The sequence below is a fragment of the Pseudomonas cistanchae genome (genome assembly GCF_054483635.1).
Window position 1 is genome coordinate 171,016 of record NZ_JBTLWN010000002.1, and the last position, 57,671, is coordinate 228,686.

Annotated in this window: 42 protein-coding genes and 2 pseudogenes (2 of these 44 only partly in view); 22 read left to right on the forward strand and 22 right to left on the reverse strand. The window is 60.6% G+C overall.

Annotation, left to right across the window (positions count from 1 at the left end; genetic code table 11):
* From glgX to glgA, 6 genes and pseudogenes are all read right to left on the reverse strand, one after another.
* A pseudogene (gene glgX / locus ACX0MV_RS07745) lies at positions 1–1,839 on the reverse strand (glycogen debranching protein GlgX); it reaches 319 nt to the left of the window's first position.
* Between the two features lie 38 nt (positions 1,840–1,877).
* Positions 1,878–2,177 carry a DUF2934 domain-containing protein gene (locus ACX0MV_RS07750; RefSeq protein WP_458981919.1) on the reverse strand — a complete coding sequence of 100 codons (300 nt, stop codon included), beginning with the start codon at positions 2,175–2,177 and terminating at the stop codon, positions 1,878–1,880.
* Positions 2,174–4,981, reverse strand: a complete 2,808-nt coding sequence (locus ACX0MV_RS07755; RefSeq protein WP_458981920.1) for a malto-oligosyltrehalose synthase — start codon at positions 4,979–4,981, stop codon at positions 2,174–2,176. The genes ACX0MV_RS07750 and ACX0MV_RS07755 overlap by 4 nt, the downstream gene beginning before the upstream one ends.
* Complete coding sequence (gene malQ, locus ACX0MV_RS07760; RefSeq protein WP_458981921.1) at positions 4,974–7,046, reverse strand: 4-alpha-glucanotransferase; 2,073 nt, start codon at positions 7,044–7,046, stop codon at positions 4,974–4,976. Before malQ ends, ACX0MV_RS07755 begins: the two co-directional genes overlap by 8 nt.
* Positions 7,039–8,802, reverse strand: a complete 1,764-nt coding sequence (gene treZ / locus ACX0MV_RS07765; RefSeq protein WP_458981922.1) for a malto-oligosyltrehalose trehalohydrolase — start codon at positions 8,800–8,802, stop codon at positions 7,039–7,041. Before treZ ends, malQ begins: the two co-directional genes overlap by 8 nt.
* Positions 8,802–10,358 (reverse strand): glycogen synthase GlgA, encoded by a 1,557-nt coding sequence (gene glgA / locus ACX0MV_RS07770; RefSeq protein WP_458981923.1) that lies wholly within the window; start codon positions 10,356–10,358, stop codon positions 8,802–8,804. Before glgA ends, treZ begins: the two co-directional genes overlap by 1 nt.
* 260 nt (positions 10,359–10,618) lie before the next feature.
* Between glgA and ACX0MV_RS07775 the strand changes: the two genes are divergently transcribed.
* Positions 10,619–11,104: a CinA family protein gene (locus ACX0MV_RS07775; protein WP_458981924.1), complete on the forward strand. Its 486-nt coding sequence runs from the start codon at positions 10,619–10,621 to the stop codon at positions 11,102–11,104.
* Between the two features lie 94 nt (positions 11,105–11,198).
* Here the strand turns inward: ACX0MV_RS07775 and ACX0MV_RS07780 are convergent, their stop codons facing one another.
* Positions 11,199–11,648 carry a hypothetical protein gene (locus ACX0MV_RS07780; RefSeq protein ID WP_458981925.1) on the reverse strand — a complete coding sequence of 150 codons (450 nt, stop codon included), beginning with the start codon at positions 11,646–11,648 and terminating at the stop codon, positions 11,199–11,201.
* 632 nt (positions 11,649–12,280) lie between these two features.
* Here ACX0MV_RS07780 and ACX0MV_RS07785 point away from each other — a divergent pair.
* Positions 12,281–12,505 carry a DUF2188 domain-containing protein gene (locus tag ACX0MV_RS07785; RefSeq protein WP_458981926.1) on the forward strand — a complete coding sequence of 75 codons (225 nt, stop codon included), beginning with the start codon at positions 12,281–12,283 and terminating at the stop codon, positions 12,503–12,505.
* Between the two features lie 71 nt (positions 12,506–12,576).
* Here ACX0MV_RS07785 and ACX0MV_RS07790 read toward each other — a convergent pair whose 3' ends face one another.
* Positions 12,577–13,095, reverse strand: a complete 519-nt coding sequence (locus ACX0MV_RS07790; protein ID WP_458981927.1) for a DUF4142 domain-containing protein — start codon at positions 13,093–13,095, stop codon at positions 12,577–12,579.
* Between the two features lie 378 nt (positions 13,096–13,473).
* On the opposite strand from ACX0MV_RS07790, the gene ACX0MV_RS07795 reads away from it, so the two are divergent.
* From ACX0MV_RS07795 to ACX0MV_RS07805, 3 genes are read left to right on the forward strand one after another with little or no spacing between them, the layout of a single operon-like run.
* Complete coding sequence (locus ACX0MV_RS07795) at positions 13,474–14,148, forward strand: hypothetical protein (protein ID WP_458981928.1); 675 nt, start codon at positions 13,474–13,476, stop codon at positions 14,146–14,148.
* On the forward strand, positions 14,145–14,570 hold the full coding sequence (locus ACX0MV_RS07800) for a phage holin family protein (RefSeq protein ID WP_458981929.1): 426 nt from the start codon (positions 14,145–14,147) through the stop codon (positions 14,568–14,570). Before ACX0MV_RS07795 ends, ACX0MV_RS07800 begins: the two co-directional genes overlap by 4 nt.
* 2 nt (positions 14,571–14,572) lie before the next feature.
* Positions 14,573–15,289: a GreA/GreB family elongation factor gene (locus tag ACX0MV_RS07805; RefSeq protein WP_458981930.1), complete on the forward strand. Its 717-nt coding sequence runs from the start codon at positions 14,573–14,575 to the stop codon at positions 15,287–15,289.
* A gap of 108 nt (positions 15,290–15,397) precedes the next feature.
* Here the strand turns inward: ACX0MV_RS07805 and wrbA are convergent, their stop codons facing one another.
* Positions 15,398–15,997, reverse strand: coding sequence for an NAD(P)H:quinone oxidoreductase (gene wrbA / locus ACX0MV_RS07810; RefSeq protein WP_458981931.1), 600 nt, complete (start codon positions 15,995–15,997; stop codon positions 15,398–15,400).
* A gap of 71 nt (positions 15,998–16,068) precedes the next feature.
* Positions 16,069–16,314, reverse strand: a complete 246-nt coding sequence (locus ACX0MV_RS07815; protein ID WP_458981932.1) for a DUF2061 domain-containing protein — start codon at positions 16,312–16,314, stop codon at positions 16,069–16,071.
* Positions 16,315–16,701: 387 nt separating this feature from the next.
* Between ACX0MV_RS07815 and ACX0MV_RS07820 the strand changes: the two genes are divergently transcribed.
* Positions 16,702–17,580 carry a manganese catalase family protein gene (locus ACX0MV_RS07820; RefSeq protein WP_458981933.1) on the forward strand — a complete coding sequence of 293 codons (879 nt, stop codon included), beginning with the start codon at positions 16,702–16,704 and terminating at the stop codon, positions 17,578–17,580.
* A 247-nt stretch (positions 17,581–17,827) separates the two neighbouring features.
* Here ACX0MV_RS07820 and ACX0MV_RS07825 read toward each other — a convergent pair whose 3' ends face one another.
* The gene (locus tag ACX0MV_RS07825; protein ID WP_458981934.1) at positions 17,828–18,841 is read right to left on the reverse strand and encodes a zinc-dependent alcohol dehydrogenase family protein; all 1,014 of its coding nucleotides are present in this window, start codon (positions 18,839–18,841) and stop codon (positions 17,828–17,830) included.
* Between the two features lie 209 nt (positions 18,842–19,050).
* Between ACX0MV_RS07825 and ACX0MV_RS07830 the strand changes: the two genes are divergently transcribed.
* The 4 genes from ACX0MV_RS07830 (at position 19,051) to ACX0MV_RS07845 (ending at position 26,037) form a co-directional block, all read left to right on the forward strand.
* Positions 19,051–19,968, forward strand: coding sequence for a LysR family transcriptional regulator (locus ACX0MV_RS07830; RefSeq protein ID WP_458981935.1), 918 nt, complete (start codon positions 19,051–19,053; stop codon positions 19,966–19,968).
* A gap of 185 nt (positions 19,969–20,153) precedes the next feature.
* A complete protein-coding gene (gene mexE, locus ACX0MV_RS07835; RefSeq protein ID WP_458981936.1) occupies positions 20,154–21,392 on the forward strand; it encodes a multidrug efflux RND transporter periplasmic adaptor subunit MexE in 1,239 nt (412 codons plus the stop codon).
* 86 nt (positions 21,393–21,478) lie between these two features.
* A complete protein-coding gene (locus tag ACX0MV_RS07840; RefSeq protein WP_458981937.1) occupies positions 21,479–24,652 on the forward strand; it encodes an efflux RND transporter permease subunit in 3,174 nt (1,057 codons plus the stop codon).
* A complete protein-coding gene (locus ACX0MV_RS07845; protein WP_458981938.1) occupies positions 24,649–26,037 on the forward strand; it encodes an efflux transporter outer membrane subunit in 1,389 nt (462 codons plus the stop codon). The genes ACX0MV_RS07840 and ACX0MV_RS07845 overlap by 4 nt, the downstream gene beginning before the upstream one ends.
* Positions 26,038–26,213: 176 nt before the next feature.
* Here the strand turns inward: ACX0MV_RS07845 and ACX0MV_RS07850 are convergent, their stop codons facing one another.
* Together ACX0MV_RS07850 and ACX0MV_RS07855 are read right to left on the reverse strand one after the other, a co-directional pair.
* Positions 26,214–27,488 (reverse strand): ApeA N-terminal domain 1-containing protein, encoded by a 1,275-nt coding sequence (locus ACX0MV_RS07850; RefSeq protein ID WP_458981939.1) that lies wholly within the window; start codon positions 27,486–27,488, stop codon positions 26,214–26,216.
* A 350-nt stretch (positions 27,489–27,838) separates the two neighbouring features.
* Positions 27,839–28,131: pseudogene (locus ACX0MV_RS07855) on the reverse strand (IS110 family transposase); the annotation flags it as partial.
* Between the two features lie 148 nt (positions 28,132–28,279).
* On the opposite strand from ACX0MV_RS07855, the gene ACX0MV_RS07860 reads away from it, so the two are divergent.
* The 10 genes from ACX0MV_RS07860 (at position 28,280) to ACX0MV_RS07905 (ending at position 37,868) form a co-directional block, all read left to right on the forward strand.
* Positions 28,280–28,939, forward strand: a complete 660-nt coding sequence (locus ACX0MV_RS07860) for a hypothetical protein (protein ID WP_458981940.1) — start codon at positions 28,280–28,282, stop codon at positions 28,937–28,939.
* Between the two features lie 876 nt (positions 28,940–29,815).
* Positions 29,816–30,190 carry a DUF1428 domain-containing protein gene (locus ACX0MV_RS07865; RefSeq protein ID WP_458981941.1) on the forward strand — a complete coding sequence of 125 codons (375 nt, stop codon included), beginning with the start codon at positions 29,816–29,818 and terminating at the stop codon, positions 30,188–30,190.
* Positions 30,191–30,204: 14 nt separating this feature from the next.
* On the forward strand, positions 30,205–31,014 hold the full coding sequence (locus tag ACX0MV_RS07870; RefSeq protein ID WP_458981942.1) for a VOC family protein: 810 nt from the start codon (positions 30,205–30,207) through the stop codon (positions 31,012–31,014).
* Complete coding sequence (locus tag ACX0MV_RS07875; RefSeq protein ID WP_458981943.1) at positions 31,011–31,493, forward strand: VOC family protein; 483 nt, start codon at positions 31,011–31,013, stop codon at positions 31,491–31,493. The genes ACX0MV_RS07870 and ACX0MV_RS07875 overlap by 4 nt, the downstream gene beginning before the upstream one ends.
* Complete coding sequence (locus ACX0MV_RS07880) at positions 31,486–32,142, forward strand: glutathione S-transferase family protein (RefSeq protein ID WP_458981944.1); 657 nt, start codon at positions 31,486–31,488, stop codon at positions 32,140–32,142. Before ACX0MV_RS07875 ends, ACX0MV_RS07880 begins: the two co-directional genes overlap by 8 nt.
* A 21-nt stretch (positions 32,143–32,163) precedes the next feature.
* Complete coding sequence (locus ACX0MV_RS07885) at positions 32,164–32,721, forward strand: Gar/GrdA family gentamicin resistance ATP-binding protein (RefSeq protein ID WP_458981945.1); 558 nt, start codon at positions 32,164–32,166, stop codon at positions 32,719–32,721.
* A gap of 92 nt (positions 32,722–32,813) precedes the next feature.
* Positions 32,814–34,616, forward strand: coding sequence for a 7TM diverse intracellular signaling domain-containing protein (locus ACX0MV_RS07890; RefSeq protein ID WP_458981946.1), 1,803 nt, complete (start codon positions 32,814–32,816; stop codon positions 34,614–34,616).
* A gap of 192 nt (positions 34,617–34,808) precedes the next feature.
* Entirely contained in the window at positions 34,809–35,315 is a 507-nt protein-coding gene (locus tag ACX0MV_RS07895) for a disulfide bond formation protein B (protein ID WP_458981947.1), read from the forward strand.
* 86 nt (positions 35,316–35,401) lie between these two features.
* Positions 35,402–36,682 carry a glycosyltransferase gene (locus tag ACX0MV_RS07900; protein ID WP_458981948.1) on the forward strand — a complete coding sequence of 427 codons (1,281 nt, stop codon included), beginning with the start codon at positions 35,402–35,404 and terminating at the stop codon, positions 36,680–36,682.
* Positions 36,683–36,863: 181 nt separating this feature from the next.
* The gene (locus ACX0MV_RS07905; protein WP_458981949.1) at positions 36,864–37,868 is read left to right on the forward strand and encodes a TRAP transporter substrate-binding protein; all 1,005 of its coding nucleotides are present in this window, start codon (positions 36,864–36,866) and stop codon (positions 37,866–37,868) included.
* A 578-nt stretch (positions 37,869–38,446) separates the two neighbouring features.
* Here ACX0MV_RS07905 and ACX0MV_RS07910 read toward each other — a convergent pair.
* The 9 genes from ACX0MV_RS07910 to ACX0MV_RS07950 all read right to left on the reverse strand — a co-directional run bounded on the left by ACX0MV_RS07910 (position 38,447) and on the right by ACX0MV_RS07950 (position 55,994).
* Positions 38,447–39,910: an efflux transporter outer membrane subunit gene (locus ACX0MV_RS07910; RefSeq protein ID WP_458981950.1), complete on the reverse strand. Its 1,464-nt coding sequence runs from the start codon at positions 39,908–39,910 to the stop codon at positions 38,447–38,449.
* 127 nt (positions 39,911–40,037) lie between these two features.
* Entirely contained in the window at positions 40,038–43,145 is a 3,108-nt protein-coding gene (locus ACX0MV_RS07915; protein WP_458981951.1) for a multidrug efflux RND transporter permease subunit, read from the reverse strand.
* Positions 43,142–46,240 (reverse strand): MdtB/MuxB family multidrug efflux RND transporter permease subunit, encoded by a 3,099-nt coding sequence (locus tag ACX0MV_RS07920; RefSeq protein WP_458981952.1) that lies wholly within the window; start codon positions 46,238–46,240, stop codon positions 43,142–43,144. Before ACX0MV_RS07920 ends, ACX0MV_RS07915 begins: the two co-directional genes overlap by 4 nt.
* The gene (locus ACX0MV_RS07925; protein ID WP_458981953.1) at positions 46,237–47,445 is read right to left on the reverse strand and encodes an MdtA/MuxA family multidrug efflux RND transporter periplasmic adaptor subunit; all 1,209 of its coding nucleotides are present in this window, start codon (positions 47,443–47,445) and stop codon (positions 46,237–46,239) included. The genes ACX0MV_RS07920 and ACX0MV_RS07925 overlap by 4 nt, the downstream gene beginning before the upstream one ends.
* A 163-nt stretch (positions 47,446–47,608) precedes the next feature.
* Positions 47,609–48,109: a thiol peroxidase gene (tpx, locus tag ACX0MV_RS07930; protein WP_458981954.1), complete on the reverse strand. Its 501-nt coding sequence runs from the start codon at positions 48,107–48,109 to the stop codon at positions 47,609–47,611.
* Positions 48,110–48,230: 121 nt separating this feature from the next.
* Positions 48,231–49,574, reverse strand: a complete 1,344-nt coding sequence (locus ACX0MV_RS07935) for an alanine/glycine:cation symporter family protein (RefSeq protein WP_458981955.1) — start codon at positions 49,572–49,574, stop codon at positions 48,231–48,233.
* A 288-nt stretch (positions 49,575–49,862) separates the two neighbouring features.
* Positions 49,863–53,528, reverse strand: coding sequence for a translocation/assembly module TamB domain-containing protein (locus tag ACX0MV_RS07940; protein WP_458981956.1), 3,666 nt, complete (start codon positions 53,526–53,528; stop codon positions 49,863–49,865).
* Positions 53,525–55,255, reverse strand: coding sequence for an autotransporter assembly complex protein TamA (locus tag ACX0MV_RS07945; protein ID WP_458981957.1), 1,731 nt, complete (start codon positions 55,253–55,255; stop codon positions 53,525–53,527). Before ACX0MV_RS07945 ends, ACX0MV_RS07940 begins: the two co-directional genes overlap by 4 nt.
* A gap of 97 nt (positions 55,256–55,352) precedes the next feature.
* Positions 55,353–55,994, reverse strand: coding sequence for a GNAT family N-acetyltransferase (locus ACX0MV_RS07950; RefSeq protein WP_458981958.1), 642 nt, complete (start codon positions 55,992–55,994; stop codon positions 55,353–55,355).
* Positions 55,995–56,136: 142 nt separating this feature from the next.
* Here ACX0MV_RS07950 and xthA point away from each other — a divergent pair, with 142 nt between their 5' ends.
* Both xthA and ACX0MV_RS07960 read left to right on the forward strand, forming a co-directional pair.
* Positions 56,137–56,949 carry an exodeoxyribonuclease III gene (gene xthA, locus ACX0MV_RS07955; RefSeq protein ID WP_458981959.1) on the forward strand — a complete coding sequence of 271 codons (813 nt, stop codon included), beginning with the start codon at positions 56,137–56,139 and terminating at the stop codon, positions 56,947–56,949.
* A gap of 117 nt (positions 56,950–57,066) precedes the next feature.
* On the forward strand, positions 57,067–57,671 hold the 5' portion of the coding sequence (locus ACX0MV_RS07960) for a substrate-binding domain-containing protein (protein WP_458981960.1). The gene runs 778 nt beyond the window's last position; only the first 605 of its 1,383 coding nucleotides appear in the window; it begins with the start codon at positions 57,067–57,069; its stop codon lies beyond the right edge, outside the window.

Genomic DNA, 57,671 nt, shown 5'->3' on the forward strand with positions numbered 1-57,671 from the left:
GGCGAAAGCCAGGTGACATCCTTGACGCCGAGCTCCTCGTTGTACGCACCGACGAAGAAACGTCCGCGACGGAGGATCGGGTAGCTCATGCGCAGTTTGATCAGGCGTGTGACGAATTTGAAAAGCGCCTTGCCCTCTTCACCCAGATTCCAGTCGATCCAGCCAATCTCGCTGTCCTGACAATAGGCGTTGTTATTGCCGTGCTGGGTACGCGCAAACTCGTCGCCCGCTACCAGCATCGGCGTGCCTTGGGCGAACAGCAGGGTGGCGAAGAAATTACGCATCTGGCGGAAACGCAGCTCGATGATCTCTGGGTCGTCACTGGGGCCTTCGACGCCGTGATTCCAAGACAGGTTGTTGTTGCTGCCGTCCTGGTTGTTTTCGTCGTTGTCCTCGTTGTGCTTGTCGTTATACGAAACCAGATCGTTGAGGGTGAAGCCGTCATGGGCGGTGATGAAATTCACCGAGGTGAACGGCCGCCGTCCGCGCTGGTTGTACAAATCGCCTGAAGCGGTCAAGCGGCTGGCGAGTTCGGCCAGTTGGCCCTCGTCGCCCTTCCAGAAGCCGCGCACGTTGTCGCGGAACTTGTCGTTCCATTCCGCCCAACCCGGCGGGAAGCCACCGACCTGATAGCCGCCCGGCCCACAATCCCAGGGCTCGGCGATCAATTTGACCTTGCTCAGTACCGGGTCCTGGCGGCAAGCCACCAGGAAGCTATGGCGTTCGTCGTAGCCGTCGTGGTTGCGGGCGAGGATAGTTGCCAGGTCAAAACGGAAGCCGTCCACGCCCATTTCCGTGGCCCAGTAGCGCAACGAGTCGGTGACCATCTGCAGCACGCACGGGTGACTGAGGTCGAGCGTATTGCCAGTGCCGGAATCGTTGATGTAGAAGCGCTTGTCGTCGGGCATCAAGCGGTAGTAGCTGGCGTTGTCGATGCCGCGCATGGACAGCGTAGGGCCCAGTTCATTGCCTTCTGCGGTGTGGTTGTAGACCACATCCAGAATCAGCTCCAGGCCGGCCTCATGAAGGTGCGCGGCCATCTCCTTGAACTCGTTGATATGGCCGCTGGCCAGGTAGCGCGGATGCGGCGCGAAGAAGCCAATGCTGTTATAGCCCCAGTAGTTGTTCATGCCTTTTTCCAGCAGGTGCTGGTCGTTGACGAAGGCATGCACGGGGAGCAACTCGATGGATGATACGCCGAGCTTGCGGATGTGCTTGATCACGTCCGCGTTCATCAGCCCGGCGAAGGTGCCGCGACGGTCCTCCGGGACCGAGGGATGACGCATGGTCAGCCCGCGCAGGTGGGCTTCGTAAAAGACAGTTTTATCCCATGGCACACGCACCGACTGGTGGGAGCCCCAGGTATAGGCGGGGTCGATCACCTTGCATTTGGGTACGAAGGGCGCGCTGTCGCGCTCATCAAAACTGAGGTCGCCATCGGGGTGGCCGATGGTGTAGCCGAACAGCGATTCGGACCACTTCAGCGCGCCGACCAGCTGCTTGGCATACGGATCAATCAACAGCTTGTTGTGGTTGAAGCGGTGCCCGGCTGTTGGCTCGTACGGACCATACACCCGGTAGCCATAGACCTGGCCCGGGTGAGCGTCGGGCAGATAACCATGCCAGATCTCGTCGGTGTATTCGGGCAGTTCGATCCGCTCGAGCTCGACTTCACCTTTGCTGTCGAACAGGCACAGCTCCACCTTGGTGGCATGGGCGGAGAACAGCGCGAAGTTGACCCCCAAGCCATCCCAGGTGGCGCCCAGGGGAAACGGATAGCCTTCGCTGACGCGTGAGCGCTGCTGGATTTCGGGATCTTTTTTCGCGGTGCTCATACAGATTTCCTTCGATGATAGGTTGCCAGCGAAGCGCCACGCTTATGCCTTGGGCGTCTTCGCTGGTTTCGCCGCGGGTGCCTTGGCGGATGTCTTGGGCTTTTTCAACAGGGCAGGCTTTTCCTCGGCGCTCTTGCTGGCAGCACCGGGCGCCGCGCTGGTGACTTCCTTGGGTTTACTGACCTTGCGCGCACGCGGCGCGGGTTGCCGTTCGCCCTGGGCTTCGGCCTGGGCCAGCTTCTTGGCCATCTCCCAGTGCTTGGCTTCCTGACCTGTGGGGCGACCTTCGGATTCCCAGATCTGATAGGCGAATTCACGTACACGTTTTTCATCAATGCTCATGGCAGCGGCTCCAGGCTGTGTGTGGCGAGATAGACGAGGTTGACGGGGAAGTCCGCCAACACCTCGCTGACGACGAGGTGTCCCAGATCGGGACGAATATGGGTGGTCGAGAAGTAACCCTTAAGACGACCATCCTTGATTTTTGGCAGTTCGATTCGAGTGTCTGCCCAGCGCTCTGGCGGCACATGGGGCGTGGGGTAATTGTCCAGCAGCGGTGCTGCCAGCCGTGGTACGACCACAATCAGGTAGGCGCCGTCGTAATGCCGTGCGAATGCCAGCAGCCGATCAGCATGCTCGCCGGTGACACTCAAGGGTTGATAGTCGCCCAGGCGAAACAGTGCCGAATGCGCATCGCGGGCAGCCAGGGTCTTGCTGATCAGGTGTTGCTTGATCCGTCCATCGCTCCATTGGCGAACCAGTTCGCCGTGCTCGTGAACGCCAGCAAGCGCCGTACTGCGCGCAGCAAAATCCACCGGCCGGCGGTTATCCGGGTCAACCAGGCTGAAGTCCCAAAATTCAGCGCCCTGATAAAGGTCCGGAACGCCCGGCGTGGTCATGCGCAGCAGCGTCTGTGCCAGGCTGTTGAGCGCACCGGCAGGGGCGATGGCGGCTGCGGCGGCGGCAATGTCGTCGCGTAGCTCGCGGGTTTCAGGCGAGGTCAGCAACTGCTCGAGAAAATGCCTGCACGCCGCCTCGTAGGCGCCGTTCGGCGTGCTCCAGCTGCTGCGCAGCTTGGCTTCTCGCAAGGCTTTTTCCTGCCACTGCGCCAGACGCGCGCAGTATTCGGCCAGACCTTCAGCTTCGTCCGCCGTCAGTTCCGTCGGCCAGCTTCCGAGCAGGGTCTGATACAGCATCAGCTCATCGGCGGGCGAGGGTGCGATGCCGTCTTCCAGTTCTTCGCGCAAGGGGGCCGCAAGGCCGCGCCAGGTTGCGATCCGTTGGCTGAACCAGGCCGCGCGCTCGCTCACCACTGCCAGTCGTGCGCGCACGTCTTCGCCACGCTTGTGATCATGGGTGGCAGTCGCCAGCAGGTTGTCGGGAAAGCGCTTGCCGCGTTCGATGCACTGTTGATGGAACGCCTGAGTGGGCGCGCTGAAGTACTGTGGATCGAAGCCCACGTCGGCGCGCGACAGCAGCACGGCCGAACGGTAGCAGGCGGTATCTTCCACTGCCTTGGCGGCTGCAGGCGAGGTCAGCTGTTGAAAGCGTGCAAGGATGCGCTGACGCAAACGACGCTCCTGGCCCGGCGGCAGGCTATGCAACGGTGACCCACCCAGCCAGTTGTCGAGGTGCTGGAGGAGTGGCCAGTCAGCTTCAGGCAACGTTGTGCGTGCGCCTTCCAGGGCTTGTTCGAAGTAGACCTGGTCCTGCGCCGAACGCTCGTTGGCACCGGCATAGGTGCGGTACACCGGGAAATGCACGATGAGTTCGAGCAGCGCCCGACGTATCGCGCCCAGGGTCAGGTCGCGGGTAGCAATGTCGTCGCGGGCTACCAGCAGCAGTCCTTGGGCGACGCTTTCCAGGTCCCCGGCAAGTGAGCTGGTCAGCACCAGTTGTCGCGCTTCGCGCACCTCGTCGAGAAAATTCTCGGAACGGCCGGTGAGGGTGCTCCACAGCGAGCACAGCTGCAGTTCACCGAGCGGGTCGTGCTGCAACAGCGACACCTGGTTCATGAATTCGTAACCGGTGGTGCCGTCCACGCCCCAGTCATCGCTCAGCTGTTCGCCGTGGCCAAGGATCTTCTCTACGAAAATCGGGAAATGGTCGCCACGCTGGGCCTCGGGGCGCTTGGCCAGCAGCCCATTGACGCGTCTGCGCAGTTTGCGGCAATAACCGCGTGGATTGGCCAGACCGTCGACATGATCAATACGCAGGCCGTCGATCAGGCCGTTCTCGACCAGCTCGAAGATTTTCGCGTGGGTCGCCTCGAACACTTCCGGCCGCTCGACTTGCAGGCCGCCCAACTCATTGATGTCGAAGAAGCGCCGCCAGTTGATGTCATCGGCGGCGGTACGCCAGCTCGCCAGACGAAAATGCTGACGTTCGAGCAACTGGTGCAAACGCTGCATGCCTTCTTCGCTGACCGGTTTATACAGCGCCATGCTCAGGTGAATGGCATCAGCGACCTCTGCGGTTTGGCCAAGCTCGGCGAGCTCATGGCGCAACTGCTGGGCGCTTTGCCAGGCATTGGTGTCGTCTTCCAGCGCATTGAAGCGCTCGGCCAATGCCTGAAGCTGCGGGTGTCCGCTGTGCTCCAGCAGCTCGGCGTAGGTGGGCGGTGAAAGCGGAAAGCGATGGTCGTAGTGACGGGTATAGAAGCCGCCCGTTTCGGCCTCGTAATGCAGCTCGATTTCACCGGCTGCCAGCACTTCGCCGTAGTCACTGCGCAGGAAGGGAATCAGCAACTGGCCCTTGAGCAGGGGGTCGTGGGACTTCCAATGAATATCGAAAAAACTTGCGTAGGGGCTACGCAAGCCCCATTCGAGCAGATCCAGCCACCAGGGGTTGGCGTCGCCGCCAACTGCCATGTGGTTGGACACGATATCCAGAATCAATCCCATGCGCCGCTTGCGCAGGGCACTTACCAGCCGTTGCAGGGCTGCCTCGCCGCCAAGTTCGGGGTTTATACGGGTCGGGTCGACCACGTCGTAGCCGTGCATGGAGCCGGACCGAGCCTTGAGCAGGGGCGACGCATAAATGTGGGTAATGCCCAACCGGTGGAAATAGTCCACCAGCGGGACCGCGTCATCGAGGGTGAAACCTCGATGAAATTGCAGACGAATCGTCGCGCGCAGCTCAGTCATTGTTGCGTTCCTCGGCGCGTCGGCGGGTCTGTTCCATACGTTGCAGGCGCTGATCGGCCTGTGGGGCATCAAGCATCTGGGCTGCCGGCAGTACCCAGCGGCGCCGCCAGTTCGGGTGTTGGTCGCCTGGGCCAGGCAGGTTGGGTTGTTCCTCCTCGCTGAGTGCATCCTCGACCGGCAGTAACACCAGGGGTGCCGACGTGCTGGCGATATAGCCGACGCAGGCATCGAGCTGTTGCTCCAGGTCATTGCCGCTTTCGTCCAGTTGCCCGTGGGTCTGCAGGGCTTTCTTCAAATCAGCTTTGTCATGCTGACGCTGCTGACGGTCACCGTTGCTGTTTTCATCGGAGCGATGACCAACCGCCTGACGCCATTCGATATCGCGGCCAGATAGCCAGCCGCGCATCGTCGGTAAATCGTGGGTGGTAGTGGTCGCCAGGGCATCCCGTGGCCACGCGGCGGGCGGAGTGAAGCCATGGCCCGACTGCTCGAACTGCAGCACGCGCATGCCGAGGATGCGCCGCTGTGCCAGTTCCTCACGCAGGCCGTCAGGTACGGTGCCGAGGTCCTCGCCGATGATCAGTGCGCGGGCGCGCGATGCTTCCAGCGCCAGCAGCCGCAGCAGCTCGGTGACCGGGTAGTTTAGGTAGGCGCCTGCGCCTGAGTCGTTGTCGCGTGGAATGATCCACAGTCGACGCAGGCCCATGATGTGGTCGATCCGCAAACCGCCGGCATGGGCCAGGTTGGCCTGCAGCATCTCGATGAACGCACGGTAGCCGTGGCGCTTGAGACCACTCGGGGAAAACGCCGAGAGGCCCCAGTTCTGCCCGGAGCGATTGAGGATGTCAGGCGGTGCACCCACCGTGACCGAATGCAGAAACTCGTCCTGGCGCGCCCAGGTCTGGCTGCCTGCACCGTCGGCGCCCACCGCGAGGTCGGCGATCAGGCCGATCTTCATTCCGGCTTCTCGCGCCGCGTGCTGGGTGCGGCCCAAACAACGAGCCGCCAGCCATTGGCAGAAGGCGTGGAAGTCCACTTCGCGCTGATGCCTCTCGGCAAACTGCACGACTGCCTCGCTGGCAGGGTCGCGATAGGCCTGCGGCCAATTGCGCCAGTCACCTGACATGCTTTCGCCAAGCAGATGGCCATGCAACGCCTCGAAGCGGCAGTGCTGCAACAGTGCGTCGCCACCCTGGGCGCGAAACTGCTGGAAATCCTCTTGCAGGCGCGGACTGGCTGCGGAAAAGCCGCCATATAGCGCGCGCAATATTTTCAGCCGCGCCGTAGCCACGCCCGACCAGTCGATCAGGCTGAGCGACTCCAGACGAGCGAGCTCGTCACGCAAGCCGCAGGCACCGATGGCCGCAGCGACTGCTTCGTCCCCGAGGACGCTGGCCGGTGCGGCGTGCAAGGCATTGAAGAACAACCGGCTCGAGGGTGAGTACGGGCTGTAGTTTTCGGTGCCTGCGCCGAACATCGCGTGAGTCGGGCTGATACCCAGGGCATCGGCGCCTTTGCGAGCGGCGCTGCGTGCCAGCTGTTCAAGGGCCAGGGTGTCGCCCAGGCCGCCGTCGTTTTCACGGCGCAGCGAGTAAAGCTGCGCAGTCAGCCCCCAGATGTGTTTGCGCCCGGTGAGTTGTTCGACGCTGGGGCATGCGGCAGGTGCCACTGCCAGGGTCAGGTGCTGGTTGCCGATCAACAACTGCTGGTAACCGCAACAGTGGAACGCTGGCAAGCGTCCGGCATGGTCTAGACGGCCATCGATACGCTCGCCGTTTTCGCAGGTCAGCAAGAACGGGGAGTTGGCCTGAAAGTACTCGGCCAGTGACAGGGTATGCCCCTCATCGACGGTAATCAGCGGGGGCAGGGCAGCGTTGCGCTCCTGATCCTGCAGGTGGGCAAGGCTGTCGGCGATTTGCTGCGGGCTTTGTACCGCATAGCCGAGCGCCTCGAGCAAGGCGCCTTGGGCATGGGCATCGACCTGTTGCTGACGCCCATCGGCATCCACCCACTCGATACTCAGGCCTGCAGCCTGGGCCAGCTTGGCCAGTGCGCCATCACTCATGGCTGGCCTCCAGGCTGACGGCCACGCTGTGCGCAGCCAAGGTTCCTTGCCGGTAGTCGTCATTGATGCGATGAGCATGGATAGGCTCGGCGGCACAGACTGTCTGCAGCCTGACCGGGCTGTCGCTCAGGTTCAGATCGATGCGCAGCACGCTGCCATCGCCCATTTCCCAGCGCGCTGTCACCGCGCCTTGACCGAGCACCACCGCGCCCAGCGCCCGTGTACCGAGCAGGCGCGGCATGATGTATTCGCGACGCAAGGCAAGCAGCTCGCGGTACAGCGTGCGCCAGTTACGCTGCTCCGGCGCGCTGTCGGGCGTGTAGGTCGTGACCGAATCGGTAAAGGTGCTCAAGGCGTTCGGGTCAGGAATTTTCTCGCGCTGACCGGCGTCTGCGAAAATCGAGAAATCGGCAAACTCGTTGCGCCGGCCTTCCCGCACGGCATCGGCCAGTTCATCGTGGTGATCGGTGAAAAATAGGAAGGGCTGCCGCGAACCCCATTCATCGCCCATGAACATCAGGGGCACCATCGGGCTCAGCAGCAACAGCGCAGTCGCAGCCTTCAGCGCATCAGGGTCCGCTAGCTGGGTGAGGCGTTCACCGAATGCGCGGTTACCAATCTGGTCATGGTTCTGGAGAAACAGCACGAAGGCGCTCGGCGCCAGCATCGCGCTCGGCTCGCCGCGGGGTTTGCCATGGCGGCTTGCCTGGCCCTGGTAGATGAACCCTTCGCTCAGGCAGCGGGCCAGTTTTTCGGTGGGCTGCTCGGCGAAGTCGGCGTAATAGGCTTCGTGCTCACCGGTGAGCAGCACGTGCAACACGTTGTGGCCGTCGTCGTTCCACTGGGCATCGAAGCCCTGCTGCAGAAGCGTGGCAGCGTTGTCCTCGTTTTCCAAAATCAGGTGCACCTGGCGCAAGCCATCCACGGCAGCACGCACACGCTCTGACAGCTCAATCAGAAAGTCCCGCTCGCTGATCGCGTGAACGGCATCGAAGCGCAGGCCATCGACGCGGTAGTCGAGCACCCACATCAGTGCGTTTTCGCAGAAGAAATCCCGCACCTGCGGCTGGCGAAAATCGATCGCCGCACCCCAGGGAGTCTGCAGGTCGTCACGGAAGAATTCGCGGGCGTATTGGCCTAGGTAATTACCGTCGGGACCGAAGTGGTTGTAGACGACGTCGACGAATACCATCAGGCCCAAGGCATGGGCCTTGTCGATCAGGCTGCGCAGCTGGTCCGGGGTGCCGTAAGAGGACGAGGCGGCGAATGGCAGGACGCCGTCGTAACCCCAGTTGCGCGTACCGGGAAACTCCGCCAGCGGCATCAACTCCACGGCCGTGACGCCCAGCTCCACCAGCGTCGGCAGATAGGCTTCGACCTCGCTGAAACCGCCAAGCAAACCGACATGCAGCTCGTAGATCACGGTTTCATGCCATGGCCGGCCGTGCCAGTTAGGCGTCTGCCACTCGTACGCGCGGGCGTCCACCACCAGGCTCGGGCCGTGCACGTCCTCTGCCTGCTCACGGGAGGCTGGGTCGGGCACCAGCGTGTCCTGATCGATCTGGAACTGGTACTGAGTGCCCGCTCCGCAATTAACCGTAGTGCTGTACCAACCCGCCGGATACGCGCGCATCTCCAGGGTTCGACCACCCTCAAGCACTACAGCGACCTTTTTTGCGCTAGGCGCCCACAAAGAGAATCGGGTTATTGCGTCGTCTTCCAACTGCGCGCCATGTCTGAATTCGACAGGCTTCATCAGGAAGCCCTCGCGACTCTGGCGCCGAACTGATGCTGCCTGAGGTGCTCGTTCACCAGGCGCTTGTACAGCTCATCGTAAGGGCGAACAGCCTGATGCCAGTAAAGCGGGGTGGCCATTGCCTGGCAGCGCATGGCGTTGAACAGGGCAGGGTGCTGATACACCTGGAACGCACGCTGAATCGCTTCGAGGTAACTCGCCGCGTTGGATTCGTTGAACAAGAAGCCGCTTACGCCGTCCTCGATGGTGTCCGCCAGCCCGCCGGTGCGCCGCGCGATAGGCAGTGAGCCGAAGCGCTGGGCGTACATCTGGCTGAGACCGCACGGCTCGAAGCGCGAGGGCATAAGCAGGAAATCGCTGCCAGCAAACATCCGCCGCGCATCGGTTTCGTTGAAGCCCACGTGGACGCCGATGCGACCCGGATGGCGCTGGGCGAGTTCGCTCATCGCCGTTTCCAGCTCTGGCTCGCCACGACCGATTACAGCTAACCGCCCCCCCAGGGCAACAATTTGCTCGGCCACCTCAATGGTCAGGTCAATACCTTTTTGCTGCACCAGACGGGAGACCACCGCAAACAGCGGGCCTGCGTCAGCCTGTAGACCGAACGTCTGCTCGACATACGCTGCATTGGCGCGCTTGCCCTGCCAGTCTTGGGCGGTGAAGCCTTCGATCAGGTGCGGGTCCGACAGCGGCTCCCAGCTTTCGTCGATGCCGTTGGTAATACCGCTCAGCTGGCCCAGGTCTTCCTTGTACTTAAGCAGGCCTTCCAGCCCACAGCCGAAGTCGTAAGTCGTGATTTCGCGGGCATAGGTTTCGCTGACGGTGGTGATATGGCTTGCATAGGAAATCCCGGCCTTCATGAAGGACAGCTTGCCGTAGAACTCCATGTTCTCGTAGACATCGCTCAAGGCTGCGCTTGGCAAACCAAGCTCGGGCAGGCATTCCAGGTTGCACAGGCCTTGATACGCCAGGTTGTGCACGGTGAACACGCTCGGCGCCGATACGCCGCGCCAAGCCATGTAGGCCGGAACCAGACCGGCCGGCCAATCATTGGCGTGAACCAGCTCGGGGCACCACTGCATATCGGCATTGCCGGCTGCGATTTCAGCAGCCGCAAGGCCAAGGCGGGCGAAACGAATATGGTTGTCCGGCCAGTCGCGATTGTTGCAGTCGGTGTAAGGCGAACCCTCACGCTCGAACAGCTCGGGGCAGATGATGACGTAAACGATAAGGCCGTCTTTCAGGTCCATACGACCGATGCGACACGCCGGTAGGGCAGCGTGCCCAGCAATCCGGCCGATGATGCGAATGGGGTTGCCACTGTCGAGCACCTGGCGATACCCCGGAATCAGCACGCGGATATCGTGGAAAGCAGCGAGCGCGCGGGGCAGGGCTGCGGACACATCGCCTAGACCGCCCACCTTGACCAAGTCGGCGAACTCGGACGTCACAAAAAGTATCTTGCGTTTTTCCCCATTGATGTTTTCAACGAGTTGCGGCCTGGCCGAAAGAAAGTCCACGTTTTCGAGCTGAGCAGTTGCTCCCAAATTCCCCATAGCATCCTCCGGTAAAACATGGTCTACGGCAGAGCCAATTGCCTCGCCACACATGATGTGCAAGTCCCTAAGCGACTCAGTGGTTATGTGAGCTGGCGGCTGATCCGCCGTCGACCTCCCCACACTTAATCCAGACCGGGGCTGGAAAAGGAAAGTTTCACCTTTTTTCCTAGCGGTAGCGGGCTAGAAATACCCTGAACTTTTGCCTGTTCAGCTATTTCAAAAATCCGTCACATAGCGCTGGCTAGAGGGCTTCATCCATGCAGAGCATCGAGCAGGTCGTTAACTTCCTGGATAAGTACAACTTGGTGCTGACAACGGCCGAATCAGCCACCGCCGGATTGATCGCTTCGTCGGTCGCGGACATACCTGGCTGCGCATCCGTTCTTCAAGGTGGCTTCGTGGTTTATTCGGTGGAAGCGAAGCAGAGACACTTGGGCGTCAAGCTGGAAACCATCGATACCTATGGTTTGACCAGTGAGGAAGTAGCCAGGGAAATGGCTGAAGGCGCCTTGGCGAAAGGAACTGCCAATATTGCGCTGGCCAACACTGGGATGGCGGCGTCGGATGACGAACTGGATGGCGTGATGTGTTTTGCCTGTGCGATGAACCTGAACGGCCATTCCGGAGTGGTGAGCGAAACCGTCAAATTCGAGGGCGACCGCAACGAAGTGCGCGTCGCCGCCGCCAAGCATGCGCTTATGCAACTGCCTTATTATTACGAACGACTGCGCGAAGCCAAGTAACGCGCCCCCTTGTTGCGGTGCGTTGAATGCTTGGCTTGAGCAGGTGCGCTGTTATTTTTGTTCGGAGGTGCGCGAAGGACAGCTAAGAGGGCAGTTAAAAAGACAAGCGCCGTTTGAGCGCTGCATTGCCCGCAGGCTGAGCAATGTTTGCGATGGTTTTCCCTGAAAGATCGCTATGCAGTTGACTGACATCGTCGGTACAGGCAAGTACCAAACGATCAACTCGCGCAACTGTTTCAATTATGGAGTGGTTCGCCTGGCAAACTTCATTGCACTCATGGTCTCCCGGCTGCGCCAGAACAAGTTGCCAGTCCGCGCATGAATTGATATCGCTCACTTCATAGGCAGAAAAGAATAACGAATTATCGGGCGCCGCATGGTTATAGTTCGCTGCAAGGTGCGGCGACTCAATAGGCTGATCGTATTGCTGGTGAACATTTACCGCTGCTATAAACAGAACAAGACCCGCTACCGCATAAAGGTATCGTTCGCTTGCATACCAATAGTGGTTGTAAATAGCTGCTTTTCTCTCCGTCATATCCATATCACATTTCCTAACAGTTAGTTGCTAGTCAATGCCTCACCGATAGAAATCGGTCATCCGTCGCTATAGGGCACTTAGTCCGCCACAACCAGTCTTTCCAGACAGTACAGCACGGTAAGAATTAGCGAGTTCGCTTGCAGGCGCATCCTCAATATTAGTGAATCCTGTACATCGCCACCCCAAATCCATCGCGCGCAGCGTAAGGATCAAGCCGGAGCAGGTAGGGTTGAATGCTAAGCTAGCTAAGCGCCCTCGACAATGGCGAGGGCCTGAGAATTCCTTCCCTTGTACACTTAATTTGTAGCCCAGTACTCATTCCTTTCATTTGTAAGCAGCCGTTGGTCCAAGAGCGAGCGCAAGTCATATCACGATGATGTCAAACAGCACGTTCCGGACCGTCCAGTTATCGGCTAACCAGTATTCTGTACAGGCGATTATGAAGGTACGGTTACGCGACCTAGTGACTGGTTAGGGAGTCGTCGGCTCGTCTACATGCATATTGTTCTACAAAACCTAAAAAACGGCCTGCTTAAACCCCGGCTTAGCAGTTATTGAGCTAACAATCTCTCTGAACGAACCGAGTCGAATCGGGCTCTCACGTTACAGTGTGACTACATGTACGGGAGAGCAGGGTGAAGAGCTACCATATTAGTCTTACAGGACGGGGTTGGGAGTTACGCAAAGAGGGAGCGACCCGTCCGTCGAAAGTCGCCGGTACGAAAGAGGAAATATTAGAATTAGCGGAACACTTCATGGCTGACAAGATTGCGCCTGTTGAAATATATTCGGCCGACGGGGAGTTGGAATCAGTGAAGGTTTATCTGTCCGACCAAAGTGATTTACGAAAGAGCGGTTGATACTTTTCAACCGTTCGTCCAATAAAAAAACGCCCCGGAAGGGGCGTTTTTTATTAACGATTTTTTGCTTATCAATCCGGATCGGTAGTTGCTGCGGCGAGCGCTTTCGCCTCTTCCAGATGATGGTTCAGCTTCGGCAGCATCTTTTTAGCAAAGGCCGCAATTTCCGCATCCTCCGAATTGCTGGCTTGCTTGAACAGTTCAATAGTCTGCTCGTGGGCCACGACCTGATTATTGGCGTAGGCATCGTCAAAGTTTTCGCCGTCACGCAGCTCCAGGATCATTGCCTTGACCTTGTTCAGCAGTTCCGCTTCGGTCGCCACGTCGAGATTTTTCTGTTTGGCCAACGCTGCCAGCTCGCTGTTAGCTTTAGTGTGATCGTCGATCATAGTCTGTGCGAAGCTTTTCACTTCTGCAGAGGTGCCTTTTTCAAGCGCCAGCTTACCGGTTTCGATTTCGGCTACGCCCTTCGCTGAGGCTTCATCCACGAAGTGCTCCGGCTCGATCATATCCGCGGCAAAAGCGCTGACGCTTGCGGCCAGTACTGAAAATGTAAACATACCTGCGGTCAATAGTTTCGAATGTTTCATATCGATCTCCTTCTCTGTGTAGAGGTACAGGGTAATAGAAGGGACCTGGCTGGCTAAGTTCAAGGAATCGTACTGCTTAGAATATTGGCTAACTATCGGAATCGGTAATTTAATATCGCAATGATATTATTTAAGCATCAAAATAGTGTTGATATGCCAAATAGCGCTTAAAAGCTTTGAAGGTTATTTTGCCTTTTGTCGCAATTTTCTTGATGCGTAAATTTAAGCTGAACCTCGACGGTCGAACGGCTCTCCATTCTATGTACGCCAGGCTTACTGCAGATGCTCTACGCATTGGAGTTGACTGGCTTTAGATGAAGGCTTGAGCACTATGCAACCTTCACAGATTTCAATTCTGACTATATAGGGTGAGCGCATATGGACAATTTAAACAAAGGTTCAAATCAACCCCAGAATTCAAAGGTCAATGAGCACCTCAATAAACTGAAGGAAGAGGCGGTTTCGATCACTGAAGACGTCAAAGCTCAAGGCAAAGCGCAGGTCGAGCACTACGGCGAGCGCGCTGCAGAACAGCTGGATAACCTAGCCCGCGGCGCACGCAGCGCAGTTGCCGAGATTGATAGCGATGATCCGCTAGGCCTGGCGCAGTACGTATCGAGCATGGCGGAGCGGTTGAGCACGGCTGCTGACAACCTGCGTGGCAAAAGCACAGAAGAGTTGCTTCAGCAGGCGGGACGCTTCGCTCGTGAAAATCCAGTGCTGTTCCTGGCCGGTACCGTAGCCATTGGTTATGGCTTGTCGCAGATGCTGCGTTCGGCTCGTACTCACGACACGCCTGAACTGGGTGATTCGACCTATCAGAGTTCCTCCCAAGGCCTGTCTGCCTCGGACTCCCAGGCGCGCTCTGCCGAATACGGTAACGCGAGTGCGGCAGCCAGCAACTCCACCGGCAGCAACGCCACTTCCAGTTCCACTAATGGTTATGGAAAGAACGGCTCGATCGACAGCCAAGTTGACGTTGATCCGTTAGGGGCTGGTTTTGGGAGCAGCTCGCAGCCTATCAGTGATCGGCCAAAAGGACGCCTGGAATGAATACCGATCAAGACAGAACTGCATTTCAGACAACTCCGGAAGCAACTGGCATGGGCGGCTCAGTATTGACGCTTGTGCGTCAGCTTAAAGATGAAGTGTTGGCACTTTTCACCAAGGAACTGGCGCTGGCAAAGAGTGAAATCAGCGAGTCTATCAATAGCACCAAAGCGGGCCTTATCAGTATTGGCTCTGGGGCAATTGTTTTACTCGCTGGATTTATCATTCTGCTGATGTCAGCGGTATATGGATTAAGCCTGTACATGCAAATGTGGCTGGCGGCATTAATCGTAGGCGTCGCTGTGATGCTGGTTGGTTTTGCCATGTTGCAGGCAGGTAAGAAGAAGCTTGAGCCTTCGCATCTTGCGCCTACCAAGACGATGGATGCGTTGCACAAGAACAAAAACCCCCTGCAGAGGACCTGATTATGAACAAGCAGAATGGTATCGAAGCCGAGTCCCATAAAAGCTCCGAGACACTCGAGCGTGAGATTGATCAGAAGCTTTCCAACATCGACGGTATTGTCGATGCACTGGAAGCCAAACTGGATCCATCGCAACTGATCAACAAGGCCGTTTCGTTCGGTAAAGATAACGGTCGCGAGTTTGTTGACAACCTTAGCGCATCAATCAGCGCCAACCCCATTTCCAGCGTGCTCACGGCTGTAGGGTTGCTGGGTCTGATTCTTGGCAGCCGCAACCAGAGTTCGACCTCTGGCTCGTCGCTTTCAAGTGGCGTGGGCAAAGCCAAATCGGTAGCACACGGTGTCAGCGAGAGCCTCAGCCATGCGACTAGCAGTGCTGCTGGCTTGGCCAGCAAGGTCAAGAACATGACTCGTCAGGGCAGTACTGCCATCAAGAGCCGAGCTCATGATCTGTCCGACAGCTTGTCGTCGGTTGCCAACGATGCGCGTCAAGCCAAGCAGCGCATTCGCGAGCAAGCGCATGACCTGCAGGACAACATGACTCGCGTTGTGGTCGAGCGGCCATTGCTGACCGTAGCGGCGGGCGTTGCATTGGGTGCGCTGCTTGGCGCTGCACTGCCGGCGGTAGTCGCAAAGAAAAAGGCAGCGAGCAACCATAATGGTGTCGAACCGACGGTTGTCGTTCCGCCTCAGAGCACGCCGGTCAGCCGCTATAACTGATCGCGGGCAAAGACAAACAGGGCGAACTATTCGCCCTGTTTTTTTATGTTATGCGTAATGAATCAAATGAGGGCAGGGTAGCTGGCGTAATGCCCATCCCCGACCAGGTTAGCCGGCTAACTTGGCAGCTGTCTTGGCAATCAACTCACCCTGATGACGTGCACCCGCGAGCTCAATCTCGCTGGGCTGACGCGAGCCGTCGCCTGCCGCAATGGTAGTGGCCCCATAGGGCGCGCCACCGACAATTTCGGTCACGCTCATCTGCCCCTGATGGCTGTAAGGCAGCCCGACAATGGTCATGCCGAAGTGGAACAGGTTGGTGATGATCGAGAACAAGGTGGTTTCCTGGCCGCCATGCTGAGTGGCGGACGACGTGAATGCACCGCCGACCTTGCCATTCAGCGCACCACGCGCCCACAAGCCGCCGGCCTGATCCAGGAATGCCGCCATTTGACTGCTCATGCGGCCAAAGCGAGTGCCCGTACCTACAATGATCGCATCGTAATTTTCCAGCTCAGCAACCGTGGCGATCGGGGCAGGCTGGTCCAGTTTGAAATGGGATTTCTGGGCAATTTCCAGCGGAACCGTTTCTGGCACGCGCTTGATATCAACATCCGCGCCTGCATTCCGGGCGCCTTCAGCCATGGCCTGAGCCATGGTTTCGATGTGACCGTAAGATGAGTAATAAAGAACCAGTACTTTAGCCATAGGTAAATTTCCTTGAAGAGCGGCGGAGCGCCGCTGTGCATGAAGGGTAAGCCTAGGATCGGACCTGGGCGTCACGTGCGGCTCAAGGCGCTTGTCGGCCTGGCCCTTCGTAGAAGTGGCCATGGCCAAGGTCTTTTTGCCGACTTGGCGCGGACACCAAAGCGCTGCCATGCCCGCTCATGAAAATAATAGGCCACGGTATTGCAGGCGGGTTCGATAAGGGCGATCAGGCCACCGGTGATCAGGCTGCCTGTCAGCAGGTAGGCGACAAGAAAAGCGATGCAGAAATGCAACGCGGCGAAACTCAGGGTTTTCATCAGCGGCGCCTGTGGATCACGTGCACCGCAACAGCCCCTCAACGGTGAGGACTTCACCGTCCGCCTTCGACATTGAGTGCGATGCAACGGTGCGTCAGTTGCAGCCGTAGCAAATAGTCTTTTTCAGCCATCGTTCTTCTCCTCAACCAAGAGGTAGAGAAGTCGCCAAGCGGATTGGTTCAAGCGGTTTTATGGGTAATTCGACAACTAGCGGTACTTTTTAAATAACTGAATTCAAAAGCTCAATTGCGCAACTGGCGGAACAAATCTTCTGAACTAATAGCTCCGACACTTCCTCCATTCTTGGGAGGGGGCTCTTCATGATGCTCTCGTCGCAACAAGTAGGACCTAGCGAAAAGGAGTTCACAATCGCGAGAGGTTTCTGAAATGTTTGTACATAACAAGCGACTTCAATACACCGTGAGGGTGGCTGCGCCTAACCCAGGCCTGGCCAATCTTTTGTTGGAACAGTTTGGCGGTCCCCAGGGGGAACTCGCCGCAGCCATGCGTTACTTTACCCAAGGCCTGGCCGAGGACGATGCAGGGCGTAAGGACTTGTTGATGGACATCGCCACCGAGGAACTCAGCCACCTCGAGATCATTGGTTCCATCGTTGGCATGCTGAACAAGGGTGCTAAAGGGCAACTCGCTGAGGCGGTCGAGGAAGAGGCTGATCTGTATCGCTCGCTAACTGGCGGCGGCAACGATTCCCATACCACTTCGTTGCTTTACGGTGGTGGGCCTGCGCTGGTCAATTCGGCAGGTGTGCCTTGGACCGGTGCGTACATCGACTCGATTGGCGAGCCGACGGCGGACATGCGCTCCAATATCGCCGCCGAAGCACGTGCCAAGATCATTTACGAGCGCCTGATCAACGTGACCGACGATCCGGGCATTCAGGATGCGTTGAGGTTTCTGATGACCCGCGAACTGGCGCATCAGAAGTCATTTGAAAAAGCGCTGCATTCGATCCAGCCCAACTTCCCGCAAGGAAAAGTGCCTGGGCTGCCGGAATTCACCAACGTCTACTTCAATATGTCGCAAGGCGAAGGTGATTTGCGCGGTTCCTGGAACCAGGGCGAAGAGTGGGTCTTTGTCGACAAACCTGAGCCCGCAGTGGATGGCGGCGACGGCATGGCCAGCGTACAGCTGCCTGACGAGGACGCCGACGTGCTGGAACAGATGGCGGTTCGGACCATGTCCGATCCTGCAGCCGACCCCATCACGGGTGCGGACCTTGGCTCTGGTGCTGCAGCGAAGAAGTGATCACGCAGGGCGTATATAGCCTGAGTAAAAACGGCCCTGACTTGTCAGGGCCGATTTGTATCTGCGATGTGAAAACCGATATGCCGCAAAGAGGCGGGTGACGGACTGATACCTGCATACGTCGTTTAACATAATATACATTATGCGTAGTTATGAGTTACGGGTTTCGGTCCTTGCAGTCGACCATTTCAAGCCTGAGCTTCTTGATCAGGCTTCGCTTACAGCTTCTTATGGCAAACCTTGCGCGCTATACCTTCAGCACCACTCGTCCTTGATTCGGACAGGTTTCCATGTACAGGTGTGCAGCCACTACATCGTCGAACACGAACTCGCTGTCGACGCGTGGCACCAGAATGCCGTCGGCTGTCAGCTGGTTGATCGCCTGCAGCGCTTTGGCGACTGCCACTTTGTCCTGAGGGATGCCCAGTTCTTCCTTGCCGGTGAAGTTACCGATGCAGTGCACGAAGAACTGAATGTTCTTTTGAAAAGCTGCACAGGCCGGAAACGGCGTTTCGTTGCCGCCTTGCAAATCGAACAGGATCAGCCGACCGCGCGGCGCCAGTGCGTCACCCAGCAGGCACATCTGTGGGCCGCCCAGAGCATCCATCACAACGTTGACACCACGACCGTCAGTGAGCTTGCTGACGCGGCTGACGAGATCCTGTTCCTCGGTAACGATGATGTGATCGGCGCCCAGTGCTTTCAGGAATTCCTTGTCCTCGCCATGTTCGGTGGCCGCGATGACGTGGGCGCCCAGCGCCTTACCCATTTGCACGATATAAGGTCCCCAGCAGCGACTTGCCGCGGTAACCAGGACGCTTTCACCCGGCTGCAGACGCGCCAGCTCGACGAAACCGAACCAGCCCACCAGCGATGGTAAATAATGCACGCACGCCTGCTGCGGGCTGAGGTTGTCCGGATAATGGGTCAACGAGCCGACCGGCAGAATCGCCTGCTCGGCATACGCCGGGTAGCGATTGGCGTTGTGCCCAGGGAAGCTGGCGACTCGATCACCGACCGCAAAATCGCTTACACCGTCACCGACCGCGGCGATTGTCCCGGCAAGTTCGTGACCAAGGCCTGCCGGTAGCTGTACCGGCGTGTTGCCCAGGTTCTGCCGCCAGAGCACGTCGTACCAGCTGACGCCGATGGCTTCGACATCGATCAATACCTCGCCGGCAGCCGGTACAGGCACCGACCGCTCTTCGATTTTGAGGACGTCAGCCTCGCCGAACTGGTGGAAACGAATGATGCGGGACATTAAGAACCTCTTCGGTTGACCCCTTATAGGCCCGGACTTTATCCGGGCTTTGCAGGCAATACCACCGTGCAGGGGTGATATTCACCATGCCTGTCGATGATGATTCAGCTCGCGAGCATCATTCAAAGGAGTGTATTGCCTCGCGATAGCGTTCGGCATTAGCCTGATGAGCGCGCGCTTAAGCGGCCTTTCTCCTAGATGGACACCGGATGAACCGTAACGATCTACGTCGAGTCGATCTCAATCTCCTGATCGTATTCGAGACGCTGATGCACGAGCGCAGCGTGACCCGCGCAGCAGAAAAACTGTTTCTCGGCCAGCCGGCAATCAGCGCGGCGCTCGCCCGGTTACGCAGCTTGTTCGATGATCCGCTGTTCGTGCGCACCGGTCGCAGCATGGAGCCGACCGCCCGTGCCCAGGAGATCGCCACCCTGCTCTCGCCGGCGCTGGATTCGATCAGCACGGCGGTCAGTCGCGCCGCCGATTTCAATCCTGCGACCAGCAACGCGGTGTTTCGCATCGGCCTGTCGGACGACATCGAGTTCGGCCTGCTGCCGCCGCTGATCAAGCGCTTGCGTGCCGAAGCACCGGGCGTGGTGCTGGTCATCCGCCGCACCAACTACCTGCTGATGCCTACGTTGCTCGCGTCCGGGGAGATTTCCGTCGGCGTCAGCTACACCCAGGAGCTACCGGCCAATGCAAAGCGCAAAGTGCTACGGCGCAGCAAGGCCAAGGTGTTACGGGCCGACGCGGCGCCCGGCGTGCTGAGCCTGGACGACTACTGCGAACGGCCGCACGCGCTGGTTTCGTTTGCCGGGGACCTTGGCGGCTTTATTGATACGGAGCTGGAAAAACTTGGTCGCAGCCGCCGCGTAGTGCTCGCCCTGCCCCAGTTTAACGGCCTGAGCACCCTCCTCGCCGGCACCAATATCATTGCAACCGTACCCGAATACACCGCGGCGGCGTTGACGGCGGCAGGTGGATTGCGCGCGGAAGATCCGCCGCTGGATACCCAGACCTTCGAGGTGCATATGGCCTGGCGCGGCGCCCAGGACAACGACCCGTCAGAGCGCTGGCTGCGCTCGCGCATCCAGATGTTCGTGGGCGACCCGGACAGCCTCGACTAGGCACCCGCTTCCGTCACTAATTTGTGTGGCGACGCAGCCTTGAATCGCGGTGACCTACCGCTGCGTTGATACAAGCCCTCATATAATCATTCCCGATGATATTCATCTTCGCGGCGTTCGATTCGTTCTGTAATCGGTCGCGAAGCAGACTCCGCCTATTCACAACACCTTTGGCGGAATCACACATGGAACAGTCGAATAAAAATCGCTGGCAATTACCCCTCGCGTTGCTTGCAGTCGCAGCGCTCAGCGCATGCGGCAAAGCACCGGAAACCACTCAGCAGATGCCTGCCGCCAAGGTCAGCGTCGCTGAAGTGATCGAGCAGCCGATTAATGAGTGGGACGAATTCACCGGTCGCCTTGAAGCGCCCGAGTCGGTCGATATTCGCCCGCGGGTGTCCGGCTTTGTTGATCAGGTGGCGTTCGATGAAGGCAGCCTGGTCAAGAAAGGCGACCTGCTGTTCCAGATCGATCCACGGCCTTTCCAGGCCGAAGTCAAACGCCTTGAAGCGCAACTGCAGCAAGCCCGCGCTGGTCAGCGCCGTGCGGTCAGCGAAGCCAGCCGTGGCGAGCGTCTGCGCAAGAGCAATGCGATTTCCGCCGAACTTGCCGATGCGCGCTCCAGCGCTGCTCAGGAAGCCCAGGCCGAAGCTGCCGGCATCCAGGCGCAACTGGATAACGCTCGCCTCAACCTCAGTTTCACCCGCGTCACCTCGCCCATCGACGGTCGGGTCAGCCGCGCTGCAGTAACAGCCGGCAACCTGGTCACCGCCGGCGAAAGTCACCTCACCTCAGTGGTCAGCACCGACAAGGTTTATGCCTATTTCGATGCGGATGAGCGGGTGTTTCTCAAGTACGTCGAACTGGCGCGCCAGGCCGGCGGCCAGACCCGCGATGCCAGCCCGGTTTACCTCGGCTTGTCCAGCGAAGACGGCCACCCGCACCTGGGCCAGCTCGACTTCCTCGATAACCAGGTCAACCCGCAAACCGGCACCATCCGTGGTCGTGCAGTGTTCGACAACGCCAAGGGCCTGTTCACCCCGGGCCTTTATGCGCGGCTGAAATTGGTTGGCAGCAGCACCTACGCCGCCACCCTTATAAAGGATGAGGCGGTCGGCACTGATCTCGGCAAGAAGTTTGTGCTCGTGCTCGGTGAAGACAACAGCGTCAACTACCGCACCATCGAGCTGGGGCCGAAGATGGAAGGCCTGCGCATCGTCCGCAGCGGTCTGGCCAAGGGTGAAAAGATCGTCGTCAACGGTTTGCAGCGCGCCATGCCCGGCTCAACGGTCGACCCGCAGAGCGTGCCGATGGCCGACGAGGCCACCCTCGCCCAGCTGGCCCGATTGCGCCAATCCGTGGACGAACGTGATGTCCCACGGGTCGCCAAACAAGACATCGACAATGGCAAGCCACGCGGCTGACAAGATGCCTTGGTGCGCGCGGCGCACCCTACCCGATCATTGATTTGTAGGGTGCGCTGTGCGCACCAGCGTCCAAGGACTCTCAAATGAATTTCTCGCAATTCTTCATCCTGCGGCCGATTTTCGCCGCGGTGCTGTCGCTGATCATCCTGATCGGCGGCGCCATCTCGCTGTTCCAGTTACCGATCAGCGAATACCCGGAAGTCGTGCCGCCTACCGTCGTGGTACGCGCCAGTTTCCCCGGCGCCAACCCGAAGGTGATCGGCGAAACCGTGGCCTCGCCGCTTGAGCAGGCCATCACCGGTGTGGAAGGCATGCTCTACATGTCGTCCCAGGCGACGGCTGACGGCAGCATGACGCTGACCATCACCTTCGCCCTCGGCACCAATCTGGATAACGCCCAGGTGCAGGTGCAGAACCGCGTGACCCGCACCATGCCGACCCTGCCCACCGAGGTGCAGCGGATTGGCGTGACCGTCGACAAGGCGTCGCCCGACCTGACCATGGTGGTGCACCTGATCTCGCCGGACGAGCGTTACGACATGCTCTACCTGTCCAACTACGCCGCGCTGAATATCAAGGACGAACTGGCGCGCCTGGACGGCATCGGCGACGTGCAACTGTTCGGCCTCGGCGACTACTCGCTGCGCGTATGGCTGGACCCGAATAAGGTCGCCTCGCGCAACCTCACCGCCTCTGACGTAGTGGCCGCGATCCGCGAGCAGAACCGTCAGGTTGCCGCCGGCTCCCTCGGCGCGCCACCGGCCGATGCGGCCAACAGCTTTCAACTGTCGATCAACACCCAGGGCCGCCTGGTTACCGAGGAAGAGTTCGAGAACATCATCATTCGCGCAGGCGAAGATGGCGAAATCACCCGCCTCAAGGACATCGCGCGCATCGAGTTGGGTTCCAGTCAGTACGCCCTGCGTTCGCTGCTGAACAACCAGCCGGCGGTCGCCATCCCGATCTTCCAGCGCCCCGGCTCCAACGCGATCGCCATCTCCGATGCGGTGCGCGAGCGCATGGCCGAACTGCAGGAAAGCTTCCCCGAAGGTATCGAGTACTCCATCGTCTACGACCCGACCATCTTCGTCCGTGGCTCCATCGAAGCGGTGGTGCACACCCTGCTCGAAGCCCTGGTGCTGGTGGTACTGGTGGTGATCCTGTTCCTGCAGACCTGGCGCGCCTCGATCATTCCGCTGGCGGCGGTACCGGTCTCGCTGATCGGCACCTTTGCCGTGATGCACATGTTCGGCTTCTCGCTCAACGCGCTGTCGCTATTCGGCCTGGTGCTGGCGATCGGTATCGTGGTGGACGACGCCATCGTCGTGGTGGAGAACGTCGAGCGTAATATCGGCCTGGGCAAAACGCCGGTCGAAGCCACCAAGCAGGCCATGAAGGAAGTGACCGGACCGATTGTCGCCACCGCCCTGGTGTTGTGCGCCGTGTTCGTACCGACCGCATTCATCTCCGGGCTTACCGGGCAGTTCTATCAACAGTTCGCCTTGACCATTGCCATCTCGACGGTGATTTCCGCGATCAACTCGCTGACCCTGTCGCCGGCACTCGCCGCCGTGCTGCTGCGCAGCCACGACGCACCCAAGGACGGCTTCTCGAAACTGCTCGACAAGCTGTTCGGCGGCTGGCTGTTCGGCCCGTTCAACCGGGTGTTCAACCGCGCCAGCAACGGTTATGTCGGCACCGTGAAGCGCGTGCTGCGTGGTAGCAGCATCGCCATGGTCGTTTACGCCGGCCTGATCGGCCTGACCTACCTGGGTTTCGCCAGCACACCGAGCGGCTTCGTTCCGCCCCAGGACAAACAGTACCTGGTGGCCTTCGCCCAATTGCCCGACGCCGCGACCCTGGACCGCAGCGAAGACGTGATCAAGCGCATGTCGGAAATCGCCTCCAAGCACCCTGGCGTGGAAAACACCGTGGCCTTCCCCGGCCTGTCGATCAACGGTTTCACCAACAGCCCGAACAGCGGCATCGTCTTCGTCACCCTGAAGGATTTCGACCAGCGCAAGGACGCCAGCATGGCTGCGGGCGCGATTGCCGGTGAGTTGAACGGCCAGTTTGCGGAGATTCAGGAAGCCTTTATCGCCATCTTCCCGCCGCCACCGGTGATGGGCCTTGGCACCATCGGCGGCTTCCGCGTGCAGGTGCAGGACCGCGGCAACCTGGGCTACGAAGAGCTCTACAAGCAGACCCAGAACGTGATCGCCAAGAGCCAGAGCGTGCCGGAACTGGCGGGCCTGTTCACCAGCTACCAGGTGAACGTGCCGCAGATCGATGCAGCCATCGACCGCGACAAAGCCAAAACCCACGGCGTGGCGATCAACGACATCTTCGACACCATGCAGATCTACCTGGGCTCGCTGTACGCCAACGACTTCAACCGCTTTGGCCGTACCTATCAGGTCAATGTGCAGGCCGATCAGCAGTTCCGCCTCGAAGCCGATCAGATCGGTCAGCTCAAGGTGCGCAACAACCGGGGCGAGATGGTGCCGCTGTCGACATTCGTCAAGGTCAGCGACAGCGCCGGGCCGGATCGGGTGATGCACTACAACGGCTTTATCACCGCCGAGATCAACGGCGCCGCGGCACCAGGCTACAGCTCCGGTCAGGCCGAGGCGGCGATGGCCAAGCTGCTCGAAGACGAGCTGCCCAACGGCATGAGCTACGAATGGACCGAGCTGACGTACCAGCAGATCCTCGCCGGCAACACCGCGCTGTTCGTCTTCCCGCTGTGCGTGCTGTTGGCCTTCCTGGTACTGGCCGCGCAATACGAGAGCTGGAGCCTGCCGCTGGCGGTGATCCTGATCGTGCCGATGACCCTTCTGTCGGCCATCACCGGGGTAATCCTGACCGGGGGTGACAACAACATCTTCACCCAGATCGGCTTGATCGTGCTGGTCGGGCTGGCGTGCAAGAACGCCATCCTGATCGTCGAGTTCGCCAAGGAGAAACAGGAAGAAGGCATGGACCGCGTCGCCGCGGTGCTGGAATCCTGCCGCCTGCGGTTACGGCCGATCCTGATGACCAGCTTCGCCTTCATCATGGGCGTGGTGCCGCTGGTGATTTCCACCGGCGCTGGTGCGGAAATGCGCCATGCCATGGGCGTCGCGGTGTTCAGCGGCATGCTCGGGGTGACCTTCTTCGGCCTGCTGCTGACGCCAGTGTTCTACGTGTTGATCCGCGCATTCGTGGAGAAACGCCAAGCCCGCAAAGCCGCGCGTTTACAGGAGGTGCAGGCATGAAGGCCTTCGCCCCCGCCCTGCTCGCCCTGGCCCTGAGCGCTTGCGCCGTGGGCCCGGATTACCGCAGCCCCGATACCGCGCCGGCCACCCTGGCCAGCGCCGAAACCGGCAACTACGACCGCTCGCGTTTCGAGACGGTCTGGTGGCAGCAGTTCGACGACCCGACGCTGAACCAACTGGTCGATCAGTCGCTGCAGGACAACCGCGAACTGCGCGTGGCCTTCGCCCGCCTGCGCGCCGCCCGCTCGATCCGCGACGATGTGGCCAACGACCGTTTGCCAACCATCACCAGCCGGGCCAGCGCCGAAATCGGTAAAGCCCAGCAGCCTGGCTTAAGCGAGGAAAGGGTCAACGCCGAACGTTACGATCTGGGCCTCGACATGGCCTGGGAGCTGGACCTGTTTGGCCGCATCCAGCGGCAGCTGGAAGCCAGCGATGCGCAGATCGAAGTGGCCGAAGCCGACTACTACCAGCTGCAGGTCAGCCTGATCGCCGAACTGGTGGACGCCTACGGCTCGCTGCGCGGCGCGCAACTGCGTGAACGCATCGCCCGGGAGAACCTGCAGAACCAGCAGAAATCCCGCGCCATTACCGAGCAACTGCGCGAAGCCGGGGTCGGCAGCGAGCTGGATGTATTGCGCGCCGACGCCCGCCTGGCCTCGACCGAAGCGAGCCTGCCGCTGCTGCAAGCCGAACAGGCGCGAGCACGCAACCGCATCGCCACGCTGCTGGGCCAGCGCCCGGAACAACTGAGCGTGGATCTGTCTGCCAAGCCGCTGCCCGCCATCGCCAAGAACTTGCCGATTGGCGACCCTGGCGAACTGCTGCGCCGGCGCCCTGATATCCGAGCCGCCGAGCGCCAACTGGCTGCGGCAACTGCGGATATCGGCGTCGCCACCGCAGATCTGTTCCCACGGGTAAGCCTGTCCGGATTTCTCGGCTTTACCGCCGGGCGCGGTTCGGCACTCGGCTCATCAGCCGCGCGGGCCTGGGGTGTAGCGCCGACCATCACCTGGGCGGCGTTCGATCTCGGCAGCGTGCGGGCCCGTTTGCGCGGCGCCGAAGCACAGGCGGATGGCGCGCTCGCCAGTTATGAGCAGCAGGTGTTGCTCGCCCTGGAGGAATCGGAAAACGCCTTTAGCGACTACGCGAAAAACCAGCAGCGCCTGCTCGCCCTGCTGCGCCAGTCCGAAGCCAGCCGCGCCGCCGCCGAGCAAGCCGGCGTGCGCTACCGCGAAGGCGAAGTGGACTTCCTCGTGCTGCTCGACGCCGAACGCGAACGCCTCGCCGCCGAAGACGCCCAAGCCCAGGCCGAAGTGCAGCTCTACCGCGGCATCGTCGCCATCTACAAAGCCCTCGGCGGCGGCTGGCAACCCAACGCCTGACACCACCCCTCTCCTCCCGGTTGGCCACGCCAACCCCTTCCCGACCCCACGGCATCCGCTCCTTGCTGTGGGTTTTTTTTTGGTGGATAAGTAGTGGGCTAGAGGAAGTATTGGTTGCTAATGAAATTCAAGTTTTTGTAGGGTGGCGTTGCTTGTAGCCATACCAATCCTCTGAATTAGGAGAACCCATCGCTAAGCAAGTTTCTTTCTTTGGATATCTGTTCTATTAACGAAAAGTCAAAACCAATATCTTTTAGTAAATTCAAAGTCATAAAGTCTTGTATTTTCTTGTTTAGAAAATATAAATCAATCCCTGAGGCGGACTTGTTCTTTATGTTTTCATTGTAATGGGTTAGGTAATTTCTTGTATTCACAGTGGATTCTAAAAAAGAACCAATATCAAAATCGCACAATGCAGAAAAGGGACATACGAACTCTTCAATACGCTGCCTGAATGTCAAGTTCTTATTTCCAGACATCTTACGCTGATATGTTTCTGCAGCTTGAGAGATCGAAAGGTTTATACTCTCGCCGTATTTGTGCGCTCCAGACACTACTGAAAAATACAACATCAATGATGGCTGGGCTTTTTGATATATGGAAAACCAATTTTTAAGGTAGCTTTCTAAATTTGTAGACACCTCTGACAAGGTAAAAAGTTGGTTTTCTTTTTCCAGATTTTTTGAATCTGATTGAAACGGGGAGCTTTCGTAATACCATTTTATTATGTGTGATATCTCGTCAGCACTGGAGTCATCTTCACTCAAAATGGCTTTGACGTTTCGTAAAGGTAACGCTTTCTGTGTGGCAAATATTATAAAGTGCTGGATTTTACTGATGACTACGGCCGCATCATTTATTTTCATAGGCGCTTCTGGATAGATTTTAATAGCGGCGGTCTGTTTGAGATTGACCTCGCTAATAAACCTGAATGGTATCCCAATATTAAAGTCTATTTTGACGCGCCCGACATTAGGTAGAGTTGCCTCTATGTGAGGGGGCAGTTCATACTCCACCAAAAATTTATCGACATTATGCGGTTTTATTATCTTAAAACCAGTGATATCAATCCACGATTCAATATTTTCCATCTCGAAATATATAGATTTGTAACTAAATTGATCATCCGTATCGACTGGAGCAATGCCCAGCAACGCTCTTGATGACTTCAAAATCGAGGTGCTTATCCCGCTAGTAAGGCTATGACTTTTTCGCTTATAAAAGCAGCCGTACAAGGTTGTGAAATTATCATTATCTATCTGACCGCAAACAGTGAAGCTATTTGTTATCTCACCACTAACTCCATAAAGATCATCTTCTTCGAGACTTCCAATTAGTTCTAACTCTGACATCCCTCCATTTTTTATAGTTAAAACCCCTGCTGTCTTGCGATTTTCACATCCAGCCTTCCAAAACATACCCTTCCTAACGATGTCTTCAGGCACTCTCATGTACAATCCCTTAAAGCCTCATAAGTTTTTTTTAAAATCGACTTGAATCATCCCGAAAAATAATTATCCATAAATTGACCAGTTAGCCCCTCATCAATTTTTACCGTTTCAAGTAATTGCCAAAGCCGCTGAATCGTTTCTAGTTAAGCATCTTCGAGCTGGCGACGAATTTTAATTGAGTCACTGTACGCGAATTTCACTTCGAAGAAGTGGACTTGGGAACGCAACGCCAACGGCTATCGCTTACTCAGTTTGTTGACCAAGGCCACTGCCGCTCTGCTGTGACCAATATGGCCGCGGTTTGGACTGCTCAGCGTTGCAGTTGGTTTATGCTCCGGCGCTCTGGCCAGGCAACGTTGCGCTGCTAGCAGCGCGTGACAATCGTTGCGGTATTACGCCGCCGATAGAAACGTACATAGCGGATGGAGCAGCCTAACCTGACCATTTAGGGACTGCGCCACATGTCCCGATAATAAACCGTGCCACGGGCTTCCATCAGCCACTCGACCGGCTCGGCCTGCTCCTGTATATATCGCCGGAACGCCTCAAGGCTCAGCCGCTTGCGCTGAACCACTTGGCCAGAACGGACCCTCTCGGCAACTTGGTAAACGGACTTGGCCAGATCAACCGCAATTCGCTTCATGACAACACTCCCAATCTCAGGCACCACCGTTCTCGGTATGGAACTATGGCGTGGGGAAAGTCCATTACAGCATTCAAATCGTTCGCTACGCTCACTCGGGATGGGCTAAAGCCCGCCCTTCAACTAAACTTTATGTCATGGTGAACACATGGCTTCTCTAGAAGGCCTTTTTAATACCGACTTTAGCTACCCAGGGATCGAGATCAAGGTTGAGCTTCTTGTAATGCAAGAGTATCTGAAGCAGATTGAGGTCGGAATCAATGCCGTGTGTACTTCCTACCTAGATAACGAAATAATAAAATACGCAGAATCCGAATATTACGAATACCAACATATTTACTCCATTGCCGAAGGAGAAATTCCACGAGCAATCAAACTTCCGCTCGTAGTTTCAATATATACAATTTTTGAGAACTCAATTACTCAGCTACTTTCATATGCCCAGGGAAAGGAGCAGAAAGGGCTTTCAATCAAAGACATCAATGACCGCTTTTTGACTGCAAAATTTAATAAGTATATGAAGCATGTTCTGGAGTTTGATTTCCAAATCTCTGAGCACTCAATAAAGGACATCAACGCCCTAAGCAAAGTTAGAAACTGTATCGCTCATGCAAATGGCAACCTTCCTGCAATGAGCAAGGACAAAATCGACGAGTTAAAAAAGCTTGAGCGCTCGGGCGCTGGCATTGAGCTAACCTCACTGCGCATTGACGTGTCATATGATTTTCTGAATAAGTATATGGCTTCGGTAGAAAAAATAGTGAAGGAGCTAATGGATTATCTGGAGACAAGGTATGACTTTAACTAAGCACGTAACTATTGGGTAAAACCTTTCGCTGCGCTCACTGGGACAGGCTAAAGTCCGCCCTAACCAAACGTTACACCACGCAGAGAGATATAATGGGAACTATTTGCTCTAGATGTAGATATGAAAGACCTAGCCATATAAAGCATAGCGACAAACAGTGCCCGATATGCAAAACCCCCTACCCATTGCCGCCTAAATTCACCTTGCCCGACAAAGAATCCATACTGCAGATTACATCTCTTGGTGCCCGTTTTTTCTATATCGCCTTCTTCGTATACCTTTCTTTAAAAGCACTTTTTAACTCCGGAATTTCAGTCGCACTATTTATAATTTTTATAGCTTGGTTACTATATCCAGTCATTAAGAAGTATTTCCCATACCATGAGTAAGCGATCACAAGCGCAGCCTGAAAATGGTTCAAGCCACTCGCCTCGCTCGTTCGGGATCGTCTTTTGCGACCACTTAAACTTTCGTTAGAGGGTTTCAATTAATAATTCATTACCTTACAGATACGAAGACCATGCGGCATTATATCAAGATGAAAACGGTCAAGTATCGCCCCCTAACATCGAAATGAAGTAATGGGAGAGCGCATCACTATGGGCGGACCCACTAGATTTTATACTTATCTTCGCTCAGCCTGCTTCTGTTAGCCAACCATGCGTTGCAACAAAATAAATAGTCAGCAAAGCGGCCAATTTAGTCGCCTACACGCCTCTAATAATTTCTCCGCAGAGGCACAGCGACAACTCACCCGCTGCGCCTCACAAGCATCCGCAAAAAAAACATAAAAATTCTCCATACCTGTCGAAATCCCCGCTTTCCAAACGACTAGGGTTGAACGTGTTTATTCACCCACCCAGCAGGAGATGGAAAATGGCGTATATCGATGGTTTTGTCCTGGCCGTGCCCAAGGCGAACAAACAGAAATTTATCGACCATGCCCGCATGGCGGACGAGGTTTTTCTGGAGATGGGTGCGACCCGCGTCCTTGAGTGCTGGGCGAGCGACGTGCCGCACGGCACCGTGACCGACTTCTATGGTGCGGTTAAGGCATCCGAGGACGAGGATGTGGTGTTTTCCTGGATCGAGTGGCCGGACCAGGCCACTCGAAACGCTGCCCACGGCAAGATGGAAGCGCTGATGAAAACCGACCCGCGCATGAACCCCGAGATCAACCCCATGCCATTCGATGGCAAGCGCATGATTTACGGCGGCTTCGTGCCGGTTGTCGATCTCTCGGCCAAGTGAAAGGAGCGCACAGCATGAGCAACAAACACGGCGATTTTATCTGGTACGAGCTGCTGACCAGCGACGCGGACCGTGCCCAACGGTTTTACAGCGATGTACTCGGTTGGCAGGTGGAAGACAGCGGCCAGCCCGGTATGGATTACCGCATCCTGATGGCGCCGGATGCGCAAACCGGCGCGGCGATTGCCGTCGGCGGCCTGATGCAGATTACCGACGAGATGGCCTCCGGCGGCGCCCGCCCGGTGTGGCTGGGTTATATCGCCGTGGATGATGTGGATGCCAGCCTGGCCAAAGCGGTGGCTGCGGGCAGCACGGAGTTGATGCCGGCTACCGATATCCCCAACGTTGGGCGCATTGCGTTCTTCACCGACCCTCAGGGCGTGCCCATCTACATCATGCGGGGTTTGAGCGACGAACCCAGCCTGGCGTTTGCCTTCGACAAACCCAGGGTGGGCCATTGCGCCTGGAACGAACTCTCCACTCCCGACCCGGCGGCTGCGTTGCAGTTTTACAGCGCGCAGTTCGGCTGGGCGAAGGATGGGGAAATGGACATGGGCGAGATGGGCGCCTATGAGTTTCTCCGCCATGGCGGTGTGTTCGGCGCCATGATGCCGAAGCCGGCGGACATGCCGGTGGCCCTCTGGAGCTATTACTTCCGCGTCGCCAATATCGACGAGGCGGTGGACACGGTTGCGGCCGCAGGCGGCCAGGTCGTATTCGGCCCCAGCGAGATTCCGGGCGGCGAGTTCATCATCCACGGCATCGACCCTACAGGCGCGATGTTTGCGCTGGTAGGCGTCGGCAACCCCAGGGAGCCGGCATGAATACCCGCGAGAAAATAGCCACCTGCCTGTGGTACGACGGCGCGGCCGAGCAAGCCGCGCAGCTGTACACCTCGCTGATTGCCGACTCGTGCATCACCAGCGTCTACCGGCCCGAACCCCATGGGCCAGCCCTGCTGGTCGAGTTCACCCTGGCGGGCGTGCCCTATCAGGCTCTCAACGGCGGCGCGCATTTTCGCCACTGCGAAGCGGCGTCCATCGTGGTGAAAACCGACAGTCAGGCTGAGACGGATAAGCTCTGGCAGGCGCTGATCGCCGACGGTGGCAGCCCGAGCCAATGCGGCTGGTTGAAGGACCGTTTCGGCCTGTCCTGGCAGATCGTGCCCTGGCGCTTTATCGACCTGCTGCAGTCGCCCGATCGTGCCGCCGCACAGCGCGCGACCGAGGCCATGCTGCAGATGGGCAAACTGGACATGGCTGCGCTTGAAGCGGCCTTCAAGGGAGATGCAGAACATGCTTGAACTCTTTGGCCATCCATTTTCTTCCTACACCTGGAAAGCGCTGATCCCGCTGTATGAAAACGCCACGCCGTTCGAATTTCGCATGGTCGATGACGATCACCCGGAGAACCGCCAGCGGCTGGCGATGCACTCGCCGCAGGGCAAGTTTCCCTTGCTGATCGATGGCGACACGGCAGTGTTCGAATCATCGACCATCATCGAATACCTGCAGCAGCATTTTCCGGGCGCGACGCAGTTGATTCCCACAGATGCCGATCAGGCGCTGGAAGTGCGCATGCTTGATCGGTTTTTCGACAACTACGTGATGTCGCCGACCCAGGTTGTGGTGGGCGACTTCATGCGCGAGCCGGGCGAGCGCGATGCGTGGGCGGTCGCCCAGGCCAAGGCGATGCTGGAACGCTCTTATGCCTGGCTGGACAGCCGCTTGCAGTCCAGGCGTTACGCCTGTGGCGAAGCGTTCAGCCTGGCGGATTGCGCCGCGGCGCCGTCGCTGTTCTACGCCGACTGGGTGCTTGAAATCCCACCGCAGCATCGCGCATTACGCGCCTATCGCGCTGCCTTGTTGCAGCGGCCGTCCATTCGCCGCTGTGTTGACGACGCGCGCCCGTTCAGACATTTTTTCCCACCCGGCGCACCGGACCGGGATTAAACAGTTGCCAGGAAGATGCCGATGAGCCACGAACTGCCCGCCAGCCAACCAACTGCCATGCCACCGCGTGCTTCGGTGATCGTGCTTAACGGTCCGCTCGGGATCGGCAAGTCGACACTCGCCGAGGTGCTGATGGAGGCGCTGGACCAGAGCGTGATGCTGGATGGCGATCAGGTTGTGGCGGTGAACCCGGCGCCCGACGATGAGCTGGAGTACCTGCACTCAACGCTGGCGTTGCTGATCGGCCATCACTGGGAGCGCGGCTACCGGCACTTTATCGTCAACCACATCTGGCATTCTGCCGACGAGCTTGACGACCTGCGCCGTCGGCTCGGCAGTTTTGCAGTGGATGTTCACTGCTTCCTGCTCGTGCTGCCGGTTGAGGAAAACCTCCAGCGAATCCGTCTGCGACAGAGTGCGCGGGCGATTGACGAACTGGAGTTTGAAATGGAGACCGTCGAAAGGGAGCGGGCGATTCTGGGCGATGGAGACGATTCAGGTCTGGGCGAGCCTTTCGACGTTTCCGCTGCACCGAACGAACTCGTTTTGGCCATGTTGACGCGATTGGCGCTGCGATAACCCCCGCTTAAGCGGCCTGCCAGCCAAACCAGCCGAGCTGCAGAGTCGGCTGCTAGTATTGGCCTATCAGCACAGCCACCGGGGTTAAAGGTTTGAGCAACCGCAGCGTCTTCAGCCGTATTTTCCGCTGCCTGCTGATCCTGAGTCTGGCGTTGTCTACCGGTGCGCTGGCGTCCCACTCCTCCCCCACGTTGCTGGTCGACGCCGAGCAGGCAGCGGTGTCGCTCGATCCCCACATGGAGTACCTCAGCGACAAGACCCGCGCGCTCAAGGTGGGCGACCTGGTGCAAGGTCAGCAGGCGTTCACCTCCGTGCACTCGCGCCGCGAGCTGCAGCTGGGTTATACCGACGACGATGTGTGGATCAAGCTGGAGGTGCGCTCTGTCGCGGCGGTGCCGGTGGAGCGCATCCTCGAGTTCGAATACGCCTACCTGGACCGGGTCACGCTCTACACGGTACGTGCGACGGGCATCGAGGTATTGCACTCGGGCGGCACCGTGCCGGCGGCGCAGCGGGCCATTCGTCATCGCCTGCCGCTGTTTCCGCTGCACCTGGCGCCGGGTGAAGCCGTTACCCTGTATGCCCATGTCCAGGCCGAAGGCAGCAAGACGCTTAACGCCAACCTGTGGCAGTCGCAGGCCTTCTACGAAAAGAGCGACCGTACCTATGTGGTGATGGCCGCGTACTACGGCATGCTGCTCGCGCTGGGGCTGTACAACCTGCTGCTGTACTTCGGCATCCGCCAGGTGTCGTTCCTGCTCTATTCGCTGTTCGTGTTTAGCTTCAGCGCCGCCGTGCTGGCCTTCAACGGCGTCGGGCCGTTGTTTCTGTGGCCGAGCCTGGGCCTCTCAGGGCACCGCATCCTGCCCGTAGGTTTCATGCTCGCGGCGACCTTCGCAATCCTGTTTGCACGCAGTTACCTCGATACCGCGCGTTACGCGCCCCGCTGTCACCGTGCACTTGCGCTGGGGACGGTAGCGGGCGTGCTGATGATTCTGGGCTCGCTGCTATTGCCGCTGCAGCTGGTGCTCTATCTGATGTCGCTGTTCGGCATTCTGATTGCGGTCATGCTGTTTTCCTGCGGCGTCAGTTGCGCGCTGAAGCACGTGCCCGGCGCAAGGATATTCGTTGTCGCCTGGTTGCTGCTCCTGCTCGGCACCACGATGCTGTCGCTGCGCAACCTGGGCGTGCTGCCCTCCAACCTGGCGACGATGTACAGCGTGCAGGTCGGTTCGGCGCTGGAGATGCTGTTGCTCTCCTTTGGTCTGGCGGCGCGCTTCAACGAACTCAAGCGGCAGAAGGAACTCGCCCAGCAGGAGAACCTGGAAACGTTGCGCGAGCAGGAGGCGATTCTGGAACGCCGGGTTGCCAGCCGCACCCGCGAACTGGCCGACGCCAATGCGCGCCTCGAGGAAATGGCCACCCATGACCCGCTCACCGGGCTGGCCAATCGCAGCGGCCTGGCGCACCACCTGCGCAGCGCCATGTTGCGCACCGCCAGGCGCGAGGAAACCCTGGCGCTGATCATGATCGACCTCGACGGCTTCAAGCCGATCAACGACACCCATGGCCACGAAGCCGGTGACCAGCTGCTGCAGGTCGTTGCCAACCGGTTGGGCAGCGTGGCCCGCAGCAGTGACTTTGTCGCGCGCTTTGGTGGCGACGAATTCATCGTCGTCGCCGAGCAGATCGCTGACCAGGCTGCGGCCGATGCACTGGGCGAACGTCTGCGCCAGGCGATTCGCCAACCCGTGAGCCTCGACGGCAACCTGCTGACCGTTGGCGCGAGCATCGGCATCAGCCTGAGCGATGGCGTATTCCCCGACGCAGGCACGCTGCTGCAGCAGGCCGATGCGGCCATGTACCGGCAGAAAAAAGCCAGCAAACTGGCCTAGGACCCTGCGCTTGCCCTGGTGCGGCGAGCTGCCGCTGGCGACCCGTGCAATTTGCGGCGGCAGAGCGTTCGGCGCTATGGCAAGATTGCCCGCCTCGTCTCGCTTGGCTGGCCGCTCACGCGTTAGCGCAGCCCGAAGCGCAATGGCACTTATCGACTGTCAGGCCTTTCGCAGGTTTTCCCGGAGATTTACATGACTCGCCAGAAACCCCTTGTCCCGCTGCTTTGGCTGATCGCATTGGCCTGCTTCGCCATGCTTGGCGCGGCGTTGCTGCTGCAGCACCAGTTCGGCTGGGAGCCCTGCACCCTGTGCGTGCAGATCCGCCTGTGGCTGCTGCTGGGCGGCGGACTCGGCGTATTGCTCGCCCTTTGCGAGGCCATCGGCCAGCGCTGGTTGACGCTGATCATCTGGCCGCTGCTGCTGGCGGCGGGTTTCATGGCGGTGTACGACAACGCCCACCTGGTGCTGATCGAAACCGGCATCCTGGAAAGCTTCAGCTGCTCGCCCTTCCCGTTCTACTCCTTCTATCTGCCGCTGCATGACTACCTGCCCGAGGTATTCATGAGTGCTGGGGTGTGCGGGCAGAACGATTACGCGATTCTCGGCCTGCCCTTCACCAGCTGGACGCTGCTGGGCGTCACCTTGCTGTTCGCGCTGATACTGCTCGCCGCCTGGCGCGCCATCCGGCTCAACCGCTGAGTGCGTCTTGGCCCCTGGGTCGTGCCGCCTGACGGCCCAGCTTCGCCGCCGTTCCTTCCGTTCTCCCGTTCTATGGTGAAGCGCCCATGCACAAGGTTCTGATCATCGGTTATGTCTGGCCAGAACCGCGCTCTTCGGCTGCCGGCAGCCGGATGGTCGAGCTGATCGAGTTGTTCCGCCACCAGGGGTGGCAAGTCACATTCGCCAGTGCAGCGGCGCTGTCCGAGCACCGCTTCGACCTGAGCGCCCTGGCGGTGCCCGAGGTTGCGATCACGCTCAACTGCGACAGCTTCGACGGGTGGCTGGCCGAACTGCAGCCGGACATGGTGCTGTTTGACCGCTTCTTCACCGAAGAGCAATTTGCCTGGCGGGTCGAGCGCGTCTGCCCCGCAGCACTGCGCGTGCTCGATACCTGCGACCTGCACAGCCTGCGCGACGCCCGCCAGCGCTTGCTGAAACAGGCACAGCAGGGCTGCCCCAGCGAGGCGGAGAAACAGCAGGTCGGCGCAATTTCGGCTGACCCCGATGCGCTGTTTGCCGCCATTGCCGACAGCACTATCGCTCAGCGGGAAATCGCGGCGATCTACCGCAGCGACCTGACGTTGATGATCTCCGACTTCGAGGTGCAGCTGCTGCATCGCCAGTTCGGCGTGCCCTTGGCATTGCTGCAGCACTGCCCGCTGATGCTGATTCCGTCTGCCACCGCCTGGCCGGCGTTCGAGGCGCGCGCGCATTTCATCAGCATCGGCAATTTTCGCCACGCGCCCAACTGGGACGCCGTGCTGTGGCTCAAACATGGCTTGTGGCCGGCGATTCGCCAGCGTCTGCCGCAGGCACAGCTGCATGTGTATGGCGCTTATCCGCCACCCAAGGCAACGGCGCTGCATAACCCCAGGCAAGGGTTCCACGTGCTCGGCTGGGCGGCGGACGCCCACCAGGTGATGAGTCAGGCCCGCGTGTGCCTGGCGCCGCTGCGTTTTGGCGCCGGTATCAAGGGCAAGCTGGCTGACGCAATGGCCTGCGGCACGCCCAGCGTAACCACGGCGATCGGCAGTGAGGGCATGCACGGCGAGCTGCCCTGGGGCGGCGCTGTGGTCGAAAGCGCCGACGCATTCGCCGAGGCAGCGACTACGCTCTACCAGAACGCCGAGCGGTGGCATGAGGCGCAGCAGCGCGGCACGGCGATTCTGGCCGAGCGCTTCTGCCGCGAGCAGGCGGGCGATGCGTTGATCGCGCGGCTGATAACGGTAAGAGAGCAACTCGAAGCGCAACGGCGCAGCAATTTCACTGGCAGCATGTTGCGTCACCACTTGCACAAGAGCACCCAGTACATGTCGCAATGGATTGCGGCGAAAAGCCGCCAATAAGCGGATTTTCGCCGAATAAATACGGCTTTTTGGCGGGTTGTCGCCACACCATGTGCGCCAGTTCACAGAGGTTTTTCCGCTCCATCGGCGCTGCAGGCAAGTGGGTGATCTGGCATAGGCATTGCGAATAACGCGGCTGCGTACTAACAACACTTAGCCTATAAAAAGAAAAGGGATCTCTATGTTCAAGTCGATACTCGCTATCGCAACCAGCGCGCTGGTACTGGCTTCCGCAGGGGCTTACGCCAACCAGGAATCGGGGCCCATCGTGATCAAGTTCTCCCACGTGGTGGCGGATGACACCCCCAAGGGCCAGGGCGCGATCCTGTTCAAGAAACTGGCGGAAGAGCGCCTGCCGGGCAAGGTCAAGGTCGAGATCTACCCGAACTCCACGCTCTACGGCGACGCCAACGAACTGGAAGCCCTGAGCAACAACGAGGTGCAGTTGCTGGCTCCCTCGCTGGCCAAGTTCGAGAAATACACCAAGCAGCTGCAGGTGTTCGACCTGCCCTTCCTGTTCGATGACCTTGAGGCGGTGAACCGCTTCCAGAAACGCGCCAAGGGCCGGCAACTGCTGCGCTCGATGGAAGATCACAACATCGTCGGCTTGGCCTATTGGCACAACGGCATGAAGCAGCTTTCGGCGACCAAACCGCTGCTGGTGCCAGCCGATGCGGGCGGGCTGATCTTCCGCATTCAGCCTTCCAGCGTGCTTGAGGCGCAATTCAGCCAGCTGGGGGCAACGGCGATGGTGCTGCCCTTCGCCGAGGTGTTCGATGCGCTGAAGAGCGGCAAGGTCCAGGGTGCGGAAAACCCCTGGTCGAACATCTACAGCAAGAAACTGCACACCGTGCAGCCTTACATCACCGAAACCAACCACGGCGCGCTCGACTACATGCTGGTGAGCAACCCGCGCTTCTGGTACGGCATCCCGCACCATATTCGCGTGGAGCTGGAGGGTGTGATCGATGAAGTCACCTACGAGGTAAATCGTCAGGCCGAGGCTGCCAACCAGGCCGATCGCAAGCGCATCGAAGCCGCCGGCAGCACCATCACCACCCTTACCGACGAGCAGCGCGACGCCTGGCGTCAGGCCATGCAGCCGGTGTGGCAGCAGTTCGAATCGGTGATCGGCGAAGACGTGATCAAGGCGGCGCAAACCGTAAACCGCAAAAAGCGCGACTAGATCGCCGGTTTCCCAGGTAGGGTGCGCCGCGCGCACCGGGGCAATGCTAGGTGCGCATGGCGCACCCTACGAAATTGCAGGCTTTGGTTAATTGACGATGCATCAGGCGTGAGGAATCCGGTAGGGTGCGCCGCGCGCACCAGCGCACGTCATAACCCCGAGGTGCGCATGGCGCACCCTACGGAGTTGCAGGCTTTGGTTGACTGCCGATGCATCAGGCGTGAGGAATCCAGTAGAGTGCGCCGCGCGCACCAGCGCACGTCACAATCCCCAAGGTGCGCATGGCGCACCCTACGAAATTGTAGGCTTTGGTTGATTGACGATGCATCAGGCGTGAGGAATCCGGTAGGGTGCGCCGCGCGCACCAGCGCACGTCACGATCCCCAAGGTGCGCATGGCGCACCCTACGGAGTTGCGGGCTTTGGTTGATTGACGATGCATCAGGCGTGAGGAATCCAGTAGGGTGCGCCGCGCGCACCAGCTCACGTCATAATCCTCGAGGTGCGCATGGCGCACCCTACGAACGCCAATAACGTGCACTTCACGACATCGTGGCTGGCGGATCGACACGTTAGCGGCTAAGGCTGCGGCTGCGCGATGGGTGCATCCGCCGCCTGCCAGCCGCCGCCAAGCGCGGCAATCAGCTGCACGCTGGCGGTCAGGCGGCTGCCGAGCAGGGTCAGGTTGGTGCGCTCGTTGCTCAGCGCGGTGGCTTGCACGTTGACCACGCTGTTGAAGTCGACGGTGCCCGCCTGGTACTGGTTCTGGATCAAACGCAACGACTCGCGCGCCGCTTCCAGTGCGTCCTGCTGAACCACTGCTTCCTGTTCCAGCACGCGCAGCTGCACCAGGTAATCCTCTACCTCACGAAAGCTGTCGAGCACGGCCTGGCGGTATTGCGCCACGGTCTGGTCGTAGAACGCCTCGCTGCGCTCCAGTTCGGCAGTGCGGGCGCCGCCATCGAACAGGGTCAACGCCAGTTGCGGGCCGAGGGACCAGAAGCGATTGGGCAGATTGACCCAATCGGCAAAGCTGCTGCCGCGGTAACCGCCGCTGGCGGAGATGCTCAGGTCTGGATACCACGCCGCCTCCGCGACGCCGATTTCCGCATTGGCGGCAATCACCCGGCGTTCCGCTGCGGCGACATCCGGGCGGCGCTCCAGCAGTTGCGACGGCAGCGCCACGGGAATCTGTGGCAGCGTCGGCAGCAACTCGCGCGACGCGATGCTCAGCTCGCTCGGCGGCACCCCGACCAGCACAGCAATCGCGTGCTCCAGCTGCGCCCGTTGCCAGGTGAGGTCGATGGCCTGGGCCTGGGTGCTCTTGAGCTGGGTCAGTGCCTGACTGACGTCGGATTTCGGCACGATGCCGGCGTTGTACTGGTTCTCCGTCAGCCGCAACGAGCGGGCGTAGGCGGCGACCGTGGCATCGAGCAGGCGCTGCTGGTCGTCGAGTACGCGCAGTTGTAGGTAGGTTTGCACCAGTTCGGCCTGCAGGCTCAGCTTGAGCGCCGCTAGGTCCGCAGCGCTGGCCTGGAAGCTGGCGTCGCTGGATTCCAGCGAGCGGCGCAGCTTGCCCCAGATGTCCAGCTCCCAGGCTGCATTCAGGCTGGCCTCGTAGCTGTTGGACACGCCCGAGCTGCTGCTGAAATCGGCGCTGGAACTACCGCTGGATTGACTGCCCGTACCCTGCCCGCTGCGGGTCACCCCGGCGCCCGCTGACAGGCTCGGGTAGAACGCCGCCCGTGCGCCGCGCACCAGGGCGCGGGCCTGGCGGTACTGCGCTTCGCTGGCGGCCAGGTTCTGGTTCGAGATGTTCAGCCGGGCGACCAGCGCGTTGAGTTCGTCATCGCCGTACAGCTCCCACCAGGCGCCGCGCTCCAGGGCGTCGCTCGGGGTCGCCAGCGTCCAGCCCTCGATCTGTTTGAACTGCGCCGGCGTCGGCAGATCCGGGCGCTGATAGTCCGGGCCAAGGGTACAGGCGCTAAGCGCCAGGCTCAGGGCAAGCACGGTGGGTAAACGGTAGATGGCTAGGGCGTTCATAAGGCTATGTACCAATCAGGTGATGCATATTGAGCAACCGTAGGGTGCGCCGCGCGCACCAGACATGCGTTCATAAACCGCTGGTGCGCACGGCGCACCCTACGAAGTGCAACGCCCCTGGCCCCGGTCATAACGGGGTTTCCAGAGCGGCGTCGCTGCGTACGCCGCGCCAGCGGTTGACGCGGTGGCGCAGGCGGTCGAAGTAGAGGTAAACCACCGGGGTGGTGTACAGCGTCAGCAGCTGGCTGAGGATCAGCCCGCCGACGATGGTGATGCCCAGCGGCTGACGCATTTCCGAACCTTCGGCGCTGCCCAGCATCAGCGGCAAGGCGCCGAGCAGCGCTGCCAGCGTGGTCATCATGATCGGCCGGAAGCGCAGCAGGCAGGCCTGGCGGATCGATTCCTCGGGCGTCAGGTGATCCTGGCGTTCCAGCTGCAAGGCCAGATCGATCATCAGAATCGCGTTCTTCTTGACGATGCCGATCAGCAGAAACAGCCCGAGCAGCGAGATCAGACTGAACTCGGTGTTGAGCAGTTGCAGCGCGAGCAAGGCACCAACCCCGGCTGACGGCAGGGTCGAGAGGATCGTCAGCGGGTGGATGTAGCTCTCGTAGAGAATGCCCAGCACGATGTACACGACGATTAGTGCCATCAGGATCATCCACGGCTGGTTGTCCTGGGTTTCCTGGAAGGCCGCGCCCGTGCCACCGAGCATGCCCTGCACGTCGGTTGGCAGGCCGACCTTGGCCACCGCGCGTTCGATCGCTTGCGTCGCCTGCTCCAGAGAGACGCCTTCGGCCAGGGAAAAACCGATGTTCTCCGAGGCGAACTGACCCTGGTGATTGACCCGATCCTCTTCCAGGCTGCGCTCCCAGCGGGCGAAGGTCGACAGCGGCACGCGGCTGCCATCGGCGCTGATCAGTTGGATCTGGTCGAGCGCTTCCGGGTATTGCGCGTAGCGCGGGTTGATCTCCATCACCACGCTGTACTGGTTGAGGCTGTCGTAGATGGTCGAGACCTGCCGCTGGCTGAAGGCGTTGTTGAGCACGCCAGTGATCATGCTCATGTCCACGCCCAGGCGGGCCGCCGTGTCGCGGTCCACCACCAGACGAATCTGTTGTGCGCCTTCGGCTTCCTGAGCATCGATGTCGGTCAGCTCGGGCAATACCCGCAGCGCTTCGCGCACCCGTGGCAGCCAGATGCGCAGCAGGTCGAGATCGCCGGACAGCAGCATGTACTCGTTCTCCGAGCTGCGGCCTTCGCGGCCGCCAATCTGCAGGTCCTGATCGGGCATCAGGAACATCCGCCCGCCGGCGACTTTCGGCGTGGTCTTGCGCAGGCGGTTGATCACCTCCTGGGCCGACACGCCGCGCTCGGTCAGCGGCTTCAAGCGCACGATCATGAAGGCGTTGTTGATACCGCCGGAGCCGCCGATAAAGCCCGCGACGCTTTCCACGGCCGGATCGGCGAGCACGGCGCGGCGGTAGATCTCCATCTTCGGCTGCATCACTTGAAACGACAGGCCGTCGTCGCCGCGGATCATGCCGATCAGCTGGCCGGTGTCCTGCTGCGGGAGAAACGTCTTGGGCACGCTGACGAACAGAAACACGTTAAGCGCGACGGTCGCGATCAGGCTGAACAGCATCAGCAGGGAATGGCGCAGCGCCCAGTCCAGGCTGCGCTGATAGGCGCCGAGCACGCGCTTCTGCACCCGTTCGCCGAACTGCTGCATGGCGTTGGGCGGTCGCTCCGCGTCCTCGGCCTTGAGCCAGCGCGCGCAGAGCATCGGTGTCAGCGTCAGCGAGACCACCAGCGACACCACGATCGCCACGGCCAGGGTGATGGAAAATTCGCGGAACAGCCGCTCGACAATGCCGCCCATGAACAGGATGGACAGGAACACCGCCACCAGCGACACGTTCATCGACAGCAGCGTGAAGCCGACTTCGCGGGCACCCTTGAACGCGGCGTCCATCGGCGTGGCGCCGGCCTCAATGTGCCGCGAGATGTTTTCCAGCACGACGATGGCGTCGTCGACCACCAGGCCGGTGGCGATGATCAGCGCCATCAGCGACAGGTTGTTCAACGAAAAACCGAGCAGGTACATCACGGCGAACGTGCCCACCAGCGACACCGGCACTGCCAGCGCCGGGATCAGCGCCGCTCGCCAGCGACCGAGGAAGGCGAACACCACCAGAATCACCAGCACCACGGCGATCAGCAGGGTATGTTCGGCTTCCAGCAAGGTCGCACGGATCACCGGCGAGCGGTCCATCGCCACCGCCAGGTCGATGCTGGCGGGCATCACGGCTCGCAGCGCCGGCAGCTGCGCGCGAATGCTGTCGATGGTTTCCAGGATATTCGCCCCGGTCTGCCGATTGATCACCAGCAGCACAGCCTGTTCATCGTTGTAGAAACCGCTGTTGTAGCGATCCTCGACGCCATCGCTGATGCTTGCCACATCGCCCAGGCGCACCGCCGCGCCGTCCTGGTAGCGGATGATCATGGGCTCGTAATCGGCGGCCTTTTCCAGCTGGTCGCTGGCCTGCACCTGCCAGTGCCGGTCGCCCTGCTCCACCGCGCCCTTCGGCCGTTTCGCATTGGCCGCGCTGATGGCCTGGCGCACCTCATCCAGGGCGATGCCGTATTGGTCGAGCAGCCGCGGTTCCAGGGCGACGCGCACCGCTGGCAAGGAGCTGCCGCCGATCTGCACCTCGCCGACGCCGGTTACCTGCGACAGCTTCTGCGCCAGGATGGTCGAGGCCACGTCGTACAGCTGCCCCTTGTCGAGCACCTCAGAGGTCAGCGACAGGACCATGATCGGCGCCTGGGACGGATTCACCTTGCGGTAGGTGGGCATGCTGCGCATGCCGCTGGGCAGCAGTTCGCGGGCTGCGTTGATCGCCGCCTGCACCTCGCGTGCGGCGCCGTTGATGTCCTTGTCCAGGTCGAACTGGATCATGATCCGCGTGTTGCCCTGGCTGCTTCGGCTGTTCATCTGACTGATGCCGGCGATGGTGCCGAGCGAGCGCTCCAGCGGCGTGGCGACGCTGGAGGCCATGATCTGCGGGCTGGCGCCCGGCAGGCTGGCCTGCACGGTGATGGTCGGAAAGTCCATCTGCGGCAGCGGCGCCACCGGCAGCAGGCCGAAGCTGACGCTACCCAGCAGCAGGATTGCCAGGCTGAGCAGCAGCGTCGCCACCGGCCGGCGAATAAAAGGCGCGGACAGGTTCATCGGCTGACCACGAGCCCGGCGGCGCTACGGCCACTGATATGGCGCGAAAGACGGTCGAAATACAGGTAGATCACCGGCGTGGTGAACAGCGTCAGCACCTGGCTGAGCAACAGCCCGCCGACCATCACCAGGCCCAGCGGCTGACGCAGTTCCGCACCGGAACCGGACGCCAGCATCAGCGGAACCGCGCCGAACAGCGCGGCCAGGGTGGTCATCAGAATCGGCCGGAAGCGCAGCAGCGCGGCCTGGTAGATCGCCGCCTCGGGCTGCATGCCCTGGTTGCGTTCGGCGTCGAGGGCGAAGTCAATCATCATGATCGCGTTCTTCTTGACGATGCCGATCAGCAGGATGATGCCGATGATCGCGATCAGGCCCAGGTCGTTGCCGGTCAGCAGCAGCGCGAGCAAGGCGCCAACGCCCGCAGAGGGCAAGGTCGAGAGGATGGTGATCGGGTGGATATAGCTCTCGTAAAGCACGCCCAGCACGATGTACATGGTGACGATCGCCGCCAGAATCAGCAGCAGCGTGCTCGACAGGGACGCGCGAAACGCCTCGGCGGCGCCCTGGAACTGGGTCTGTACGCCAGCCGGCAGGCCGATGTCCTGTTGCACCTGCTCGATCACCGCCACCGCTTCGCCCAGTGCGACGCCTTCAGCCAGGTTGAACGACAGGGTTGCCGCCGGGAACTGGCCGATATGGTTGATCAGCAGGCTGGCGGCGCGCTCCTCGATACGCGCCAGCGACGACAGCGGCACCTGGCTGCCATCGGCGGTCGCCACGTGGATCTGGCGTAATGCGGCCGGGCCAATACTGCCGCCGTTCTGGCTTTCCAGCACCACCCGGTACTGGCTGGCCTGGGTATAGATGGTCGAAATCTGCCGCTGGCCAAAGGCGTCGTAAAGCGCATCGTCGATTGCCGCGACGCTCACGCCGAGGCGCCCGGCCATGTCCCGGTCGATCTGCAGAAACACTTGCAGGCCGCGGGTCTGCAGGTCGCTGGCGACGTCGGTGAGTTGCGGCTGTTCGCGCAGTGCGGCGCCCAGCTTGGGCACCCACTCATCGAGCAGCGGCTGCTCCGGCGACTCCATGCTGAACTGGAACTGGGTGCGGCTGACCCGATCCTCGATGGTCAGGTCCTGCACCGGCTGCAAAAACAGTTCGATGCCCGTGAGCTTCCTCAATTCGGGCCGTAGTCGCTCGATCACCTGGCTGGCGGTGACGTCGCGTTCGGCGTGGGGCTTTAGGTTGATCAGCATGCGCCCGCTGTTCAGCGTCGGATTGTCGCCATCCACACCGATGTAGGACGACAGGCTGATAACGGCCGGGTCCTGCAGGATCACGTCGGCCAGGCGCTGTTGACGTTCGCTCATGGCACTGAAGGAAATCGACTGCGGCGCCTCGGAAATGCCCTGGATCACCCCGGTGTCCTGGACCGGGAAGAAGCCCTTGGGCACCGCCAGGTACAGCACCACGGTCAGGGCCATGGTGCCGAGCGCGACCAGCAGGGTCAGCAGCTGATGCTTCAACACCCATTGCAGCCAGACGCCATAGCGGGCGATCAGGCGGTCGAGAAATGCGCCGCTGGCTCGGTAGAAACGACTCTGCTGTTCCTCCGGTTCGTGCTTGAGCAGGCGCGCGCACATCATCGGCGTCAGGGTCAGCGACACCACAAGGGAAATCAAAATGGCCACCGCCAGGGTGACGGCGAACTCGCGGAACAGGCGCCCCACCACGTCGGCCATGAACAGCAGCGGAATCAGCACGGCGATCAGCGAGATGGTCAGTGAAACCAGGGTAAAGCCAATTTGCCGAGCACCCTTGAGCGCCGCGTTGAGCGGCGTTTCGCCTTCCTCAAGATGGCGGGCGATGTTCTCCAGCATGACGATGGCGTCGTCCACCACGAAGCCGGTGGCGATGGTCAGCGCCATCAGCGTCAGGTTGTTGATGGTGAAGCCGGCCAGGTACATCACGCCGAAAGTGCCGATCAGCGACAGCGGCACCACGATTGACGGGATGATGGTCGCCGACAGTTTGCGCAGAAACAGAAAGGTCACCAGCACCACCAGGGCGATGGCCAGCAGCAGCTCGTGTTGCACGTCGCGCACCGCCGCGCGGATGGTCTGGGTGCGATCAGTCAGTACGCTGACTTCGACGCTGGCCGGCAAGCCCTTGGTCAGGTTCGGCAGCAGCGCCTGGATGCGGTCCACCACCTCGATAACGTTGGCGCCGGGCTGGCGCTGTACGTTGATCAGCACCGCCTCGTTGCGATTGGCCCAGGCGGCCAGCCGGTTGTTCTCCGCGCCGTCGATGACCTGGGCGACGTCCTTCAGGCGCAGGGCGGCGCCGTTTTCATGGCTGAGGATCAGCTCGCGGTATTCCTGCGGCGACTTCAGCTGGTCGTTGGCATCGAGCTGAGAAACGCGGGTTGGGCCGTCGAAATTGCCTTTCGGCTGGTTGACGTTGCTCGCGGTGATCAGCTCGCGCACATCGGACAGATTCAGGCCATAGGCCGCCAGGGCTTCCGGGTTGACCCGGATACGCACGGCAGGCCGCTGGCCACCGGCCAGGGTGACCAGACCGACGCCGCTGGTTTGCGCAAGCTTCTGCGCCAGGCGGGTGTCCACCAGGTCGAAGATCTGCGGCAAGGGCAAGGTCTTGGAGCTGATCGCCAGGGTCATGACCGGCGTGTCGGCCGGGTTGACCTTGTTGTACACCGGCGGCGCCGGCAGGTCGCCGGGCAGCAGGTTGGTGGCGCCGTTGATCGCCGCCTGGACTTCCTGCTCGGCAACATCGAGGGCCATGTCGAGGTTGAAGCGCAGGGTGATCACCGAAGCGCCGCCGGAACTGGAAGACGACATCTGGCTCAGGCCGGCCATCTGGCCGAATTGCCGTTCCAGCGGCGCGGTGACGGCACTGGTCATCACATCCGGGCTCGCGCCTGGGTACAGGGTCATCACGCGGATGGTCGGGTAATCGACCTCCGGCAGGGCCGAGACCGGCAGCAGGCGATAGGCGATCACCCCGCTTATGAAGATCGCCACCATCAACAGCGTGGTAGCGACCGGACGCAGGATAAACAGGCGGGAGGCGTTCATGCGTCGATAGGCGCTGTGGCGGCCTGCTCGAGCGCCGGCGCCGGGCCTTCGCCGATCACCTCGACGGCAGCGCCGTTGCGCAGGCGGTCAGTGCCTTCGAGCACCAGGCGTTCGCCAACCTGGATGCCCTCTTCGATCAGCGTCAGCTCGCCATTGCTCGGGCCGGCAACAATGGGCCTGACCTGGACCTTGCTCTGCTCGTCGACGACGTAGACGAAGGTGCCGTTGGCGCCGAACTGCATGGCCGCCGACGGCACGACAATAGCGTTTTCACGGGTGTCGACGCGCAGGCGCACATTGACGAACTGGTTGGGAAACAGCAGCTCCTCGGCGTTCTCGAAACGCGCCTTGAGCTTTACCGTGCCGGTCGCGGTGTCGATCTGGTTGTCCAGGCTGTCCAGCACGCCGCTGGCCAGGCGTGCGCTTTCGCTGCGGTTCCAGGCCTCGACCGTCAGCTGGCGCTTTTCGCCGCGCACCTGTTGCAGCACGGCCGGCAGGTCGGCCTCCGGCAGGGTGAACATCACCGAGATGGGCAGCGTCTGGGTGATGACCACCAGGGGTACGGTGTCGCCGGAACTGACCAGGTTGCCGACATCGACCTGACGCAAGCCCAGGCGGCCGTCGATGGGCGCACGGATCTGGGTGAAGTCCAGATTCAACTTGGCTTCGGCGACAGCCGCCTGATCACTCTTGAGCGTGCCGCGGTACTGGTTGACCAGCGCTTCCTGGGTATCGAGGGTCTGCTTGGCGATGGAGTCTTCCGCGTACAGGCCGCGATAACGGGCCAGGTCGATTTCAGCGTTCTTAAGCTGCGCCTGGTTCTCCTGCAGGGCACCCTGGGCCATCTGCAGGGCGACCTCATAGGCGCGAGGATCGATCACAGCGAGCAGGTCCCCCTTCTTCACCCGTTGGCCATCCTCGAACAGCACCTTGACCAGTTCGCCGTCGACCCTGCTGCGGATGTTCACCGTGTTGTAGGCCGTTACCGTGCCGAGGGCTTTCAGCTCGATGGCAAAGTCGCTCTGTTCGACCGAGGTCACGCGCACCGGCACTGGCCCGCCATCGCCCCAACGGCCCCCTTGCGCTGGTTTTTCCGGGCTTGGCCAGAACCACACGAGCAGGCCGATCAGTGCGGCGAGCAGAATCAGGCCGATCAGCCACTGTCTTGAGCGTGATGGACGGGTGCTGTGTTGTACGTCGGACATGATTTAGGGGTCGCTTCCTTGGAGAGCGTGAACGATAAGCAGTGTGCTGCGTGAAGCAAAGCCTCTTTACCGCCAATTTACCTTTTGCTTACGTATCTAACTCACTGATCCACAAATGAAAACGGCCTGCAAATGCAGGCCGTTTGGGTTGTATGTCCGGGTATTACTTGAGCGCGGCCAGGGCTGCCTCGTAGTTCGGCTCGCTGCCGATCTCGGCGACCAGCTCGCTGTGCAGCACCTTGTCCTGCTCGTCGAGCACCACCACCGCGCGGGCGGAAACGCCTGCCAGCGGGCCGCTCACCAGTGCCACGCCGTAGTTTTCGAGAAACTCGGCGCCGCGCATGGTCGACAGATTGATCACGTTTTCCAGACCTTCGGCGCCGCAGAAACGCGCCTGGGCGAACGGCAGGTCAGCCGAAATGCACAGCACCACGGTGTTGTCCAAGGTGCTCGCCTTGCTGTTGAAAGTGCGTACCGAGGTGGCGCAGGTCGGCGTGTCGACGCTCGGGAAAATATTCAGCACTTTGCGCTTGCCGGCCAGGCTGCTCAGGCTGACATCGGCTAGACCGGCGCCAACCAGGGTAAACGCAGGTGCTTGCTGACCGACCTTCGGCAACTCGCCGGCGACGTCGACCGGATTGCCACGCAGATTTACTTGAGCCATTGGATTGTCCTCATTGTTGGGATTGAAAGGCGTTGCGGAGTAAAGCATGCCAGGCATGAAAAAGCCCCGTTTGGCGGGGCTTTCTCCAGTTCAACGACTATCGCCCTGGCGATTAACGCGCCTAGCGCTTGGCGAAATGATCCTTGGTCAGCTTGACCACGACCGGGCTGAGCAGCAGCAGCGACAGCAGGTTGGGGATCGCCATCAGGCCATTGAGGGTGTCGGCCAGCAGCCAGGCGAAGTCCAGCTGGGCAATCGCGCCGAAGGGCACGGCAAGCACCCAGAGGATGCGGAACGGCATGATGGCCTTAGTGCCTACCAGGTATTCCCAGCAGCGTTCGCCGTAGTAGCTCCAGCCAAGGATGGTGGTGAAGGCAAACACCACCAGCGCCAGGCTCAGAACGATTCCGCCGACGCCCGGCATGGCCGACTCGAAGGCTGCAGCCGACAGGGCGGCACCGCTTTCGCCAGTGGTCCAGACGCCGGAGCAGATGATCGCCAGGCCAGTCATTGAGCAGATGATGATGGTGTCGATGAAAGTACCGATCATGCCGATCATGCCCGAGCGAACCGGGCTGTTGGTGGTACCGGCCGCCTGAGCGATACCGGCAGTCCCCAGGCCTGCTTCGTTGGAGAAGATGCCGCGGGCAACGCCGAAGCGAATGGCCGCCATCACCGCTGCACCAGCGAAACCGCCAGTTGCCGCAACCGGGGTAAAGGCGTGGGTGAAGATCAGATCGAACGCGGCGGGAATCGCTTCGGCGAACACCACCAACACCACCAGGGAAGCAACGATATAAGCCACGCACATGAACGGCACAAGGGTCGCGGCGACCTTGCCGATGCGCTTGATACCACCCAGGATTACCAGGCCGGTGATGACCATGGTGACCACGCCAGTGACCCACAGCGGAACGTTGAAGGTGGTTTGCAGGGCTGCGGCCATGCTGTTGACCTGAACCATGTTGCCGATGCCGAAGCCGGCGAAGCCGCCGAAGATGGCGAACGCGGTACCCAGCCACAGCCACTTCTTGCCCAGGCCGTTCTTGATCGCGTACATCGGACCGCCGACGTGCTCGCCGCGCTCATCCTTCTCGCGGTAATGCACCGCCAACACCACTTCGCAGTACTTGGTGGCCATGCCGACCAGTGCGGTGCACCACATCCAGAACAGCGCACCCGGGCCGCCAAGGAAAATCGCAGTGGCCACACCAGCGATATTGCCGGTACCCACGGTGGCGGCCAGGCAGGTCATCAGCGCCTGGAACGGGCTGATTTCGCCGCTGGCGTCGTCGTCCTTCTTGCGGCCTTGCCACATCAGGCTGAAGCCCGCGCCTATCTTGCTCAGCGGCATGAACTTCAGACGCAGCATCAAGAACAGGCCCGTGCCGAGGATCAACACCAGCATGGGCGGGCCCCAGACCAAACCGTTGATGCTGTTAACCAGAGTATTCAGGGATTCCATCTAAAGGTTCCTTATTCTTGTAATAGACGCGAGGTTTGATACCCATCGCTTGCTCGATTGCCGGATAGGCAGATTGTTGGCAGCCACCGAACACCGATCGCGCAAAGCCTGCACCGTCGTGGTGAACCGTCCAGGCATTGGGGGCGCCAGTATATGAATAGTTACAAAGGGACTTTCGCTATTTAGCAACTTAAACTCAGGTGGATTTAACGTAAAAAACGAAAATGCCGACATGAATACGAGCTTCGCGCGGGCCGTACAGCACAAACCCGAAGCCGACGCATTTTCCTAGAAGTCGCGTCGATAAAACAAGTCCAGAGAACTGGCCAACCCGCTGGCGGCCTCGAGATAGAGCCGTTTGGTCAGCTCATAACGCAGTGCAACGGTGTTCGCCGGCTCGAATACGCCGACGCCGTAACGCAGGCTGAGCCGTTCGGACAGGTTGCCACTGGCCACCACGCTGGTGCTCGCGCCGCTGCCCTCGGTGTCCAGCTGGAAATCGCTGATGCCCAGGCGGGAGGCGACGTTCTGGGTAATCGGCACGCTGCCAGCCATGCCAATCGCCAGAGCCGCCTGGGCCAACAGATTACCGTCGCCGCCCTCGCCCAACGGCCTGCCCAGCACCAGATACGACAACGCCTGCTCCTGGCTCATCGCGGGTTCGGAAAACACCTCGGTGCGCGGTTGTTCGGCGTTGCCGGTCAGGCGCAGGCCCACCACCACGTCGTCGACGCGGCGAATCGCCTCTACGTCGAGAAAGGGCTGATCAATCGGACCGGCGAACAGCAAGCGTGCGCGGCGGATCGTCAGACGCTGGCCGTAAGCGCGAAAACGCCCGTTGTTGAGGTTGAGTTCGCCACGGGTGTCGAGGTCATTACCAACGTGCACGCGACCGGCGAGGTCGGCATTCAAGCCAAAGCCACTGAACGTCAGCAACTCCTCGCCGACGATCACGTCAACGTCCATATTGATCGCGACCGCCTGCCCCGGCTCGCTGGTCTGCCCGACGATCCGCGCGTCCTCGGAGACCTGCACCGTCGACGGTGGCAGCTCACGAATGACAATCGCGCCGCGGGGGATGCGCAACTCACCCGTGATTGCCAGACGCTGTTCGGCGATTTCCAGGCGCAGATCCGGCGCCGCTTCGAGTTCGGCAAAGGGCTCGACATTGACCGGCAGGCGGCTGCCCTGCAGGCGAACCTGCCCAGTCAGCGGACCACTCCAGGCCAGGTCGCCGGTCAGGCTGCCCTGCCCGGCTTCGCCGGCCCGCCAGTTGCCGTCCAGACGCAGGCTTTGGCCGTTGATGCGCGCCTGCAACTGCAGGTTCTCGAACTGGGTGGGCAGTTCCGCGCCGGCTATTTCCGCGTCACTCAAACGCACACTGCCATCGATCTGCGGAGCGAGCAGCGTCCCGCCCAGGCTGCCGCTGCCGTTGAGCTGACCGGTCAGGCGCTCGACCATCGGCACGAACGGCCGGGCAATGGCGATGTTCAGGCCGCTCAGGCGGAACTCGCCGACCAGCGGCTTTTGCACCGGCCGCGGATCGAGCTGTGCCTGCAGCGTCAGCTCGCCGATTTCAGGGCCGCGCAACGTCAGGCGGGTATCGACGCGCTGCGGCGTCAGCTGGCTGCTGAGGCTCAGGGTGTCATAGGCGAAGTCGACCCAGCGATCCTGTTCGCGGATGCGCCAGCTTCCCTGCCCCGCATCCACCAGCACTCGGCCGCTCGGACCGGAAGCCGGCAGGTCGAGCTGCAGTTCGGCGTCCAGGCTGCCCTGCCAGGCCAGATCGCGCGGCAACCACTGGGCCAGGCTGCCGAGGGGAAAATCGCTCAGCCGATAAGCCAGCTGCGGTTCCGGCAGCAGACGCTGGGTTTCGGCGCACAGGCTGGCTGCGCCGGAGCGCCAACAGTGCGCCCCCAGTTCCACCGTGCCGCTGGCCGAGCGTGACAGCGTTGCCGCTTGCTGCAAACGCCAGTCCTGTCCGCCGCTTTGCACGCGTCCTTTGCTCACCCGGCCGCGCCAGATGCCGTTGTTCAGGGTGCCATTCGCGGCGAGGGTGCTCTGCAGCAGCGGACCGTCGAGCGCAACGGTCAGTTGCTGCTGGATTTCGGTGCCCTGCCCGCTGAGGGTCAACTGGCCGAGCCGGGTTTCGCCCAGCTCGATGCCATCGGCATTCAGCTCGATTTGCCCCTGCTGCGCGGCGTTGAGGCTGGCGTCGAGCTGCAACGCGCTGATGCGGTTTTCCGCCAATCCCAGACTCGCACCGCTCAGCGCCAACTGGCCTTGGGGCGCCTGCAGGCTACCGGCAAGGTCGAGCGCGCCGCTCAGTTGACCTTGCAGGCCCGGCCACAGCTGGCCGAGACGGTCCAGGCCAATGTTCAGCCGGCCGGACAATGCCTCGGTCAGGGCGCCGCTGCCACTAACCCGGTTATCGCCCAGGCGCAGGTCGAGGTTTTCCAGGGTCCATTGCTGGTCGGCGCCCGCGGTTTGCAGCTGGAATGACGCCGGGTGCCCACGCAAGCGGCCCTTGAGGTCAAGCGCGGCACTCAATGCGAGTTGCTGGTTTTTCAGTGTGCCCTGGCTGCGCAATGCGCCGGCCAGAGTACCCGGCAGTTCCGCGAGCCAGTAGGCCGGGTCCAGCTCGCTCAGCTGTAGATCGGTATCCCAGCGAATGCCGTCGGCAAAGCCGAGGGTCAGGCGACCGTCCGCCCTTCCCTGGCCTGCGCGCAATTGCAGGTCAGGCAAGTGCACCTGGGTCAGGTCGCCACTCAGGGGGCTGTTGAGACTGAAGGCACCGGCCGGGCCCTCAAGCTGCGCGGCGAAATTGCCCAGGTAGTTGCTATCCGCATAGGCCAGTTCGGCGGTCAGCTGGCGCAGTTCGACCGGCGGTTCCTCGGCGGTCGGGTACAGCCGGCGCCAGGGAAACGCCTGCCACTCGATGCGTCCATCCGCACTCAGGCCGGTACGCCAGTCGAGCACAGCACTCAGGGTGACCTGTTGTTCCGGGCTGGCGGTCAGGTTAAGGCTGCCTATCCGCGCGCCCTCGGCGTCCACCACGCCTTCTAGCGCCAGGGCCACCGCGCCGCCTTCGCCGGGTAGCACGGCGCTGCCGTCAACGGCGTAGCCCTCGGCCAGGTCGCCTTGCAGGTTGAGCTGCAGCTGATCCAGACGCAGCGTGTCCGGCAGATCGGCGCTGGCCTTGAAGGCATCGGCCGTCAGCTGCGCGCGCGCTGGAAGGTTCTCCAGCAGCGGTTGCAGCTCGGCAACCAGCCGGCCTTGCAGGTAGCCGCTGCTGTCGACGGTCAGCTGCACGCTCTGCTGCAAGGCTCCGCTGAGCTTGAGCTGCAGCTGCCAGGGCTGGCCGGCCGGCGCGGGCAGCGTCGCCTCGCCTGTCAGCTGCAGCGGCCAATCGGCGTTGGGTTGCAGGTGGCCTTGCAGCGCAAGGCTGAGGTCATCGCGCTCAAGCAGCAACCGGTCTATCTGCAAACCATCCTTCGCCCAGCGCGCATTCAGCTGCAAGGTCTGCAACTGTTCGGTGCCGTCGATGTGCAGCGCGCCGATACTCACCTCGCCAAGCTCCAGGGCCAGCGGCAGGCGAATGTCCGGCAAGGTGAACGGGGTATCGCTCGGTTCGGTAACGGATGTGAGCGTCACGTCGATGCGCTCGGCGGCCAGGCGCTCGATGCACAGGGTCAGGCGCAGCAGACAGGCAGGCGACCACCTGAACGCCGGGGCCTGGATCGACACCACGCTCGTTGCCTGCTCCAGGCGCAACGCGTCCGCTCGCCATTGCCCGGCCAACCGGCCGCTGAAGTTGTCGACCTGCAGCCCGGGAACCTGATCCAGCAGCCAGCGGCTGCCACTCTGGCTGGCGAGTAGCAGCGTGACCGCCAGCAGCAGCGCGAGGATCAGGCCAAGCAGGCTCCACAAACCCAGCTTGACTGCGCGCTTCACAGTTCAGGACCCATGGAGAAATGCAGGCGCACGCCGCCTTCTTCGTCATCCAGCGGATGGGCGATGTCCAGGCGCAGCGGACCGACCGGCGAAACCCAGCGCACGCCGATGCCGACTGCGCTTTTCAGCGATGGCAGGCTTAGCGAATCGAAAGTGTTGCCCTGGTCGAAGAAGGTCGCCAGGCGCCAGCGTTCGGCGACGCTGTACTGGTATTCGGCACTCATGGCAAACAGGTAGCGGCCGCCGACCTTGTCGCCCCGGCGGTTTTCCGGAGACAGGCTCTGGTAGTCGTAACCGCGCACGGTCTGGTCGCCGCCGGCGAAAAAGCGCAGCGACGGCGGCACTGATTCGAAGCCGTTGGACTCGGTGCCGCCGACCTGTACCCGGCCGAGCAGGCGATGGTCCTGCGCCACAGTAATCAAGCCCTTGAGCAAGGCGTTGGCGTGCAACACGTTGGCGTCGGCCAGCAGGCCTTTTTTCGCGGCAGACACATCAAACTGCAAGCGGTAGCCGCGCGAGGGGTCGACCTGATTGTCGCTTTGCAGGTAGGCGTAGCTGACGCCCGGCATCAGCAAGGTGCTCAGCCCGGAATCGTCGCCAAGTACGTATTCCTCGCGCTGCCATTTCAACGAAATCACCCGTTGCCAGCCATTGGGCCGCTGGCTGTGCCATTCGGGGCCAATGCTCAGCAGGCGGCTGCTGCTGTCGGTATTGGCCAGGTCTTCGAACTGGTAACCGGCGGCGTAGCGCAGCTTGTCGGTCAATGGCGATTCGCCGGGGATGTCGTACCAGAGCCCGACATTCTGCCGGGGCGCCGACAGCTCCATCTCCGCGCCATAACTGTGGCCCTGGGGATTGACCCAGTGGCGCGTCCAGTCAGCCTTGCCACGTGCCCCGACGTCGGTCGAAAAGCCCAAGCCAAGCCCCAGGCTGCGTGGCTTGCGCGCCTCCAGCTGAACGACCACTGGAATGCGCTGCTGTTGCGCCTGAGCGGGGTTGGCATCGACCCGTACCGACTCGAAATAGCCGCTGGAACGCAGGGCCTGGTACAGCTCGGCGATCAGTTCCGAGTCGTAGGGCGTATTGGCCTCGAACGGCACCATGCGTTGCAGCAGTTGGTCATCGAAGGGCGCTTCGCCAACAAAGCTGACATCGCCGAGCTGATGCCGGGGTCCGCTGTCGTAGACCAGCTCGACATCCGCAACCCCGCCGAGGGGATCGATCAACAGCTCCTGACGGGTGAAGCGGCCGCTGAAAAAGCCGTAACGCGAGGCCTGGTTCTCGATATAGCGCTTGGCCGCTTCATAACGCCCATGGTTGAGCACCTGGCCGACCTGCAACCGGGCCGTGCTGGGCAGACGGAACGCCGGCAGCTCGGCGGCCGGCCCTTCGACGCGCACCTCGACTTCGCGCAGACGCACCGGCTCGCCGGGCACGATGTCGATGCTGAGGGTGGGCTGTGCGGTTTCGCTGACGTCGCTGGTGATCTGCGCCTGGTAGTAACCCAGCGCGCGCACCGCCTTGTCGGCCTGGGCTTCGGCAATGCGCCGAAAGCGCTGCAGGTCGCGCGCATCGCGGTCGCCCAGGTCGCCGATGTAGCCTTCGACGTTTTCCTTGAGGGCGTTGTTGCCGGGTTGCACGCGCACACGCAGCTGCGCGTCGGCCAGGAGGGAGGAGCTGAACAACAACAGCGCACAGGCGGCGCAGAGTGAGGGAAAAACCGTCATGCCCGGATGCTAACACGAGCTGAGCGCCACTCTAGAGCGCTCGGTCGGGTGGCGGCGTTACCGTTTATTGCGAATCGGTCACCGCCGCTTCGCCTGTTCAGGCGCTGGCTTTCACCGCAGGCTGGGGATTCGGATGGAAGAACACGTGCTCGATCACCGGGCCTATCGCCACCTCGCCGATCTCTTCGTAGCCCTGGCGCTTGTAGAAGTCCAGGTAGCGCGCATTGCCGGTATCCAGCACCACGCCCTGGGAGCTGGCGTCTTCCGCACACCAGTTGTGCAGCGCCTCCAGCAGCTGTTCGCCCAGGTGCTGGCCCTGGTATTGCGGATGAATGCCAAGCAGTGGCAGCACGTGATACGGCCCCGGCGGCAGGCAGGCCAGCACTGCGTCGTGGTAGGCCAGGTAACGTTTAGTGCAGCGAAACCCAGTGGTCAGCAGCATGCGCATGCGCCAGCCCCAGCTTTCGGTAATACCCAGGCGGCGCTGCGGCGGCGCGATCAGCGCGGTGCCAATCAGACGATCGTCGATCAGCAGGCCGATGGCCGGCAGGTCTTCGCTGAAATGTTGCTGCACCAGCTCGCGCACCGTGGCGCGAACCCGCTGGTCATAACCCGGCCGTTCGGCTTCGAACAGGTAGGCGAATGTCGGCTCGTGGCGGTAGGCGTGGTACAGCAATGAACGTGCTTCGCGGGCGTAACCCCCGTCGAGCATGCGGACTTCAGCGGTGCGATGCGGCATAGGATGACCTCTGCTTTGTATTTTTTATTTTGGCCCTGAGGCACCCTAGCACCGTAGCTGCATGCTCGCTAGAACTGGCCGCCCGACCGAGGGATCGGCTAGCATCCCATTCACTTCGAATCTGCCTCGGGATCTGCCGCACATGAAGATTGTTTCCTTCAATATCAACGGGCTGCGCGCGCGCCCTCATCAACTGGCGGCATTGATCGAAAAACACCAGCCGGACGTGATCGGCCTGCAGGAAACCAAAGTTGCCGACGAGCAGTTCCCCGAAGCGGAGATTCGCCAGCTCGGCTATCACGTGCACTACCACGGCCAGAAAGGCCATTACGGAGTCGCCCTGCTGTCGCGGCAGGCACCGATTGAGCTGCACAAAGGCTTTCCCGATGACGGCGAAGAGTCCCAGCGACGCTTTATCTACGGCACGTTCGCCGACGCCAATGGCAACCCGATCACGGTAATGAATGGCTACTTCCCCCAGGGCGAAAGCCGCGATCACCCGGTCAAGTTTCCGGCCAAGCAGCGTTTCTATGCGGATTTGCAGCATTTGCTGAACACCCGTTTCAGCCCCAAACAGCCCCTTGTGGTCATGGGCGACATCAATATTTCGCCGGAAGACTGCGACATCGGCATTGGTGACGAGAACCGCAAGCGCTGGCTGCGCACCGGCAAGTGCAGCTTCCTGCCGGAAGAACGCGAGTGGCTGGAAACCCTGAAACGCTGGGGTCTGGTCGATACCTTTCGCCAGCACAACCCCGAGGTGAATGACCGCTTCAGCTGGTTCGACTACCGCAGCCGCGGCTTTGAAGACGAGCCCAAGCGCGGCCTGCGGATCGACGTGATCCTCGCCTCCCTGGCGCTGCAAGGACGGGTCAAAGGCACCGGTATTGACTACGACCTGCGCGCCATGGACAAGCCGTCCGACCACGCGCCGATCTGGCTCGAGCTGGACTGACACGTCTTACGCTTGAGCGCCCGCGGTAGAGGCTTGAACGCGGGCGCGGCTGTCATATTACAGACATCTGATTGTCTTATCGTCGCGGCACTTTTAACCCTTGAAGGTATCTGCCGCATGTCGCGCGCCCCGTCTGTTTGTGACCGCGAAACCTGGAATCGTACGCTCGCTTATCTGTTACTTGGCTTCGTGTGCTACGCCCTGCCCTGGTCGGTATTCGCCGCGTTACCCATCCCGCCCGACCAAAGCAGCGCATTGCGACTGCAGGGCTCCAACACCATAGGCGCGAAGCTCGGGCCGGCACTGGTCAAGGGCTTGCTCGAACAACAGGGTTTCAGCTCCATCCGCATCCTGCCGGGCGATGCGGAAAACGAACAGAAGATCGTCGGCATCAATGCTCAGGGTCTCGATGTGACGATCGAAGTCGCGGCGCACGGCTCCGGTACCGGTTTTGTCGGCCTGAGCGATAACACCGCCGACCTGGCGGCTTCGTCGCGGCCGATCAAGAGCAGCGAGGCCGACGCACTGACCGCCTTGGGCGACATGAAAAGCCGCGACGCCGAGCATGTGGTCGCACTCGACGGCCTGGCGGTGATCCTGAACCGCGACAACCCCCTTGATGCATTGCGCACCGAACAGGTTGCACAGATATTCGCTGGCGAAATCAGCGACTGGGCGCAACTGGGCGGCCGCCCCGGCGCCATCACGCTGTACGCACGGGA

Coding starts and splice junctions, on each gene's coding strand:
- ACX0MV_RS07750 (WP_458981919.1), bottom strand. CDS start 2,177: ATGAGCATTGATGAAAAACGTGTACGTGAATTCGCCTATCAGATCTGG.
- ACX0MV_RS07755 (WP_458981920.1), bottom strand. CDS start 4,981: ATGACTGAGCTGCGCGCGACGATTCGTCTGCAATTTCATCGAGGTTTC.
- malQ (WP_458981921.1), bottom strand. CDS start 7,046: ATGAGTGATGGCGCACTGGCCAAGCTGGCCCAGGCTGCAGGCCTGAGT.
- treZ (WP_458981922.1), bottom strand. CDS start 8,802: ATGAAGCCTGTCGAATTCAGACATGGCGCGCAGTTGGAAGACGACGCA.
- glgA (WP_458981923.1), bottom strand. CDS start 10,358: ATGGGGAATTTGGGAGCAACTGCTCAGCTCGAAAACGTGGACTTTCTT.
- ACX0MV_RS07775 (WP_458981924.1), top strand. CDS start 10,619: ATGCAGAGCATCGAGCAGGTCGTTAACTTCCTGGATAAGTACAACTTG.
- ACX0MV_RS07780 (WP_458981925.1), bottom strand. CDS start 11,648: ATGGATATGACGGAGAGAAAAGCAGCTATTTACAACCACTATTGGTAT.
- ACX0MV_RS07790 (WP_458981927.1), bottom strand. CDS start 13,095: ATGAAACATTCGAAACTATTGACCGCAGGTATGTTTACATTTTCAGTA.
- ACX0MV_RS07795 (WP_458981928.1), top strand. CDS start 13,474: ATGGACAATTTAAACAAAGGTTCAAATCAACCCCAGAATTCAAAGGTC.
- ACX0MV_RS07800 (WP_458981929.1), top strand. CDS start 14,145: ATGAATACCGATCAAGACAGAACTGCATTTCAGACAACTCCGGAAGCA.
- ACX0MV_RS07805 (WP_458981930.1), top strand. CDS start 14,573: ATGAACAAGCAGAATGGTATCGAAGCCGAGTCCCATAAAAGCTCCGAG.
- wrbA (WP_458981931.1), bottom strand. CDS start 15,997: ATGGCTAAAGTACTGGTTCTTTATTACTCATCTTACGGTCACATCGAA.
- ACX0MV_RS07815 (WP_458981932.1), bottom strand. CDS start 16,314: ATGAAAACCCTGAGTTTCGCCGCGTTGCATTTCTGCATCGCTTTTCTT.
- ACX0MV_RS07820 (WP_458981933.1), top strand. CDS start 16,702: ATGTTTGTACATAACAAGCGACTTCAATACACCGTGAGGGTGGCTGCG.
- ACX0MV_RS07825 (WP_458981934.1), bottom strand. CDS start 18,841: ATGTCCCGCATCATTCGTTTCCACCAGTTCGGCGAGGCTGACGTCCTC.
- ACX0MV_RS07830 (WP_458981935.1), top strand. CDS start 19,051: ATGAACCGTAACGATCTACGTCGAGTCGATCTCAATCTCCTGATCGTA.
- mexE (WP_458981936.1), top strand. CDS start 20,154: ATGGAACAGTCGAATAAAAATCGCTGGCAATTACCCCTCGCGTTGCTT.
- ACX0MV_RS07840 (WP_458981937.1), top strand. CDS start 21,479: ATGAATTTCTCGCAATTCTTCATCCTGCGGCCGATTTTCGCCGCGGTG.
- ACX0MV_RS07845 (WP_458981938.1), top strand. CDS start 24,649: ATGAAGGCCTTCGCCCCCGCCCTGCTCGCCCTGGCCCTGAGCGCTTGC.
- ACX0MV_RS07850 (WP_458981939.1), bottom strand. CDS start 27,488: ATGAGAGTGCCTGAAGACATCGTTAGGAAGGGTATGTTTTGGAAGGCT.
- ACX0MV_RS07860 (WP_458981940.1), top strand. CDS start 28,280: ATGGCTTCTCTAGAAGGCCTTTTTAATACCGACTTTAGCTACCCAGGG.
- ACX0MV_RS07865 (WP_458981941.1), top strand. CDS start 29,816: ATGGCGTATATCGATGGTTTTGTCCTGGCCGTGCCCAAGGCGAACAAA.
- ACX0MV_RS07870 (WP_458981942.1), top strand. CDS start 30,205: ATGAGCAACAAACACGGCGATTTTATCTGGTACGAGCTGCTGACCAGC.
- ACX0MV_RS07875 (WP_458981943.1), top strand. CDS start 31,011: ATGAATACCCGCGAGAAAATAGCCACCTGCCTGTGGTACGACGGCGCG.
- ACX0MV_RS07880 (WP_458981944.1), top strand. CDS start 31,486: ATGCTTGAACTCTTTGGCCATCCATTTTCTTCCTACACCTGGAAAGCG.
- ACX0MV_RS07885 (WP_458981945.1), top strand. CDS start 32,164: ATGAGCCACGAACTGCCCGCCAGCCAACCAACTGCCATGCCACCGCGT.
- ACX0MV_RS07895 (WP_458981947.1), top strand. CDS start 34,809: ATGACTCGCCAGAAACCCCTTGTCCCGCTGCTTTGGCTGATCGCATTG.
- ACX0MV_RS07900 (WP_458981948.1), top strand. CDS start 35,402: ATGCACAAGGTTCTGATCATCGGTTATGTCTGGCCAGAACCGCGCTCT.
- ACX0MV_RS07905 (WP_458981949.1), top strand. CDS start 36,864: ATGTTCAAGTCGATACTCGCTATCGCAACCAGCGCGCTGGTACTGGCT.
- ACX0MV_RS07910 (WP_458981950.1), bottom strand. CDS start 39,910: ATGAACGCCCTAGCCATCTACCGTTTACCCACCGTGCTTGCCCTGAGC.
- ACX0MV_RS07915 (WP_458981951.1), bottom strand. CDS start 43,145: ATGAACCTGTCCGCGCCTTTTATTCGCCGGCCGGTGGCGACGCTGCTG.
- ACX0MV_RS07920 (WP_458981952.1), bottom strand. CDS start 46,240: ATGAACGCCTCCCGCCTGTTTATCCTGCGTCCGGTCGCTACCACGCTG.
- ACX0MV_RS07925 (WP_458981953.1), bottom strand. CDS start 47,445: ATGTCCGACGTACAACACAGCACCCGTCCATCACGCTCAAGACAGTGG.
- tpx (WP_458981954.1), bottom strand. CDS start 48,109: ATGGCTCAAGTAAATCTGCGTGGCAATCCGGTCGACGTCGCCGGCGAG.
- ACX0MV_RS07935 (WP_458981955.1), bottom strand. CDS start 49,574: ATGGAATCCCTGAATACTCTGGTTAACAGCATCAACGGTTTGGTCTGG.
- ACX0MV_RS07945 (WP_458981957.1), bottom strand. CDS start 55,255: ATGACGGTTTTTCCCTCACTCTGCGCCGCCTGTGCGCTGTTGTTGTTC.
- ACX0MV_RS07950 (WP_458981958.1), bottom strand. CDS start 55,994: ATGCCGCATCGCACCGCTGAAGTCCGCATGCTCGACGGGGGTTACGCC.
- xthA (WP_458981959.1), top strand. CDS start 56,137: ATGAAGATTGTTTCCTTCAATATCAACGGGCTGCGCGCGCGCCCTCAT.